Below are 56,633 nucleotides of genomic sequence, written 5' to 3' on the forward strand. Positions count from 1 at the left end.
TGAAGAGCAGCTCCGTCTGCACGGGGCTCGCCTCGAGCGACTCTGCGATGGCGGGAAGGATGGGGTCGACCAGGCCGATGCCCATGAAGGCCACGACGCAGGCGAACGCGACGGCCCAGACCTGCGCGGGCTGACGCCACACCGAGACAGCCGTACCGCCGTGCGCGCTCATCGGGCCGCCTCCGCGGCGTCCACGACGGGGAACGTGCGCGTACGGTCGAGCTTGCGCGTCAGGACGGCGGCCGTCGTCCGCAGTGCGGCCCATTCCGCCGGCTCGAGGTCGTCGAAGTGCGGCGCGAGCGCGGCGGTCAGCTGCAGCAGCCATGTCTGCAGCGCCTCCAGGCCGAGCGGTGTCACCTCGACGACCGTGGCGCGCGAGTCCGCGGCATCCGCCGTCTTCGCGACCAGCCCGTGCTCGGTCATCTGGCCGACGAGCCGGGTCATGCCGGGCTGCGTCACGCGGCTGAGGCGGGCCAGCTCACCGACCCTCAGCGCGCCATGGTCGCGGAGGATCGTGAGGGTGCGCCACTGCGCAGCGGGTGTCTCGTTCGCTGTCTCGAGCGCCGCGACGCGGGTCAGCGCGTGGGCGGCGACGATGAGGGTCTCGATGTCCTGATCGTGTGTCACCGAACAAGCATACCGCTGGTATATACCTGCGGTATCCAAATCAGCCCACGTCCCGATTGGATAACGACACCTCGGCGACATGCCCCTCGACTTGCGCCGGGGCCGCGCGTTTCCTAGATTGCAAGAACCTGAATCGGATCTCATGTTTGAGACGAAGCACCGGTTCCAGGCACCAGATCCTTCCAATGGGGAAAGGCACGCACATGCGGGTTACGAAGAAGTTGCTCCTGGGCTCCGTGGTCGTCACGGCAGCGCTGGCCCTGGCGGCGTGCGCGCCGTCGGCCGAGCCGAGCGGGGAGTCCACCGACGGAGGCGGACCCGAAGAGGTCACCGTCGGCATCGTCACGAGCGAATCCGGTCCGCTCGCCGGGTATGGCAAGCAGTACCTCGACGGGTTCCAGGCCGGCCTGGACTACGCCACCGACGGCACGGGCGAGATCGACGGCACGACCATCACCATCGAGAACCGCGATGACGCGGGAGACCCCGACAAGGCGGTCACCGCCGTCAAGGAGCTCATCGGCGAGGGCGTCAACATCATCGCCGGCACGGCGTCGTCGGGCGTGGCGCTCGCGGTCGCCGAACAGGCCGAGCAGAACAAGGTGCTGTACATCTCCGGCCCGGCCGCCGCCGACGCGATCACCGGCATCAACGACTACACGTTCCGCTCCGGCCGTCAGAGCGCGCAGGATGTCGCCACCGCGGGCACATTCCTCGACGACATCGAGGGCAAGACGGTGACCGTGTTCGCCCAGGACAACGCCTTCGGACAGGGCAACGTCGCCGCCGTCGAGGCGATCCTCGGCGGCAAGGGCGCCACCGTCAACTCGGTGCTCGTCGCGGAGGACGCCACCGAGTTCACGCCGTTCGCGCAGCAGGTGCTCGCCGGCAGCCCCGACCTCGTGTTCGTCGCGTGGGCCGGCGCGACATCGGGCGCGATGTGGCAGGCGATGAGCCAGCAGGGCGTCCTCGACGAGATCCCGGTCGTGACCGGGCTCGGCGACTCGGCGACGTTCGGCGCCTACGGCGAGGCATCGGAGAAGATCAACTTCCTGAACCACTACTTCCCGGGAGCTCCCGACAACGACGTCAACACCGCGATGGTGGAGGCGATCGAGGACGCGGGCGGCACGGCCGACCTGTTCAGCCCCGATGGCTTCAACGCGGCGATCATGATCGTCCAGGCGATCAAGGAGGGCCAGGGAGACGTCGACGCGATGGTGTCCGCGCTCGAGGGCTTCGAGTTCGAGGGGCCGAAGGGCGCGATGACGGTCCGCGAGAGCGACCACGCCCTCATCCAGGAGATGTACCAGGCCAAGCTCGTCGCGAAGGACGGCACGTTCGTGCCCGAGCTCGTCGACACGGTCTCGGCCGATGACGTGGCGCCGGCCGAGGCCGAGTAACGGCATCCGGCGACCCATGTCGGCGAACGAGCGCAGCGAGACGGCACCCCGCGTGGCGACACGTCTCGTCTGCTCGCTGCGCTCGTCGCTCTACGACCAGGTACAACGAGAGGCACCGCGCCCATGAGCAAGACCGTCCCGTCCGCGCCGCCCGTCGCCGACGCCGCGCGCCGCGGCTCCCCGCTGCGCATCGAGGGCCTCGGCCTTCAGATCGGCGGCGCGACGATCCTCAAAGACGTCGAACTCGACATCGCCGCCGGGTCCCTGGTGGGAGTCATCGGCCCGAACGGCGCCGGCAAGACCACTCTGTTCAACGTCATCTCCGGGCTGATGAAGCCCACGTCCGGCCGCGTGGTGCTGGACGACCGGGACATCACGACGGCGTCGGTGCCGGCGAGAGCGCGAGCGGGACTGGGGCGCACCTTCCAGACGGCGAGCCTCTTCCCGAAGCTGACGGTGCTCGAGAACGTGCGCCTCGCGGCTCAGGTGTCGCTCGGCGGCTCGGGGTCGCTGCTGCGCTTCCCTCGGCGGACGGATGCCGCCACCGAGCTGGCACTGGGCAAGCTCGACGTCGTCGGGCTCAGCCACATGCGCGACGCGATGGCCGGGGACATCTCGCACGGCGACAAGCGGAAGCTCGAGATCGCGGTGCTGCTGGCCACGGAGTCGAGCATCGTGTTGCTCGACGAGCCGATGGCCGGCGTCGGCTCGGGCGATGTGCCCGGCCTCGTCGAGAACATCCGGGCCATGCAGCGCGAGAAGGGCTGCACGCTGCTGATGGTCGAGCACCACATCGACGTGCTCATGGGGCTCGTCGAGAAGGTCGCCGTCATGTACTTCGGCACGATCATCGCCTACGACACCCCCCAGCGGATCATGGAGAACCCTCTCGTGCAAAGCGCATACCTCGGCACCGGGTCGGCCGGAACGGAGGCCGCATGAGCGCGGCATCCCCGGATGGGCGAGCCTCGGTCGCTCCCGTCCTCACGGTGCGCGACCTGCGCTGCTCCATCGCGGGCCAGCAGGTCGTCGAGGACGTCTCGTTCGACGTCCCGGCCACCGGCATCACCGCGGTCCTCGGCCGCAACGGCGTCGGCAAGACATCGACGCTCCGGGGCATCCTCGGTCTCATCTCGCGCCGCGGCGAGGTCCGCCTCGCCGGCGAGCGTATCGACGGACTGCCCACCCATCGCATCGTGCGCCGCGGCGTCGGCTACGTACCCGAGGACCGCGAGGTCTTCGCGAAGCTCACCGTCGCCGAGAACCTGGCCCTCGCGGAGCGGCAGCGGCAGCCTCGCCGCGAGTTCGTGGCCGAGCTCTTCCCCGATCTCGTCGCGCGGCGGGACCAGCAGGCGGGCACGCTCTCGGGCGGCCAGCAGCAGATGGTGTCTGTGGCTCGCGCGCTGATAAACGACAACATCCTGCTGCTCGTCGACGAGCCCACCAAGGGCCTCGCGCCGAAGATCGTCACCGAGGTCGCCGACGCGCTGCAGGAGGCGTCCAAGACCGTCCCGATCCTCCTCGTCGAGCAGAACCTTGAGGTCGTGCGGCGGCTCGCCGACGACGCCATCGTCATCGCGGGCGGACGCGTCGCCCACGTCGGCAAGGCACGCGACATCCTCGACGACGAAGACCTCACCCGCCGCCTCCTCGGAGTCCACGTGGAGCACGCCGCATGAGCACCCTCGTCCTGACCCTCATCACCGGCGTCGGCCTCGGCGCCCTGTACTTCCTGGTCGCGAGCGGCCTCAGCCTCATCTACGGACTCATGCACGTGCTCAACTTCGCGCACGGTGCGTTCCTCACCTTGAGCGCCTTCATGGGGTGGATGGTGGCGCAGGCGCTCGGCACCGCATCGTGGGGGTCCTTCCTGCTGTCGGTGATCGCCGGCGCCGCGGTCGGCGCGGTCTTCGCGACCCTGACCGAGCTCGTGCTCATCCGCCCGCTGTACGAACGCCACATCGAGCAGGTACTCGTCACGGTGGGTCTCTCGTTCGCGGCCGTCGCGCTCTTCGAGGGGATCTGGGGCACCGACCCGATCCACATCGCCGGACCGCCGTGGCTCAAGCAGACGACAGAGGTGCTCGGCGCCCGCATCCCCAACACATACTGGGTGCTCATGGTCGCCGCCGTCCTCGTGCTGGCCGCGCTCGTACTGTTCCTGCAGAAGACCCGCTACGGCATGATCATCCGGGCCGGCGTCGAGAACCGCTCGATGGTCACGGCTCTCGGCATCGATGTGCGGCGATCCTTCACTCTCGTCTTCGCGATCGGCGGCGCCGCTGCCGGCATCGGCGGCGTTCTGGCGATGCACTACTCGACGTTCGTCTCGGCGCACCTCGGACAGACGCTGCTGATCTTCGCGTTCATCGTCACGGTCGTCGGCGGGCTCGGATCGCTCACCGGCGCCGCCGTGGCGTCGGTGCTCGTCGCGGTGCTCCAGCAGTTCGCGAACTTCTACCTCGGCGGCACCGGCGACTTCATCGTCGTGATCCTCCTGGCACTCGTGCTGCTGGTGCGCCCGAGCGGACTCCTCGGGAGGAAGGCATGACCCCTCGACAGGCTCGGCGACCGGGAGGCGATGTCCCGCGCCCTCGCGTGCGTCGCTTCGTCCCCGCGATCGTCGGCATCGCTCTGGTGGTCTTCATGGCGGTGCTGCCGCTGCTCAACCTGTCGCTCCCGGGAGTCCTGCCGACCCCGACGTACATGCCCGGGACGCTGGCGCTGCTGTCGCTCTGCATGGTGTTCGCCGCGCTCGCGCTGTCGTACAACCTGCTGCTCGGATCGGGCGGGATGCTGTCGTTCGGGCATGCCCTCTACTTCGGCGCCGGCGCGTACGGCCTCGGCATCGCCCTCGAGCACTTCGGCGTGCCGCTGTGGCCGGGCGTCTTCATCGCCCTGATCGGCGGCATGATCATCGCCCTGGTGACCGGCGCGGTGGCGATGCGGGTGTCGGGCATCCCGTTCGCCATGGTGACGCTGGCCTTCGCCCAGGCGGGCTCGGTGCTGGTGCGCCGCAACTCGCAGATCACCGGCGGGGAGGAGGGACTGAGCCTGAACACGGATCAAGTGCCGGACTTCCTCATCGGCGTCGTGAACACGCGGAACCTCTACTGGTTCGCCCTCGGCGTCCTGGTGATCGTGTACCTCGTGACGTTGTGGGTCGACACCTCGCGCCTCGGTCACCTGGCCCGCGCGACGCGCGAGAACGAGCAGCGCGTGCGCGTGCTCGGTCTGTCGCCGTACCGTGTCCGGCTCATCGTCTTCGTGATCGCCGCAGGCCTTGCGAGCCTCGCGGGCGTCGCCTACATGCTGCTGCAGTCGGGCACGGTGCCCCGATCCGTGTCGGCCGACCTCACGATCACCGTGCTCGTGATGGTGGTGCTGGGTGGCGTCGGGTTCCGATGGGGTGCGATCGTTGGCGGTGTGCTCTACACGCTGCTCGATCAGCGACTGACGGTTCTCGCCGGATCCGAAGCGATCGCCGGGCTGCCCGACGTGCTGCGCGTGCCGCTCTCGGAGCCACTGTTCCTCTTCGGCGTGCTGTTCATCGTCGTGGTGATGTTCCTTCCGGGGGGCATCGCCGGCACGATCGACGCCGCCGTCCGCCGCCGCCGCGGTGAGAGGGTGCGCGATGCGCTGCGCCGGCTCGACGACACCGACGAGGCGGCAGAAGAGCCCACCGCCGCAGACCGGGTGGGCGCATGACCTCGACCGCCGATCCCGACATCGACGACGGGCCGCACACGATCGGCCGTTGGATCGTCGACCGTGCGACCCGCTCACCCGAGCGCATCGCGATCGACGACCGCGGCGTGACGACCGACTACGTGACGCTCGCAGCCCGTGCGACGGAACTCGCAGACGCCCTGCGCCGGGCCGGCTACGGTCCGGGCGATCGCATCGCCACCGTGTCGGGCAACTCGACCGATCACGTCGTGGCGTTCTTCGCCTGCGCGATCTCGGGCATGGCGTTCGTGCCGCTCTCGTGGAGGCTCACGCCGCGGGAGCTCGCCGATGTGCTCACCCGCGCCGAGCCTGCGCTGGTGCTGATCGAGGACGAGCATGCCGCGCTCGCCGGCGAGGCGCTGCGCGTCGCGGCAGTGGCGGCGCCGGTCGCGCTGCTGGGTACGACAGGGGTGGAGAGCTCCGCCCCTCGCGCGGCGAACCCTCGACGGCGACGGCCGGTGCGCGATGACGACCCACTGCTCGTGATCTTCACGTCAGGGAGCGAGGCGGCCCCCAAGGGCGTCGTGCTCACGCACGCGAACTGCTTCTGGAACAACCTCGCGCTCGCGCAGGCGCTGCCGCTCGGCCAGGACGACGTCGTGCTCGCGATGCTGCCGCAGTTCCACGTCGCCGCGTGGAACTGCCAGCCGCTGCTGGCCTGGTGGGTGGGAGCCACCGTCGTGCTCGAGCGTTCCTTCCAGCCGACCCGCGTGCTGCAGCTCATCGCCGACCGGCACGTCACCGCGATGATGGGCGTGCCGACGCAGTACGCGATGCTCGCGAGCGACCGCGAATGGGAGACGACGATGCCCGCGGCATCCCTGCGGCTCGCCCTGGTCGGCGGCGCGACGATGCCGGCATCGCTGCAGGAGGCGTGGACGGCGAGCGGCATGCCCCTGACGCAGGGGTACGGACTCACCGAAGCGGCACCCAACGTGCTGCATCTCCCTGCCGCTGAGGCCGCCCGCGCGCCGGGTGCCGTAGGGCGTCCGTACCCGCACGTCTCGGTGCGCGTGGTCGACCCGGCGTCGGAGCTTCCGCTCGAGGGCGAGGCCACCGGCGAGCTCTGGGTGCGCGGCCCCAGCGTGTTCGCGGGCTACCTCGGCGACGATGCGGCGACGGCACGAGCGATGAGCGGGGACTGGCTGCGTACCGGCGACCTGGTGTCTCGTGATGCCGACGGCGTCTTCCGGGTGGTCGACCGCCTCAAGGACATCTTCATCTCGGGCGGCGAGAACGTCGCCCCGGCCGAGGTCGAGTACGCGCTGTGCCTGCATCCGCTCGTCGCGGCCGCGGCCGTGGTCGGCGTGCCCGACGAGGTGTGGGGGGAGCGGGGCGTCGCATTCGTGGTGCCCGCCCTCGGAGCGGCGGTCTCGGCGGACGAGCTGCTCGCTCACGCCCGCCGCAACCTCGCCGCGTTCAAGGTGCCCGTGCATGTGGAGCTGGTCGACGAGCTGCCGCGCTCGTCGATCGAGAAGCTCGCCCGCTCGCGACTGCGCGATCGGGCTCGGGTGCTGGTGGCGCGCTCGTCGGAGCGCGCCGACGGGGAGAACGGGCGGGCCGCGACCGGCGCGCCCACGAGGGGGGAGACCCGATGAGTATGTCCGATGAACTGGTCGACCACGAGGAGGCGCTGGTCTCGTCCGCGACCGGCCGACCGCTGACCAAACGGGGCGAGGCGACCCGGCGTCGGCTGCTCGAGGCGGCGGAGCTGGTGTTCGCCGAGCAGGGATACCACGAGGCATCCATCGTCAAGATCACCGAGCGCGCGGGCATCGGACTCGGCACCTTCTACCTCTACTTCGACAGCAAGCAGGCGATCTTCGAAGCGCTCGTGCTCGACCTCAACCGCCGGGTACGGCACTCCATGTCGGAGGCGATGGCCGGGGCATCCTCTCGCCTGGAGGCCGAGCGTGCGGGCTTCGCAGGGTTCTTCCGGTTCACGGCCGAGCACCCCGCGCTGTACCGCGTGGTGCGCGAGGCCGAGTTCGTGTCGCCCGAGGTTCTCCGTACGCACTACACACGCATCGTCGAGGGATACGAGGCGGGTCTGCGGGCCGCACAGGCGGCAGGCGATGTCGACCGCGGCCTCGACCCCGAGACCACCGCGTGGGCCTTGATGGGCATGGGCGAGCTGATCGGCATGCGGTTCCTGCTGTGGGAGCGCGACGCCGACGGCAAGCCCCCCGCGCAGCTCGACCCGGTGGTGTTCGCCGGTATGACCCGATTCATCGACAACGCCCTCGCCCCGCGAGCGGGCAGCGGCGACCGAGAGAAGGAAGCGTGATGGCAGAGAAGGACCTCGCGGGCAAGCGCGCCCTGGTCACGGGCGGCGCGAGCGGCATCGGCCTGGCCTGCGCGCACGAGTTCGCGTCGCGCGGTGCGCACGTCGTGATCGCCGACCTCAATGCGGATGCCGCGGCCGAGGCTGCGACCGCCGTCGGCGGCGAGTCGTGGGTGGTCGACCTTGCAGACACGAGCGCGCTCGACGACCTGACCCTCGACGTCGACATCCTCGTGAACAACGCGGGCATCCAGCGCGTCGCGCCGATCCCGGAGTTCGACCCCGAGGCGTTCCGGCTGATCGTGCGCCTGATGCTGGAGTCGCCCTTCCTGCTGATCCGCGCCGCGCTGCCGGGGATGTACGAGCGCGGCTGGGGGCGCGTGATCAACATCTCCAGCGCGCACGGCCTGCGCGCGAGCGCGTTCAAGTCCGCGTACGTCTCGGCCAAGCACGGCCTCGAGGGCCTGTCGAAGGTGACCGCCCTCGAGGGCGCGCCGCACGGCGTCACGAGCAACTGCATCAACCCCGCCTACGTGCGCACACCGCTCGTCGAGAAGCAGATCGCCGACCAGGCGAAGGTGCACGGGATCCCCGAGAGCGAAGTGGTCGAGAAGATCATGCTCACCGAGAGCGCCGTCAAGCGGCTCGTCGAGGCCGACGAGGTCGCTTCGCTCGCAGGGTGGCTGGCCTCCGACAAGGCCGGCATGGTCACCGGCGCCTCGTACACGATGGACGGCGGATGGACGGCCCGGTGAGCGCGACGGAGGCGGGACACCGCTACCGCGAGATCGATGTTCCGGTCGCGGGCGGGATGCTGCACGCGGCCGTGTGGGAGCCGTCGGATGCCGACGCCGACGCGGCCACCGCGTTGGTGGTGCACGGCGTCACAGCCTCGCACCTCGCGTGGCCCTTCGTCGTGGAGCGCCTGCCCGGGGTTCGCGTCGTCGCGCCCGACCTGAGAGGCCGCGGTCGCAGCAACGGCATCGTCGGCCCGGCGGGGATGGCCGCGCATGCCGATGACCTCGCAGCGCTGCTCGATGCCCTCGGGATCGAGCGGACGCTTGTGGTCGGCCACTCGATGGGCGCGTTCGTCTCGGTCGTGCTCGCTCACCGGCACCCGGAGCGCGTGTCGAGGCTGCTCCTCGTCGACGGCGGGCTGCCCCTCGATGTCCCGGCGGGACTCAGCACCGACGAGCTCGTCGCCGGCATCCTCGGACCGACCGCGACGCGGCTGTCGATGAGGTTCGCGAACGCGGGGGAGTACCTCGACTTCTGGCGGCGGCATCCCGCGTTCGACGGCGCGTGGACGCCTGAGCTGGAGCGGTATCTGGCGTACGACCTCGTCGGCGACGGCGCGGGGGCGTTCCGTCCGGCGACGAGCTACGCGACGACCGCCGACGACACGCTCGACATGAACGCCGGCACAGCACTGCCCGAGGCGCTGGCCGGGCTGCAGCATCCCGCCCGTCTCCTCACCGTGCCGCGCGGCCTGCAGAACGAGCCGCCCGGGCTGTACGCGCCCGCACACCTGGATCGGCTGCTCGCCGCCTATCCCCGCGTGGCGCACGAGCGGGTCGACGGCTTCAACCACTACACGATCGTGATGTCGCCTGCGGGCGCGGATGTCGTGGCCGCCGCCGCTCGCGAGGAGCTCGCTGCGGCGACCACGCCCATCAGGCCGTGAGTCGCTGCGGCGGATCGCTGCCCGCGATCCGCCGCAGCGGCGGACGTCACCGCTACTTGGTCTTGAACTGCGCGCTCAGCTGCGACCCGTCGGCAGTCGTCATGACGACCGTGTAGCACTTGCCTGCCGTCTTCGGGGTCTGCCAGTTCTGGATCCACTGATGCGCCGACGTGTCATAGCGCAGGGTGGTTCCACCGGTGGTGGCGAGCAGATCGTCGCTCGTGGCATCGGTGGGATCGCAGCTGACGCCCTTCACGACGAAGCTCGCCTTGAGCGTCGCGAGCTCGGTGACCTCGGTGGCCCCCGCCAGCACCGTGAACTTGAGCGGCACCGTGGACCCGCCCTTCACGATGTTGATGACCGCACTTCCCATGTCGACCGGCTTGTAGAAGCCGTTCAGCGTCCACGCGGAGATCTCGAAGTTCGCCGAGCCGGTGCTGCCCAGGTGGTTCGCGTCACCGGAATACACGGCGGAGGCCGTCGCGGTGCCCACCGACGTGTTGTTCGCGTACACGACCGGCGTCAGCGCCTGATCCAGCCCGCCGGCCCCGGTCACGCGTGCGGTGCACGGTGTGATCGCCGAGCCGGTGAAGGGGATCGCCGCTGTCGGGCAGGTCACCACCGTGGCCGAGGGCGCCTTGGCGATCTGGAAGCCGCCGGTGACATTGCTTCCCACGTGGTTCTGGTCACCCGCCCACGCTGCAGAGGCCGATGCGCTGCCCGCCTCGGTGTTGTCGATGTAGCTCACGTCGATGGCGAAGTCGGCAAGGCCGACGGCCGAGACGGTGGCGGTGCAGGGCGTGTGCGGCGCACCGGTGAACACGACCGAGGCGGGGCAGGCCAGCGTGATCGACGAAGACGCCTTGTCGATCACGAAGGTCGTCTCGTCCTGGCTCGGCTCGTGGTTGGCGTCGCCCGTGTACGGGAACGACACCGAGGCGATCCCCGCTCCGACGTTGTTCACGTACGTCGGCGTGAAGGTCTCGTCCAATCCGCCGGCACCCGTGACGCGGGCCGTGCACGGAGTGATCTCGGTGCCGGTGTACGCGTTCGGCTCGGTGCAGGTGATCTTCGTGGTGGACGCCGCCTTGGCGATCTCGAACGTGGTGGACGCCTCGCTCGCCTTGTGGTTGACGCCCCCGCCGTAGATCGCCTGCGCAGTCGCGGTGCCCGCATCCGTGTTCGCGGTGTACATCACAGCGACATCCTCCGACAGCCCGCCGACACCGGTGACGGTCGCCGAGCACGTCTCCTGCGCGGCGCCCGTGTAGACGGTGTCGGAGCACACGAGCGAGATGGAGGACGCGGCCCTGTCGAGGCCGATCGTGACCGATCCGGACTGCGAGGCGTAGTTCGCCAGGTCGAACGACCAGTGGGCCGTGCCGCCCGGCACGTCCGTGAAGGACTCGCCGAGGTCGAGCCCGGCGCTGACGTCTGCGCCGCCGAGGCCCGTGCACGACCCGGTGGCGCCGTGGGCGTCACCGTCGTACTCGCCGGTGTAGCCGGTGACCTCGCAGCTCGCCGCCGCGGCCAGGATCTCGAACGTCGTCGCGTCGGTCGAGCCGGTGTGGTTGGCGTCGCCGCCGTAGGTCGCCGAGGCCGTCGCCGTGCCAGCGTTCGTGTTGTCGAGGTACGTCGGCGCCAGCTCCTGTGCCAGCGATGCGCCGGTCACCGTCGCCGTGCAGGGCGTGAGGGCCGAGCCCGTGTAGGTGACGGACGCCGGGCACTCCACTGTCGTCGTAGACGACGCCTTGGTGATCTCGAACGTCGCATCCCCGCTGCTGGGCTTGTGGGTCGCGTCGCCGGCGAACGCGGCTGCCGCGGTGGCGGTGCCCACATTCGTGTTGGCGGCGTGCGTCACCGAGAGCGTCTGCGTGAACCCGCCCTCACCGGTCACGGTCGCCGTGCAGGGTGTGAGAGCCGAACCGGTGTAGACGATCGAGGCCGGACATGAGACGGTCGTCGTGGTGGCGGTCGCGACGTTGCAGGGACCGACCTTCCAGCGGACGGTGAGCTGAACGGGACCGACCGAGATGCCCTGGCCGCTGCCGTTGATGCCTGTTCCCGCGAACGACACCGTGCCGGTGAAGTCGCCGGCGACCGAGGTGTTCGGCGCCAGCGTGGCAGTCGCACCGGTCGGCGTCAGGGTGTTGTTGGGATAGGCCGCGGTACCCTGCCAGTTCGTGGGCACTTTGATGTCACCCGCCGTTCCTGGTGCGACGGTCACCGACACCGGGGCGGAAGTGGTCGAAGTCACGTCGACGAAGCTGTCGTTCATGAAGACCTGCTGCCCGGAGCTGCCGGAGTGGCCGTTGCTCTTGACGTAGAGCGCCACTTGTCTCGTCGCGCTCGCGCCGCACGCGAGAGTACCGAAGTCGATATCGGTCTGCGTCCCGATGGCTATGGTGTCGCCGTCCACCACGAGGTCGTCCGCGACTGCGGCTCCGCCGATCGAGACGAGTATCGCGGTCACCGCTACGGCGATCGCGGACAGCACCGTTGTGCGCATTTTCATTTGTGTCCCTCCCCAGGGATACTGCAATGCCCATCGCATCCCCATGAGCGACGGATCTCGCTCACCATAGCCGAGACATGCCCCCCTCCAACAGGGAAACGGCATCGGAGTTCTGCGCGAGCGTGACGGCTCAGCGGCCCGCGGCGATGCGGGTGGACAGCTGGTGGGCGTGGGCCAGGAGGGTGCGGCCGAGCTCGGGGAGGCGGTCGGGTCCGAAGCGGAACTCCACCCCTGTCAGGCTCAGCGCCCACTGCGGGTGGCCCTCGCGCGTGAAGACCGCCGCGCCGATGCCGTAGGAGCCCTCGACGATGAGACCCGGGTTCACGGCGTAGCCGCGTTCCTGCGTGTCGCGCAGCCGCGTCCGCAGCCGCGGCTCGCTGTGCGCGGCGCCCCATTCCTGGGACAGCTCGGGATGACGCTCGAAATAGGCGTCCACATCGTGGGGAGGAAGGAACGCCAGGATCGCGAGCCCGGCCGAGGCGACGCCCAGCGGGAAGCGCACGCCCTCGGACAGGACGAACGAACGGATGGGGAAGCTGCCCTCCTCGCGGAGCAGGCATACGGTCTCGTCCCCCCGGCGCACCGAGAGGAACGCGCACTCCTCGGTGCGCACCGCGAGCGAGCGCACGATGTCGCGGGCGATCCCCGTCACGTCATAGCGGGATGCGGCGACCGCGCCCATCAGGAACAGCTCGGGTCCCGGCATCCAGCGTCCCGTCCGGTCGTCCTGGTCGACCAGCCCCTCCTGGCGCAGCGCGGTGAGCAGCCGGTGCGTCGTGGGGCGAGTGAGGTCGGCGCGACGGGCGAGTTCTCCCACCGCCATCCCATCGTCGCCGCCGGAGGTGACCAGCCTCAGCAGTTGTGCGGCGCGCGCGATCGACTGGGCCCCCGGGATGGTGCGTTTCGCTGCGTTGTCCACAATATGGACGGTACGTCGCACAGTGGCCATATGGCAAGCGACGCCCTGGCGCTGCAGCGCGCGCGGACGGAGCATGAGATGTCCGCACCATGCAAAGGAGCAGAATGATCGACAAGACCAGGGGTTCGGCGGCAGACGCCGTCGCCGACATCCCCGACGGCGCTTCGCTCGCGGTGGGAGGGTTCGGCCTCTCGGGCAACCCGATCGCCCTCATCGAGGCGCTCCTCGCACAGGGGACGAGCGATCTCAGCATCGTGAGCAACAACTGCGGCGTGGACGACTGGGGCCTCGGCATCCTGCTGAACGCCAAGCGGATCCGAAAGATGACGTCGTCCTACGTGGGCGAGAACAAAGAGTTCGAGCGGCAGTTCCTCTCGGGCGAGCTCGAACTCGAGCTGACGCCCCAGGGCACGCTGGCCGAGAAGCTGCGTGCGGGCGGGTCGGGCATCGCCGCGTTCTACACGCAGACAGGGGTCGGCACCCAGGTCGCGGAGGGCGGGCTCCCTCGTCGTTACGCGGCCGACGGCAGCATCGCAGTGGCCTCGCCGGTGAAGGATGTGCGCAGCTTCGACGTCGCCGGCGCGCCTCGCGACTATGTGCTCGAGGAGTCGATCGTCACCGACTTCGCGCTGGTTCACGCGCTCAAGGGGGACCGTCATGGCAACCTCGTCTTCAACAAGGCGGCGCGCAACTTCAACCCGCTCGCTGCCATGGCCGGGCGGGTCTGCATCGCGCAGGTGGAGGAGCTCGTCGAACCCGGCGAACTCGATCCCGACAGCATCCATCTCCCCGGCATCTACGTGCATCGCATCGTCGAGGTCGGATCCGACATCGAGAAGCGCATCGAGCGGCGCACGGTCAGCGTCGCGCAGGCCGCCTCGCGCGAGATGCCCGAAGGAGCCTGACATGCCGCTGAACCGCAACGAGATGGCCGCGCGCGCGGCTGCCGAGCTCGCCGACGGCTCGTACGTCAACCTCGGCATCGGGCTGCCGACGTTGGTGCCGAACTTCGTGCCCGAGGGGGTGACGGTCGTGCTGCAGTCCGAGAACGGCATCCTCGGCGTCGGGCCCTACCCGACGGAGGAGAACGTCGACCCCGACCTGATCAACGCCGGCAAGGAGACCGTCACGACTCTTCCCGGAGCCGCCTTCTTCGACTCTGCGACGAGCTTCGGCATGATCCGCGGAGGCAAGATCGACGCCGCGATCCTCGGCGCCATGCAGGTCTCGGCCTCCGGCGACCTCGCCAACTGGATGATCCCCGGAAAGATGGTGAAGGGCCCGGGCGGCGCGATGGACCTCGTGCACGGCGCCGCGAAGGTGATCGTGCTGATGGAGCACGTCGCCAAGGACGGGTCGGCCAAGATCGTGAACGAGTGCTCGCTGCCTCTCACGGGTCGCGGTGTGGTCGACCGCATCATCACGGACCTCGCGGTCATCGATGTGACGGATGCCGGACTCGTGCTGGTCGAGACGGCACCCGGCGTCACGGTGGCGGAGGTCGTCGCCGCGACCGAACCGGAGCTCCTCGTCTCGGACGAACTTAAGGTGGAAGCATGAACCACGACGACGTCGTCATCGTCGCCGCTGCGCGGACTCCGCAGGGGCGACTGAAGGGCCAGCTGGCTCCGCTCACCGCGGTGCAGCTCGGCAGCGCCGCCATCCGCGGCGCGCTCGAGAGGGGCGGCATCCCGGCCGACGCCGTCGACGCCGTGCTCGTCGGCCAGGTGCTCGCCGCCGGCAGCGGGCAGAACCCCGCGCGGCAGGCGGCCGTCGGCGCCGGCATCCCGTGGGAGGTGCACTCCGGATCCGTCAACAAGGTCTGCCTCTCGGGACTCACAGCGATCATCGACGGCGCCCGCATGGTCGGGGCGGGCGACGCGACCGTCGTGGTGGCCGCCGGCATGGAGTCGATGACGCGCTCACCGCACCTGCTGATGGGCTCGCGCGACGGCTGGGCGTACGGCTCCGTCGAGGTTCTCGACCACTTGGCGTACGACGGGCTCACCGACGCTTATGACCGCGAGAGCATGGGCGCTTCGACCGAACGCCACAACGAGCGGTTCGAGATCACGCGCGAGGCTCAGGATGCCGTGGCCGCCCGCTCGCACCAGCGGGCCGCCGCAGCCCAGGCGGAGGGCGTGTTCGAGGCCGAGATCGTGCCGATCGAGATCCCGCAGCGCAAGGGCGACCCGGTCGTGGTGACCAAGGACGAAGGCGTGCGACCCGAGACGACGGTCGAGACCCTCGCGGGCCTGCGACCCGCGTTCTCACAGGGCGGCTCGATCACGGCGGGCAACTCGTCGCAGATCTCCGACGGCGCCTCGGCGGTCGTGCTCACGACGCGTTCCCACGCCGACGAGAACGGCTGGAACGTGCTGGCCGTCGTCGGTGCCTCGGGCCAGGTCGCGGGGCCCGACAACTCGCTGCATGCGCAGCCTGCGCGCGCGATCGAGAAGGCGCTCGCCAAGCAGGGCATCGCCGCGTCCGACCTCGACCTCGTCGAGATCAACGAGGCGTTCGGGGCCGTGGTTGCCCGTTCGCAGGCGGAGCTCGGGCTCGCGGACGACGTCGTCAACCCGCACGGCGGCGGCATCGCTATCGGGCACCCGATCGGGGCGTCGGGCAACCGCCTCGTCGTCCACGCGGTGCACGAGCTCGTCCGCCGTGGCGGCGGCACAGCCGCGGTCGCGCTCTGCGGCGGCGGTGGCCAGGGCGACGCGCTCATCCTCACACGCTGACCCCGAGACAGCGAGGAATCGCGAGAGGGTAGGTCTCCGCACGGGGAACGAGCGGAAACCCACCCTCTCGCGCTTCCCGGCGGCGAGCGTCAGCGGTCGAGGCGGCGCTTGAGGAGCTTCTTCTCGCGGCCGTGGACGGGGGAGTCGTTGGCGATGACCGCGCCGCGCGATGCGCGGCGCACATCGACGATGGCCCCGACCGCGAGCGCCAGCGAGATGCCCCAGCTGAGCCAAGCCAGCGCCATGCGCCAGGTGAACGGCTCGTTCTCGCGGAGGCCCCTCAGCAGCGTCAGCCCGCCGGTGAACGCGGTGAGGATGCCGGTGCCGAAGAGGTACTTGCGCATGAGGCCACGTTAGCGCGGCGGTCGTGTCGGACGCGCCCCTTGACATGGGCATGCGTCGCACGTCAAGGGCGGTCGGCCGGATGAGGGCGCTGTTAGCCTGGGGCCGTTGCCGAGTCCACGAAACCGTCAGGAGCCCGCGTGACAGAGCCCCACCCTCCCGCGCCCGGCCGAATCGCCGAACTCGTCGTCGTCGCCAATCGCCTCCCCGTCGACCGCGTCGTCGACGCCGATGGCGAGCCAGGCTGGAGACGCTCGCCGGGCGGGCTGGTGACCGCGCTCGAGCCGGTGATGCGCCGGGCCGACGGCGCGTGGGTGGGATGGCCCGGGCAGCCCGACATCGAGGTCGACCCCTTCGAGTTCGAGGGCACGCATCTGGTGCCGGTGATGCTGACGTCCGAAGACGTCGAGCTGTACTACGAGGGCATGTCGAACGACACGTTCTGGCCGCTGTACCACGACGTCATCGCCGAACCCCGGTACCGCCGCGTCTGGTGGGACGCCTACGTCAAGGTGAACCGGCGCTTCGCCGAGGCTGCGGCCGCTGTGGCGGCGGACGGTGCGACCGTCTGGGTGCAGGACTACCAGTTGCAGCTCGTGCCGCAGATGCTGCGCCAAGCCCGTCCGGACCTGACGATCGGCTACTTCCACCACATTCCCTTCCCGGCATACGGCCTGTACTCGCAGCTGCCGTGGCGCCGCCAGGTGCTGGAAGGACTGCTCGGCGCAGATGTCATCGGCTTCCAGCGGGTCGCCGACGCCGGCAACTTCGCCCGCGCCGTGCGTCGCCAGCTGCGCTACGACACCAAGGCGTCGGGCATCACCGTCCCGAATGCGGACGGTACGAGCCGCCGGGCGCTCGCGAAGGCCTTCCCCATCTCGATCGACGCGTCGTCGTATATCGAGCTCGCCCGACAGGACGACGTGAGGGCGCGGGCGAAGGAGATCCGCGAGAGCCTGGGCAACCCGAAGAAGATCCTGCTCGGCGTCGATCGCCTGGACTACACCAAGGGCATCCGCCACCGGATGAAGGCGTTCGGTGAACTGCTCGAGGACGGCAAGATCGCGGTCGAGGACGTGACGCTCGTGCAGGTGGCGAGCCCCAGCCGCGAGCGGGTCGCCGCCTACATGCAGCTGCGCGACGAGATCGAGCTCACCGTCGGCCGCATCAACGGCGACCACGACACGATGGGGCACACCGCGATCCGCTACCTCCACCAGGCCTACCCGCGGGAGGAGATGGTGGCGCTGTTCCTGGCCGCCGACGTCATGCTCGTCACGGCGCTCCGCGACGGCATGAACCTCGTCGCCAAGGAGTACGTCGCGTCGCGCATCGACAACCGAGGCGTACTGGTGCTCAGCGAGTTCGCTGGCGCGGCGGACGAGCTGCCGAGTGCGGTGCGCATCAACCCCCACGACATCGACGGGATGAAGGACGCCATCATGCGCGCCATCGAGATGCCCTCGGCCGAGCAGGGCCGCCGCATGCGGGCGCTGCGCCGCAAGGTGGTGGAGAACGATGTCGCGCGCTGGTCGCAGTCCTTCCTCGACGCCCTCGACGCGGCACGCGAGCGCAACCGGTTCCCCGCACTGAACCGATCGGCGGAGGCGCGCGGATGAGCCTCGATCTCGCGGACGACGTGCGCGACGCGATCGCCGGGGTCGCGGCATCCGATCTCCTGCTCGTCGCACTGGACTTCGACGGCACGCTGTCGCCGCTCGAGGACGAGCCGATGGATGCACGGATGCTGCCTGCCGCGCGCGACGCGGTGAACGCCGTGGTCGCCGCGCCCGACACCGTCGTGGCGTTCGTCTCGGGGCGGAGCCTTGTCGACCTGCGGGTGATCGCCGAGCACGACGATGCGTCCCGCGTGCTGCTGGCCGGATCCCACGGCGCCGAGTTCTGGATCCCGGGCGAGGGTCTGCAGAGCCACGGCGAGGACGAGGCGGATGTCGCCCTCCGCGACGCGATGCGATCGCACGCCGAAGCGGCGACGGCGAAGCTGGACGGCGTCTGGATCGAGCCGAAGACGTTCGGGTTCGGCGTCCACACCCGGCGGGCCACGGCCGAGGCCGCTGCGGAGGCGAACCGCCTCGCCGACGATATCGTCGCGGCGGAGGCGCCGCACTGGCGCCGGCGGACAGGGCACAACATCGTCGAATTCGCCTTCCGCCACGAGGGCAAGGACTCCGCGATCGCCGAGCTGCGCGAGCGCGTGGGCGCGACGGCGGTGCTCTTCGCCGGCGACGATGTCACGGACGAGGACGCGCTGGCGAGCCTGGGCGCCCACGACCTCGGCGTCCGCGTCGGCGACGGGCCGACCACGGCGGCGGTGCGCGTGCCCGACATCGCCGCCCTCGCGGACCTTCTGACACTGCTCGCGGCGGAGCGGACGCGCGTACGCGGATGAACGTCGCGCCGGGCGAACGGGTCGGCACGCGGGGAACACGTCACTCGGGAGAGCGATCCGCCGCGCGGCAATAGACTGAGCGAATGGCCCAGCCCCATTCGCCCGCTGACAACACCATCGATATCAAGCCCCGCAGCCGCGTCGTCACCGACGGCATCGAAGCCACGACATCGCGCGGCATGCTCCGTGCTGTCGGCATGGGGGATGCGGACTGGGACAAGCCGCAGATCGGCATCGCGTCGAGCTGGAACGAGATCACCCCCTGCAACCTGAGCCTCGACCGTCTCGCGCAGGGCGCCAAGGAGGGCGTGCACGCCGGCGGCGGCTACCCGCTGCAGTTCGGCACGATCTCGGTGTCGGACGGCATCTCGATGGGCCACGAGGGCATGCACTTCTCGCTCGTCTCGCGCGAGGTCATCGCCGACTCGGTCGAGACGGTCATCATGGCCGAGCGCCTCGACGGCTCCGTGCTCCTCGCCGGCTGCGACAAGTCGATCCCGGGCATGCTGATGGCGTCCGCCCGCCTGGACCTGTCCAGCGTCTTCCTCTACGCCGGCTCCATCGCGCCCGGCTGGGTCAAGCTCTCGGACGGCACCGAGAAGGACGTCACGATCATCGACTCGTTCGAAGCCGTGGGCGCCTGTCTCGCGGGCAAGATGAGCGAGGCCGACCTCAAGCGCATCGAGTGCGCGATCGCTCCCGGCGAGGGTGCGTGCGGCGGCATGTACACCGCCAACACGATGGCCTCCGTCGCCGAGGCGCTCGGCCTCAGCCTCCCTGGCTCCGCAGCACCGCCCTCGGCGGACCGCCGCCGCGACTACTTCGCGCACCGCTCGGGCGAGGCGGTCGTGAACCTTCTGCGCCAGGGCATCACGACGCGCGACATCCTCACCAAGGAGGCGTTCGAGAACGCGATCGCCCTGGCGATGGCGCTCGGCGGCTCGACCAACGTGGTGCTGCACCTCCTCGCCATCGCCCGCGAGGCCGATGTCGACCTGAGCCTGCACGACTTCAACCGCATCGGTGACAAGGTCCCGCACGTGGCCGACATGAAGCCGTTCGGCAAGTACGTCATGAACGACGTGGACCGTCACGGCGGCATCCCGGTCATCATGAAGGCCATGCTCGACGAGGGACTGCTGCACGGCGATGCCCTCACGGTCACCGGCAAGACGCTCGCCGAGAACCTGGCCGACCTCGACCCCGATCCGGTCGACGGCACCGTGATCCACACGTTCAGCGACCCGATCCACGCCAAGGGCGGCATCACGATCCTGCACGGCTCGATCGCGCCGGAAGGCGCCGTCGTGAAGTCCGCCGGCTTCGACGCCGATGTGTTCGAGGGCCCGGCCCGTGTGTTCGAGCGCGAGCGCGCGGCGATGGACGCCCTCGAAGCCGGGGCGATCCAGGCAGGCGACGTCGTGGTGATCCGCTACGAGGGCCCGAAGGGCGGCCCGGGCATGCGCGAGATGCTCGCCATCACCGCGGCCATCAAGGGCGCGGGGCTCGGAAAAGATGTACTACTCTTGACGGACGGACGATTCTCAGGCGGCACAACCGGCCTGTGCATCGGCCACATAGCACCCGAAGCGGTGGACGCTGGTCCCATCGCCTTCGTGCGCGATGGTGATCTGATACGGGTCGATATCGCGGCTCGCACTCTCGACCTACTCGTCGACGAGGCTGAGCTTGACTCCCGCCGCTCTGGCTGGGAGCCGCTTCCCCCGCGCTATACCCGTGGCGTTCTTGCCAAGTACTCCCGACTCGTGCGCTCCGCTGCGGAGGGCGCGACCACCGGTTGAGCCTGGCTTCCGGCATCCCGTCCGACCCATCTGTGAGGAATCTCACCATGTCAGCCGACACCGCCGCGGCCGTTCCCCGGCCGCCAGCCCGCACCGCCTCGACGCCCGTGCTCACGGGCGCAGAAGCGGTCGTCCGCTCGCTCGACCTGCTCGGGGTGACCGACGTCTTCGGTCTTCCCGGCGGGGCGATCATGCCCGTCTACGACCCGCTCATGGACGACGAGTCGGTGCGCCACATCCTCGTCCGCCATGAGCAGGGCGCCGGCCACGCCGCGGAGGGCTACGCCGCGGCGTCCGGTCGCGTCGGCGTCGCCATCGCGACCTCCGGCCCGGGCGCCACCAACCTCGTCACCGCGATCGCCGACGCGTACATGGACTCGGTGCCGATCGTGTGCATCACCGGGCAGGTGTTCTCAACCCTCATGGGCACCGACGCCTTCCAGGAGGCCGACATCGTCGGCATCACCATGCCGATCACGAAGCACTCGTTCCTGGTGAAGCGCGCCGAGGACATCCCCGGCGCGATCGCCGCGGCATTCGAGATCGCCTCGACCGGCCGTCCCGGTCCGGTCCTCGTCGACATCACCAAGGATGCCCAGCAGGCCGAGGCACCCTTCATCTGGCCGCCGAACATCGACCTTCCCGGCTACCGTCCGGTGACCAAGGCGCACGGCAAGCAGATCCAGGCTGCGGCGCAGCTGATCGCCGACGCCAAGAAGCCGGTGCTGTACGTCGGGGGTGGCGTGATCCGCGCGCGCGCCTCCGAAGAGCTGCGCTCGCTCGCTGAGACGACCGGCGCACCGCTCGTCACCACGCTCATGGCGCGGGGCGCGTTCCCCGACTCGCACCCGCAGCACCTCGGCATGCCCGGCATGCACGGCACCGTCCCGGCGGTGCTGGCCCTGCAGGAGGCCGACCTCATCGTCGCCCTCGGCGCGCGGTTCGACGACCGCGTCACCGGCAAGGCGGCGCTGTTCGCGCCGAACGCGAAGGTCGTGCACGTCGACATCGACCCGGCGGAGATCTCGAAGATCCGCACCGCGGACGTTCCGATCGTCGGGGACCTGAAGGACGTCCTCGTCGACCTCGACGCCGCGTTCCGTGCGGTGAGCCGCGACTCCGCTCCCGACATCGCCGAGTGGTGGTCGTTCCTCGACGGCCTGCGCGACGAGTTCCCCCTCGGGTACTCGCAGCCCACCGACGGCCTGATGTCGCCGCAGTACGTGATCAAGCGCATCGGCGAGCTCACCGGCCCGGAGGGCATCTACGCCGCCGGCGTGGGTCAGCACCAGATGTGGGCGGCGCAGTTCATCAAGTACGAGCGTCCGAACGCGTGGCTGAACTCGGGCGGCGCCGGAACGATGGGCTACTCGGTGCCCGCGGCGATGGGTGCCAAGGTCGCCGAGCCCGACCGTGTCGTGTGGGCGATCGACGGCGACGGCTGCTTCCAGATGACGAATCAGGAGCTCGCCACCTGCGCGATCAACGAGATCCCCATCAAGGTCGCGATCATCAACAACTCGTCACTGGGCATGGTGCGCCAGTGGCAGACGCTGTTCTACGACGGCCGTCACTCCCACACCGACCTCAACACCGGCCACGGCACCGTCCGCATCCCCGACTTCGTGAAGCTGGCCGAGGCCTACGGCTGCCTCGCCATCCGCGTCGAGAAGGAGGAGGACGTGGATGGCGCCATCCGGACCGCGCTCGAGACGAACGATCGCCCCGTGGTGATCGACTTCGTGGTGAGCGCCGACGCCATGGTGTGGCCGATGGTGCCGCAGGGCGTCAGCAACAGCTACGTCCAGTACGCGCGGGATCACTCGCCCGCCTTCGACGAGCAGGAGGACTGAGGCCATGACGAGTCACGTGCTGAGCCTCCTCGTGGAGGACAAGCCGGGTCTGCTGACCCGCGTCGCCGGGCTGTTCGCACGCCGCGGCTTCAACATCGAATCGCTCGCCGTGGGCGTCACAGAGGTCCCCGGACTCTCGCGGATCACCGTGGTGGTCGACGTCGACGAACTGCCGCTCGAGCAGGTCACGAAACAGCTGAACAAGCTCATCAACGTCATCAAGATCGTCGAGCTCGACACGTCGGCATCCGTCCAGCGCGAGCACATGCTCGTGAAGGTGCGCGCCGACAACCAGACGCGCTCGAACGTGCTCGAGGTCGTGAACCTGTTCCGCGGGCAGATCGTGGACTACGCTCCCGACGCGCTCGTCGTCGAGGTGACCGGCGACAAGGGCAAGGTCGAGGCCTTCCTGCGCGCCCTCGAGCCGTTCGGCATCAAGGAGCTCGCGCAGTCCGGCCTCGTCGCCATCGGTCGCGGCGGCAAGAGCATCACCGAGCGCGTCCTGCGCGGCTGACCCATAGACCACAACATCAAGGAGAAACACGAAGATGGCTGAGATCTTCTACGACGCCGATGCCGACCTGAGCATCGTCCAGGGCAAGAAGGTGGCGATCGTGGGCTACGGCTCGCAGGGTCACGCACACGCCCAGAACCTTCGCGACTCGGGTGTCGAGGTCGTCATCGCGCTCAAGGACGGCTCGAAGTCGACCGAGAAGGCGCAGGACGAGGGCTTCGAGGTCAAGTCGGTCGCCGACGCGGCCGAATGGGCCGACCTCATCATGATCCTGGCGCCCGACCAGCACCAGCGCTCGATCTACAACGAGAGCATCAAGGACAAGCTGACCGCGGGCAAGACGCTGGCCTTCGCGCACGGCTTCAACATCCGATTCGGCTACATCGAGGCGCCCGAGGGCGTCGACGTGATTCTCGTCGCCCCGAAGGCGCCGGGCCACACCGTCCGCCGCGAGTACGTCGCCGGGCGCGGGATCCCCGACATCATCGCCGTGGAGCGGGATGCCTCGGGTTCGGCGTGGGCGACCGCGCTCTCGTACGCGAAGGCGATCGGCGGCACGCGTGCGGGCGTCATCAAGACGACGTTCACCGAAGAGACCGAGACCGACCTGTTCGGCGAGCAGGCCGTGCTGTGCGGCGGTGTGTCGCAGCTCGTCCAGTACGGCTTCGAGACGCTGACCGAGGCCGGCTACCAGCCGCAGATCGCGTACTTCGAGGTGCTGCACGAGCTGAAGCTCATCGTCGACCTCATGTGGGAGGGCGGCATCGCCAAGCAGCGCTGGTCGGTCTCCGACACCGCCGAGTACGGCGACTACGTCTCGGGCCCGCGTGTGATCGACCCGCACGTCAAGGAGAACATGCAGGCCGTGCTCGCCGACATCCAGTCGGGCGCGTTCGCCAAGCGCTTCATCGACGACCAGGACAACGGCGCCGTCGAGTTCCTCGAGCTGCGTGAGAAGGCCGCTGCCCACCCGATCGAGTCGGTCGGCAAGGACCTGCGTTCGCTCTTCGCCTGGAAGCAGCAGGACGAGGACTACGTGGAGGGCAACGCCGCGCGCTGAACCGCCCACGCCTCGCGCACCTCGCGGGGCATCGAGAGCCCGGTCCCGGCAGGGACCGGGCTCTTTCGTCTGCGCGAGCGCGCCCTACACCCGCAGACATCCGATGTCTGTGCGAGGATGGAGCCACGCACAGATGAAAGGTGAGTGGGGCGAGGATGCGACAGCAGTGGTTCGACGAGGCACGATTCGGGATGTTCGTGCACTTCGGTCTGTACAGCGCGGCCGCGCGTCATGAGTGGGTGCAGAACTACGAGCGACTGACCGACGAGGACTATCGCCAGTACTTCGAGCACTTCGATCCCGACCTCTTCGATGCGCGGGCGCTCGCGCGCCGCGCGAAGGAGACGGGCATGGGCTACGTGGTCCTCACCACGAAGCACCACGACGGTTTCGCGCTCTGGGACACCGCCGTCAGCGACTTCAACTCCGTGGCCGCCTGCGGCCGAGACCTCGTGCGCGAGTACGTGGACGCCCTCCGAGAGGAGGGGCTGCGCGTCGGCCTCTACCACTCGCTCCTCGACTGGCACCATCCAGACTTCACCGTCGACTGGAACCATCCTCGCCGCGGTGATGACGTCGCCGCCCTCAACGAGGGGCGCAACATGGCCCGCTACCGCGAGTTCCTGCACGCCCAGGTGCGGGAGCTGCTGACCGACTACGGCCGCATCGACTACCTCTTCTTCGACTTCACCTCTCCCGAGACCATGGACGGGCTGGCCGGCAAGGGCCCGGAGGACTGGGATGCCGAGGCCCTGCTGGCGATGTGCCGCCGACTCCAGCCGGAGATGCTCGTCAACGATCGGCTCGGCATCCCGGGCGATTTCGTGACGCCGGAGCAGTATCAGCCCACTGCGCCGCTCATGACCGACGGCGAGCCGCAGGTCTGGGAGGCCTGCCAGACGATGAACGGCTCATGGGGCTATCACCGCGACAACACCGAGCAGAAGTCGGCGACGCTGCTCGTGCAGATGCTGGCGGACTCAGTGTCGATGGACGGCAACATGCTGCTCAACATCGGGCCGGACGGCCGCGGCGCGATCGCCCCGCGCGATGAGCGCACGCTCTCCGAGATCGGTGAGTGGATGCGGCTGCACCGTGGTTCGATCGTCGGCGCCGGTCATGCGGATGCCGCGCCTCCGCGAGAGGGCGTCTACACCCGGCGTGGCCGCCGGCTGTACCTGCACCTGTTCTCGTGGCCGCTGGGCTCCGTCCACCTGCCGGATCTTGCCGGCAGGGTGTCGTACGCGCGCTTCCTCCACGACGGCTCGTGGCTGCGCACCTCGGTCGCCGATCCGTCGCAGGTGGCGAGCAACCTGACTCCGGCCGGAGAGGCGGAGGGCACACTGACCGTCCACCTGCCGGTCGTGCGGCCCGACGTGCTCGTTCCGGTCATCGAGCTGACGCTCGAAGAGGGCTGACCTTCAGGCGGTGGGCAGCTCGAGATTGTCGAGCGCCCACCGCGCCGCACCGTAGAGGATGGCGTCGGCCCGGGTCTGCGCGGCCTCGATCCGCAGCTGCTGCGTCGCCAGCGGGTGGCACGCCTCGTAGACGCGGCTGCGCACGGCCGCGATGAAGGGCTCGGACGCGCTCATGCTGCCCGTGAGGAACACGGCGTGCGGGTTGAAGAAGTTGACCACGCCGGACAGCGCCTGCCCGAGGTGCGTGCCCGCGGTCCGCACGATGGTCGTCGCCTCCGGCTCGGCATCGCGGGCGAGAGCCAGCACGTCGACGGTCGTCGCCACGTCGGTGCGTCCTCGCTCGCGCATCTGGCGCACCAGGCTCGCACCGCTCGCGACGGTCTCGAGGCATCCGGTGTTGCCGCAGGAGCACGGGATGTCGCCGCTGCCGTCGATGCGTGTGTGGGTGATGTCGCCGGCCGCTCCGGTGGCGCCGCGGTGGATATGGCCGTCGACGATGATGCCGCTGCCGATGGCCGTGCCGGCCTTGACGGTGATGCTGTGCCCTGTCGCGCCGAACTGCGCGCGGTGCTCGCCGAGCGCCGCGAGGTTGGCGTCGTTGTCGACAGCGACGGTGACTCCGTAGCGCTGGCGGACGTGATCGACGACGCGGAACCCCGGCCAGCCGGGCATCCGCGAGGGCTGGGTCACCGTGCCGGTGGCGATGTCGACCGGGCCGGGGAGGCTGATGCCGATCGCGCGGATGGTGGTGTCGCGGCCGAGCTCGTCGAAGACCCGGCAGACGGCGTCGAGCGTCGATTCCGGCCCGTCTGCCAGCACCACGGGGATCGATCGCGTCTCCCGGAGCTTCCCGCTCAGGGAGTGGGCGCCGACGCGCGCGTGGCCGCCGCCCAGGTCGACCGTCAGCACGATGCCGGAGTTCTCGTCGATACCCAGCAACCGAGGGCGGCGTCCTCCGCGTGAGGTGCCCTCGCCGCGCTCGTCGAGAAGACCGGCGTCGAGCAGCGACTGCACGCGCAGGCTCACGGTAGAGGGTGCGAGGCCGAGGGCCGCGGCGAGCTCCGAGCGGGAGCGTGCCTCGCCGCGCGCGATCAGATCGACGATGCGGCGGGAGAGCTCTTCGTCGGCGGAGGAGCGGTCGGTGTCCGGGGTCATGTTGCCTCTCGCAGGTGGTGGGGCGGGCCGTGTTTCCGAGACGTGACGAAGTATCACACGTCGATAAACATCCGATGTTCAGGTTGCGTCGCAAATCGAAACCTGCGAGGGTACTTGCGACACAAGAGTACAAGGTTAGTTTGACAATCGAAACAACCTGACCAAGACTGCTGACAGAGGAGACATTCGATGAAGAAGTTGCGCGTCGGCGCGGTGGCCGCGGCCACCGGCGTAGCGGTGGTGCTGACGGGGTGCGCGAGCGGGTCCGGCGGGGATACGTCCGCCGACGGCAAGCCGACGATCGTAGTGGACATGTGGGCGGGGAGCGAGGATGACACGACCGCGCTCGAGAAGCAGGTCGCGATCGCGCAGGAGGAGAACCCCGAAGTCGTGGTCAAGCTCCAGACCGCCCCGTGGAACGACTTCTTCACGAAGCTCACGACGAACATGGCCAGCGGCAACATGGCGTGCGTCACCGGAATGAGCGGCGCTCAGCTGGGCGGCTTCACCGACGGCTTCCGTGAACTGAGCGCCGACGACCTCGAGACGGCCGGCCTCGACTTCGCCGACTTCAACCCCGGCGCGGAAGGCATCCTCAGCTTCGAGGGCGGCCTGTACGGCGTGCCGTTCGACGTCGCGACGATGCTGGTCTACTACAACCAGGACATGCTCACCGCTTCGGGCGCAGCGACGCCCGAGATCGGATGGACGTTCGACGACTTCGAGGACATCGCCACGGCTGCGACGACCGACGGCAAGTTCGGCTTCGGCATGGGAATGGGCGGCTATCAGTGGATGTCGATGCCGATCGCCTACTCGGGCAAGCAGCCCGCTTCTGAAGACGGCACCCTCCACATCGACGACGCGGACTTCGTGGATGCCGCCTCGTGGTACTCCGGCCTCGTGACCGACCTCGGTGTCGCGGCGCCTGTCGCGTCGGCATCCGACACCGGCTGGGGTGAGAACCAGTACACGGGAGGAAACGCCGCGATGGCGGTCGACGGCACATGGAACGCCGTCAGCTACCTCAGCAACGAGTCCGGCTTCGCCGCCGGGATGGCGCCGCTGCCGACCGGAGACCACGGCAACTCGGGTCCGATCCTCGGCTCGGGCTACGGCATCTCGAAGACGTGCGACCACCCCGAGGAGGCCCTGAAGGTGATGGGCTCTCTCCTCGGAAAGGACGCACAGGACTACATCGCCTCGTCCGGACGCTCGTATCCCGCGCGCACCGAATCGCAGCCGCTCTACTTCGACTCGATCGACGAGGAGTACCGCGAGCAGGTCCAGACGGTCTTCGAGTCCGCCTTCGAGACCACGGTGCCGCTGTACATGACGAAGAACTGGGAGAAGCTCGACAGCTACATCCAGCCCAACCTCGTCAGTGTCTACAACGGCCAGATGGAGATGTCGGACCTGCTGGAGAGCGCTCAGACGCAGTTCGGCAACTGACCGGACCCGGTTCCGAGTCCTCACACCTGAGCAAGAGAGCAGACCAATGACGATCACGACGACGAAACGTCGCGGATCGCTCGCCAGGGCCGAGTCCCGCCAGGCGCTGGGCTTCGCAAGCCCGGCCCTGGTGGGGCTCGCCCTGTTCACGATCGTGCCCGTGGGGCTGTCGATCGTGATGAGCGTCTTCGACTGGCCGACGTTCGGCGAACGCGCCTTCAACGGGGCGGACAACTACGTGAAGCTGTTCACGGAGAGCCCGGACTTCTGGCCCGCGCTGCGCAACTCTGCGGTGTACACGCTTCTGTACGTGCCGATGAGCATCGCGCTGTCGCTCGTGCTCGCCATCGGGCTCGGCCCCCGCATCCGCGGGCGCGGAGCTCTGCGCGTGCTCTTCTTCATCCCGGTCGTCGTGCCGATGGTGGCCAACGTCCTGGTGTGGAAGATGATGCTCCAGCCGCAGGGCCTGTTCAACGGCCTGGCGCAGAGCTGGTTCGGAGTGACCCTCCCGAACTTCCTGGCCGACCCGTCCTGGGCCATGGTCATGGTGGTCGCCATGAGCGTGTGGCAGGGACTCGGCTACAACATGCTGATCTTCTCGGCGGCTCTCGAGCAGCTGCCCGAGAGCGTGCTGGAGGCGGCCAGCATCGACGGCGCCCGGGGCTTCCGTCTCGTCTGGAGCGTCATGATCCCGATGATCTCGCCGGCGATCTTCTTCGCGACGATCATGACGATGATCACCGCGCTCCAGGTGTTCGCGCAGCCTCAGCTGCTCACCGGCGGGGGACCGGGCAACGCGACGAAGCCGCTGGTGATGTTCATCTGGGAGCAGGGCTTCACCTTCGGGGATCTGGGACTGGCAGCAGCGGCGGCCTGGATCCTCTTCGCCATCATCATCGTCATCACCGGCGTGCAGTTCGCCGCGCAGCGGAAGTGGGTGCACTATGAGCACTGACACCGACATCGAAGCGGCTGCCGTCGAGCAGACGCTGCTCATGACCTCCGAGGACGAGTTCGTCGCCGAACCGCAGGCGCGCCGTCGTACGGCCGCTCGCACCACCGGAGAGCGCATCCGCCTGGTGATCGCGCACGTGTGCGTCTATGCCGCGGCGCTGATCTTCGTCGCCCCCCTCGTCTATGCCTTCTTCTCGGCGCTCAAGCCGAACGAAGAGATGTTCTCGATGCCGCCGACCCTGGTCGGCTCGCAGCTGAAGTGGGGAAACTTCGCCGAGGTCTTCGCCTACGGCCCGTTCCTGACCTACATCGGCAACTCGCTGTTCGTCGCCGTCGCCGGCACGCTGGTGGTGCTGGTCGTCTCCACGACGGCCGGCTACGCGTTCGGTCGCCTCAGGTGGAAGGGCCGGGATGCCGTCTTCGTCCTGTTCCTGGCGACCCTCATGGTGCCGGCTGAGGTGCTCGTGATCCCGATGTTCCAGGTCATGCAGTGGTTCGGTTGGGTGAACACGTACCAGGCGCTCATCTTCCCCTTCGCCTTCACCGCGTTCGGCACGTTCCTCATGCGACAGTTCTTCCGCGGGATCCCGTTCGAACTCGAGGAGGCCGCTCGCGTGGACGGCTCGGGACCGGTCCGGACGTTCCTGCAGATCATCCTGCCGCTGTCGAAGTCGGCGGTGGCCGTGCTCGCGGTCTTCACGTTCCTGTCGTTCTGGAACAGCTACTTGTGGCCGCTCATCGTGACGGTCGACTACGCGCAGCTCGGGACGCTTCCCGTCGGACTGGCGAGCTTCTCCGGCCTGACGGGAACGCGTTGGGACCTCCAGATGGCCGCGGCCATCATCTCGATGATCCCCACCACGATCCTCGTCATCGTCCTTCAGAAGCACCTGGTGAAGGGCATCGCGATGGCAGGGCTGGGCGGCCGATGAGCGGGTCTGCAGCGTCCTCCGCGGTCGTCGCCGGCGTCGACATCGGGGGGACGAAGACCTCCGGCGCGCTCGTCGCCGCCGACGGCGCGGTGCTCGCCCGCGCGACGCGCGACACGCCGGCGCGCAGGGGGGGCGCGGCCATGGCCGAGACGGCGGCGCTCCTGGTGGAGGAGCTGGCCGACGCCGCCGGCGTGCGGCCGGGCGCGGTGGGTGTGGGAGCCGCAGGGGTCGTCGACCCTCGCACCGGCAGCATCCGCGCCGCGTCGGACATGTTCGTCGACTGGGCCGGCTTTCCGCTCGGCGCGCGGCTCCGTGAGCGGCTGGCTCTCGAGGTGCGCGTCGAGAACGACGTCAACGCGTTCCTGCTCGGCGAGACCGCGTGGGGCTCCGGACGCGGAAGCGACGTCCTCGGCGTGATGCTGGGCACCGGCGTCGGCGGCGCACTCGTGCTCGACGGAAGACTCCGTCACGGGCCGCATGGGGCCGCCGGTGAGATCGGGCACACGCCCGGATACGGCGAACTGATCTGCACGTGCGGCCGCACCGGACACCTCGAGACGCTCGCGTCGGGCACGTCGATCGCGCGGCGGTACGCGTCCGCGACGGGCCGACCCATCGCGTCCGCCCGAACGGTGGCCGAGCGCGCGAGGGCCGGCGACCTGGCCGCCGTGCGGGTGTTCGACGAGGCCGGTCGCGCCGTCGCCCTGGCATGCGTGTCGGCCGCGACTCTCGTCGATGTGCCACTCGCGGTGGTCGGCGGCGGCGTCGCCGCCGCGTGGGATCTGCTGGCGCCCTCCGTCGCCGCCATACTGGCGTCCGATCCGCCCGTCTCGGGCGCCCCGCTGCGCGTCGTCCCCGGCACGCTGCGCGGGGATGCGGTGGTGCTCGGCGCCGCGGCGCTGGTGTCGGCATCCGATCAGTCCTTTTCCTCCACCCCGTTCGCAGAAGGTGAGCTCGTCCGTGACGTCGCGTCCTGACCACGACAAGATCTGGAAGGGGCCGCTCGGCCCCCTCCACCCGTCCGGCCTCGCCCGGCCGCGGATCGGCATCGCCGGCATCTCGATCGAATCGAGCACGTTCTCGCCGCACATCTCCGGCGATGGCGCGTTCACGATCCGCACCGGGGACGACCTCCTCGCGTACTACCCGTTCCTCGCGGACGGTGAGGAGCTGCGGGATGCCGCCGAGTGGGTGCCGCTGACCCACGGGCGGTCGCTGCCGGGCGGCGCCGTCGATCCGCAGACGTATGCGCGCATGAAGGAGGCGATCATCGACGGCATCCGCGCCCAGGGCCCGTTCGACGCGTTCTTCTTCGATATCCACGGCGCCATGAGCGTCGTCGGCATGGACGATGCCGAGGGCGACCTCGCGACCGCCGTGCGTGACGCGCTCGGACCCGACACCCTCGTCTCGGCGTCGATGGATCTCCACGGCAACGTCTCGGACGCCCTGTTCGACGCCGTCGACCTGATCACCTGCTACCGGATGGCGCCGCACGAGGACTGGATGAACACCAAGCAGCGCGCGGTGCACAATCTGCTCGAGCGCCTGCGAGGCGTCGGGGGAGCGGATGCCGACGCGCGGCGACCGTACAAGGCGTGGGTGCGGGTGCCCGTGCTGCTGCCCGGCGAGAAGACGAGCACGAGACTCGAACCGGCGAAGGGTCTGTACGACTCCATCCCCGACGTCGAGGAGCTCCAGGGCGTCATGGATGCCGCGGTGTGGGTCGGCTACGCCTGGGCCGACGAACCCCGCTGCCATGCGAACGTCATCGTGACAGGCGACGACCGCGATGTGATCGAGCGCGAGGCCGAGCGCCTTGCGCGCCGCTACTGGGACGCCCGGTCGGACTTCGCGTTCGTCGGCCCGACGGCGACGCTCGACGATGCGCTCGACATCGCGCTGGCGGCCGGTGCACCGCGGCCGTACGTCATCTCGGACTCCGGCGACAACCCCACCGCAGGCGGTGCCGGCGACGTGTCGTGGACCCTGGGCCGTCTGTTGCGGCGGGCGGACCTCGCGGACCGCTCCCGCGTCGTGCTGGCGGCATCCGTGTTCGACCCGCAAGCCGTGCGCGCCGCTCGCGTCGCCGGTGTGGGCGCGACGGTCAGCCTGCGGGTGGGCGGACGCGTGGATGCCGGGCCCAGCGGCCCCGTCGCGATCACCGGCGAAGTGTTCTCCATCACCGACGGCGACCCCGTCGCAGGAACCCAGGTCGTCGTGCGCAGCGGCGCGGTGCACGCCATCGTGACCGAGCGCCGGAAACCCTTCCATCACCTGGACGACTTCCGGATGCTGGGTCTCGACCCCGAGAGCGCTGACATCGTGATCGTCAAGATCGGCTATCTCGAGCCGGAGCTGTACGACCTCGCGGCGGGGTGGACGCTCGCCCTGACCCCGGGCGGGGTCGACCAGGACCTGCTGCGGCTGGGGCATTCGCGCCTGCGCCCAGGCACCTTCCCGTTCGGCGAGACCGGTGACGAGCCCGACCTGCGCCCCCTCGTCGCGCGGCGCCGCGGGGCGGAGGTGCGGGCATGAACTTCGAGACCCGCACCGGACCGGATCTCGGCGAGGCGACGCCGGAGTACCCCGATGCCACGGTTCCCGAGTGGTACCGCGACGCCAAGCTCGGCTTCTTCGTCCACTGGGGCCTGTACTCGGTGCCCGCGTGGGCGCCGGCGCATCCGCCCGGCGGCGTCCCGGTCGAGGACGCGTACGCTCACCACCAGTACGCGGAGTGGTATGCCAACACGGTCCGCATCGCCGGCAGCCCGACGTGGCAGCGGCATCAGGAGCTCTACGGCACGGGCACGAGCTACGAGGACCTGGCCGACCGGTGGGATGCCGGACGCTTCGACGCGGACGACTTCGTCGACGCGCTCATCGATGCGGGCGCGCGCTACGTCGTGCCCACGACGAAGCACCACGACGGCTTCTGCCTCTGGAACACCGACACCACGACGTTCAACGCCGTGCGACGCGGTCCGCGCCGTGACCTGATCGCCGAGCTGCACGACGCCACCCGCCGCGCGGGCGCGCGGTTCGGCGTGTACTTCTCGGGCGCGCTCGACTGGCACGTCAGCGACTTCCCGCCGATCGAGTCCGACACGGATCTGTTCCGGTTCCGTCGCGCCGACGAGTGGTTCTCGCGGTATGCGGCGGCGCAGCTCGATGAGCTCGTCGAGCGATTCCGCCCCGACGTCCTCTGGAACGACATCGAGTGGCCGGACGGCGGCAAGGGCTCCGAGGACTACGCTGTCGCCGCCCTCCTGCGCCGCTATCTCGCGGCGGTCCCCGAAGGAGCCGTCAACGATCGCTGGGGCGTGCCGCGCCACGGGTTCCTGACCCGTGAGTACACCCACGTCGCCGACATCGTTCCGCAGCCGTGGGAGTCCACGCGAGGGCTGGGGTACTCCTTCGGCTACAACCAGGCGGAGGATGCCGGCCACTCGCTGTCAGGCACGGAGCTCATTCGGCTCCTCGCCGACGTCGTGAGCAAGAACGGCAATCTGCTCATCAACGTCGGACCGCGCGCCGACGGCTCGATCCCCGAGCTGCAGGCTCATGCGATGCGGGAGCTCGGCGCGTGGCTGCGCCGTGACGGCGCGGCGGTCTACGGCACGCGGCCGTGGGTGCGCGCCTTCGAGGAGACCGGTGCGCCGCGTGCCTACACCGCGGGCGACGACGCGGTGAACATCATTGCGCTGGATCCCGGCGCAGGGCTGCTCGAGCTCCCGGTCGAGCTGGAAGCCGGGCGCGCCCGATGGCTGGGCGGGCCGGAAGCGGTGTTCGATCGTGTCCCGGGTGGCGCGGTGCGAGCCGTCGTTCCGGACGCGCTGCGAGGCGATGCCGCGGCCGCGCTCCAGGTGGTGCCGTGACCGCAGTCGTCGAGATCGCCGTACAGGACGCCGCTGGAGCTCGCGCGGCTATCGCGGCCGGCGCCGACCGGCTGGAGCTCTGTCAGGCGCTCGAGACAGGGGGACTCACGCCCTCGATCGGCACGATCGAGGCGGTGTGCGACGCCGTCGGCGGTAAGAAGGTCAACGTGCTCGTCCGTCCGCGCGGCGGTGGCTTCGTGTACGACACGGAGGAGATCACCGTGGTGGCCGCCGACATCCGTGCCTGTGTCGATCGCGGTGTCGCCGGGGTTGTCGTGGGCGCGCTCGACGCGCACGGCCGCGCCGATCGCGAGGCGCTGCGGCGATGGCGGGACGCCGCAGGCCCCGCGACGTTCGTCTTCCATCGCGCGATCGACGCCTCGCCGCGAAGCGCCGAGGTCTTCGAGGCGTTGCTCGCCGATGGCGTGGACCGCGTGCTGACCTCCGGGGGCGCCGTGCGCAGCATCGACGGAGTCGATCGCCTGGCGGCCTACGCGCGCCTGGCCGGGACGGCGCTGGACGTCACAGCGGGTGGGGGAGTGGCTCCCGAGCACATTCCCCACATCGTCTACTCCGGCGTGCGCGCCGTGCATCTCTCGGCACGCCGGCGGACGGGACTGGACGCTGCGTCGGGGCCCGGCGGCGGGGTCGACGGTCACGACGTCACCGACCCCGGCATCGTAGCCGCCGCGGTCGCCGCAGCCCGCGCCTGATCCGCGATCCCGCTTGCTGAGAGTTTCCTCATGAGCCGGTCCTTGTCGCGGGGGACGCGGGCGTGGTGTGATCCTCGCCATGGGAGAACACATGCCTGATCAAGAATCCGACCACGACATCGACCCGCTGGCGGACACCCCGCCTCGGTCGGGTCTCAGTCGCCGCAACTTCCTCGTCGGCGTCTCGGCGGCCAGCGTGCTCGCCGCCGCGGGCTGGGCGCAGACGCCGAGGGCGGTGGCGGCCGAGGGCGGTGGCAGGTCGGTCACGATCACGATCATGGGCACCTCCGACATCCATGCCAACGCGCTCAACTGGGACTACTACAAGGACGCCGCCTACAGCGACAGCGCGGGCAACACCATCGGCCTGGCACGCGTGTCGAGCCTCGTCAACCAGATCCGCGCCGACCGCGGCCGCGACCGCACCCTGCTCTTCGACGCCGGCGACACCATCCAGGGCTCGCCGCTCGGCTTCTACTACGCGACGGTGGACCCGGTGAACGCATCCGGCGCCGTGCATCCGATCGCCGCCGGATTCAACGCGATCGGCTACGACGCCGTGGCGCTGGGCAACCACGAGTTCAACTACGGACTCGACTTCCTCGACTACTGGATCTCGCAGCTGGATGCCCCGGCCCTGGCAGCGAATGCCGTGCACGCGGGCACCACCGAGCCTGCGTTCCGGCCGTACATCGTCAAGAAGATGCACGTGCCCGGGTACAAGCCGATCCGCGTCGGAGTCCTCGGGCTCACGAACCCCGGCGTCGTGATCTGGGACAAGGGCAATGTGAGCGGTCGCCTGGACGTGCTGGACGTCGTGGAGACGGCGGCGCGCTGGGTGCCCATCATGCGCGCCGAGGGCGTCGATGTCGTGGTGGTGAGCGTGCACGCCGGCGACAGCGGCCTGTCGTCGTACGGCAGCGACCTCCCGGTCGAGAACGCGGCCCGGATGCTGGCGGAGGAGGTGCCGGGCATCGACGCGATCCTGTTCGGGCACGCGCACCTCGACAAGCCGGAAGTGCGGGTGGTCAACAAGGTCACCGGCAAAGAGGTCGTGATGAGCGAACCGAAGAACTGGGGCCAGCGCCTCAGCGTCTTCGACCTGCAGCTCACAATGGAGCGCGGTCAGTGGGTCGTGGCCGCCGCGAAGTCCCTCACCGTGAACACCAACACGGTGGCCGACGATCCGGCACTGGTGCAGGTCGTGAAGGCGCAGCACGACGCGGTCGTCGCATACGTGAACACACCGGTGGCGACCTCGACCGAGACACTGTCGGCCGCCGAGTCCTGCTGGAAGGACACCGCGATCCTCGACTACGTCAACCACGTGCAGATCGACACGGTGTCGAAGGCGATCGCGGGCACGCCCGAGGCATCCCTCCCGATCATCTCGCTCGCGGCGCCGTTCAACCGTGCGGCGACGTTCCCGGCGGGTCAGGTGACGATCAAAGACGTCGCCGGCCTCTACATCTACGACAACACTTTGCTGGGCTCGGTGCTGACCGGAGCGCAGATCAAGGACTACCTCGAGTACTCCGCCAAGTACTTCCTGACGGTCGCGCCCGACGCAGCGGTGGCGCCCGCCACGTGGACGAACGCCCTCGGAACCCCGGACTACAACTTCGACCAGTTCTCGGGGGTCACCTACGACATCGACATCTCGCAGCCGCAGGGCTCGCGTATCGCGAACCTCGCGTGGGAGGGAACGCCCGTCGCCGCCGACCAGCGCTTCGTGGTGGCGGTGAACAACTACCGGCAGTCGGGCGGTGGCGGGTTCCCGCACATCGCGGCGGCACCGGTCGTCTACAACGCCCAGGTCGCCATCCGCGAGGCGATCGTCGCGTACGCGTCCGCGACGGGCGTGATCGACCCCGCCGACTTCCACGAGGTGAACTGGAAGCTGGTGCGTGCCGGTACCCCGGTCTTCTGATCCGGCGCGGCGAAGGCCCGGCTCCCTCGGGCGGGAGCCGGGCCTTCGCGGGTCCGCACGCGCCCCGCTAGGCTCGCGACATGTCAGCGCGTCCTGTCGAGATCGCCGTCCAAGATCCGGTGGGTGCTCGCGTCGCCATGGCGGCGGGGGCCACAAGGCTGGAACTGTGCCAGGCGCTGGACGTCGGCGGGCTCACGCCGTCGCTCGCGATCCTCGAAGGTGTGCTGGCCGCCGTCGATCCCTCGACGGTGAACGTCCTGGTGCGCCCGCGCGGCGGCGGGTTCGTGTACAGCGCCGAGGAGGTCGCGCTGGTCTCGGCCGACATCCGCGCCTGCGTCGATCGTGGTGCGGGCGGAGTGGTCGTCGGGGCGCTGACGCCGGCGGGCGGCCTCGATGTCGAATCCGTGCGGAGATGGCGGGATGCCGCCGGCTCGGCGACGCTGGTGTTCCACCGTGCGGTCGATGCCTCGGCAGACCCCGCGGCAGTCTTCGATGCCCTCGTGGCGGAAGGTGTCGACCGCGTGCTGACTTCGGGCGGCGCCACCCGGTCGATCGACGGCATCGACGCGTTGGCCGCCTTCGCGGCGCGCTCCGGCGGCGTCGAGGTCATGGCGGGTGGCGGCGTGCAGCCGGCCGACATCCCCGCCCTCTTCGCCGCCGGCGTCGACGCGGTGCATCTGTCGGCGCGCTCGCGGGCCGGGCACGATGCGCCGTCGGGACCCGGCGGCGGCTCGGCCGGACACGATGTGACAGACCCCGGCATCGTCGCGGAGGCGGTCGCCGCCGCGGGCTGAGGTTCGGTCGCGTCGTTTCGGGACGGACGTATCACGACGCACCGCCGACACCTCGGAAGCGAGTGGGGCCAGACCCCGCATCGGACACCGATTCAGAGGAGCCGTCATGAACGTCGAACCGTGGAGCACCGTCGGACCGGGATCGTCCGCCGCGATCGTCCCGGGCATCCAGTACCTGCTGCGCGCACACGGCCACGCCGTGGCCGTGGACGGCGCGTACGGGCCTGCGACCGCGGCGGCCGTCAGCGCGTTCCAGACAGCGCAGGGGGTGCCGTCCGACGGCATCGTCGGGCCTATTACCTGGCCACGGCTTGTGATCGCGGTCCAGCAGGGATCGACGGGCGACGCCGTCCGCGCCGTCCAGCAGTTCGGGCTCGCTCGTTCGCCGGGGGAGGACCCGCTCATCGTCGACGGCGACTTCGGCCCGATCACCAAGGAGCGCGTCGAGTTCTTCCAGGAGTCGTGGGGCCTTTCGCTGGACGGCGTGGCAGGCCGCGAGACCTGGTCGTTCTTCAGCACCTTCATGCCGGGGGAGCGCCCGTGGGCGCTCGTGAAGCAGGGATCGTCGCAGGCGACGAACTGGCGCGTGCTCGCGGCACAGCACCTCCTGCGCGCGCACGGTGCGACGATCGCCGCGGACGGCGCGTTCGGACCGTTGAGCGGACAGGCCGTCCAGGCGTTCCAGCAGACCTTGCGGGCCGTCGAGATCTCGACCACCCTCGGCCAGCTCGATTGGCCGAGTCTCATCATCACCGTGAAGCAGGGCGACGGACCTGAGGGGCCCAAGGGCGAGGCGGTGCGTGCGGTACAGACACTGCTGGCCGACTTGACCGTCGACGGCGACTTCGGGCCGCAGACCGACGCGGCCGTGCGGCAGTTCCAGCAGGTGTTCCTGCCGCCGGCGGACGGCGTCGTCGGCCCGAACACCTGGCACACGCTGATGGTGCGCCTGTTCGAGTGATCCGTCACAGGCCGCGAGCCTCCGCAACGCCGGGCGGCTCTCGGCCGCATCGCGACGCGGCACTACTCTGAGACGGTGACGACCGGACGCGACGACGACGCCCTGACCTGGGACGGTGACGACGATCCCACGCTCGACGTCGGTGCGAGTGCGGGGACGGAGCCCGCACCCGATGCCGCCACGCGACCCTCGGCGCCGGAGCTCCCGCCGGGGTACACCGCGGTGGGCAAGGGCAGCGAAACCGTCGGCGCCGCGGACACGCCGGATGCGGCATCCGTCGACGAAGAGGCACCTGTCCGCGGCGACGCCGTGGCAGAGTCGAGATCGCTCGGCAACGGCGCGCTCGTCGCCCTCGGCGTGCTGGGCGGCGTCTACGCGCTCTACGCGATCGGGTGGGTCATCGGCGGACTGCGGCTGCAGGGCCGCGCTCAGTACCTGGTGCTCGACGTGATGTATCAGGGCAGCCTGTGGCTCGCCGTGCTCGCGCCGGTGCTGTGGTTCGCGACGACCTTCCTGCTCACCCGCCGCTCGCGCGCATGGGTCAGGTTCGCGTGGCTGGCGGTGGGTGTGGTCCTGCTGCTGCCCTGGCCCTTCGTGATGATCGGGGCGATCGGACAATGAGCGACGACGTCACGACCCCCACGCCTTCTCCTGACGACGCCGGCGCGTCGCCGGCATCCTCTGAGCGCGTCGGCCCCGCCGCGATACCCCCGGTGCGTCAGGGCAGGACGCCCACCTGGCTGGTGGCCGCGATCACGGGCATCGTCGGGCTGTTCTACGCCTACGCCGTCTGGAACGCGATCGGCAACCTCGTGGCGACGCTCCAGGTGTTCGCCGGCGCAGGGCTCACGCTCAACGCGTTCGGCTGGTTCATCTGGATCTTCGCCGCGGTGTTCCCGCTGATCGTGTGGGCCGGCGCTTTCGCGATCGGGTACCGGCGCGCGCCGCACGAGCTGCTCCTCGTGATGCTCACCGGCCTCGCGCTCGTCGCCGTGTTCTGGCTGAACGTCGTGGCCTACACGACGCTCAACTCGGCCTCCTTCCTCGGCTGAGACTCCCGACCTGCGGCCGCCGTGCGCGGGGTGACGGCCGTCATACGGTCGGGCAGGTCGCCGCGCGGACGGTAGGCTGGCACAGGCCTCGCCCCCGACGGCGTGCGGCGCGGCATCCGGTCTGCCCTGCTCCGCGCGCTCGCGCACCGCCCCCAAAGGAACCACCCGTGCCGAAGCCTGTCGTCCTCATCGCCGAAGAACTGTCTCCCGCCACGATCGACGCCCTGGGCCCCGACTTCGACGTGCGTCACGTCGACGGCACCGACCGCCCGGCGCTGCTGGCGGCCCTCGCCGACGCGAACGCGGTGCTGATCCGCTCGGCGACCAAGGTCGATGCCGAGGCGATCGCCGCAGCCCCCGTGCTCAAGGTCGTCGCCCGCGCGGGTGTGGGCCTCGACAACGTCGACATCAAGACCGCCACGACGGCCGGCGTCATGGTCGTGAACGCGCCGACCTCCAACATCATCTCGGCGGCCGAGCTCACCGTCGGTCACATCCTCAGCCTCGCCCGCCGCATCCCCGCCGCGCACGCGTCGCTCGCCGGCGGAGCGTGGAAGCGCAGCTCGTACACCGGCACGGAGCTCTTCGAGAAGACCGTCGGCATCATCGGTCTGGGCCGCATCGGCGCCCTCATCGCGGCGCGGCTCCAGGCGTTCGGGGTGTCGGTCGTCGCATACGACCCCTACGTGACCCCGACGCGCGCCCAGCAGCTCGGCGTGCAGCTGCTCGAGCTCGACGAGCTGCTCGCGCAGAGCGACTTCGTCACCATCCACATGCCGAAGACGCCCGAGACGACCGGCATGATCGGCACCGAGCAGTTCCGCCTCATGAAGAAGACGGCGTTCGTCGTCAACGTCGCGCGTGGCGGCCTCATCGATGAGGAGGCGCTGTACACGGCGCTGACCGACGGCGAGATCGCCGGCGCCGGCCTCGACGTCTTCACGAGCGAGCCGCCTGCACCGGACGGCACGGCGTTCCCGCTGCTGAGCCTGCCCAACGTCGTCGTCACGCCGCACCTCGGCGCCTCGACGGACGAAGCGCAGGAGAAGGCGGGCGTGTCGGTCGCGAAGTCGGTGAAGCTCGCCCTCGAGGGCGACCTCGTGCCCGACGCGGTGAATGTCGCGGGCGGCGTCATCGACCCGTTCGTGCGTCCCGGCATCTCGCTGGTCGAGCAGCTCGGACAGTTCTTCACCGGCCTGGCGCACAGCGCACTCACCAGCCTCGACATCGAGGTGCGCGGCGAGCTCGCGGCGTACGACGTCAGCGTGTACCGGCTGGCGGCCCTCAAGGGCATCCTCGCCAACGTCGTCAGCGAGAACGTCTCGTACGTGAACGCGCCGCTGTTCGCCGAGCAGCGCGGCATCGAGACTCGACTGATCGTCGAGGCCGAGAGCCCGCTCTACCGCAACATCACGATCCTCCGCGGCACGCTCGCCGACGGCTCCGTGCTCACGGTGGCCGGCACCCTCGCCGGCACGCGCATGGTGCCGAAGGTGGTCGGCATCAACGGGTACGAGATCGAGGTTCCGATCGAGCGCCACCACCTCGTCATGCGGTACGCCGACCGCCCGGGCATCGTCGCGATCTACGGCCAGAAGCTCGGCAGCGCCGGTATCAACATCGCCGGGCTCCAGGTGGCGCAGGCCGACGCGAGCGGACGCGCACTGTCGGTGCTCACCGTGGACTCGCCGGTGCCGGAGGACCTCCTCGACGAGATGCGCGAAGCGGTGGGCGCCGACCTGTTCCGCCGCATCGAGGTCACCGAGGACTGAGCGGTGCAACCGGGGGAGGCAGCCGGGCAGGCGGCCGCTCCCGTGTCCGCGTCCGGCGCGGGCCCTGTCTTGCGCAGCCTGGCGTTCGAGGGGCTGACGCGGTTCGACTACGGCGACGTGATCCTCGCGTCCAAGCCGCCGCGCAGCACGGACGACCCGCGGCTGTGGGCCGAGACCCTGTTCGCTCCGTCGTCGGCGCCGGTGTGGGTGAAGGCGGCGATGGGCCTGCGCATGGCGCTCGCCCCGCTTCTCGGACTGGAGTCCGCGCCGCGCGGAGTGTTCGACGTCCGGAAGGTGGTGGGCGAAGAGGCGCTCATCGAGTACGCCGACGAGCACCTCACCTTCCGCTGCGGTGTCGGGGTGGATGCCGAGGCCGCCGTCGTGCGCGTGACCACAGTGGTGACGTTCAACGACTGGCGCGGGCGGGTGTACTTCACTCCGGTGTCGCTGGCGCACCCGCTCGTGGTGCACGCGATGCTCCGTCGTGCCCGCCGCGCCCTCGCCCGGCGGAGCTGAGGCGCCGGGCTCGAACGCGGCATTCGCCTGCGAGGGCGCCGTCGCGCTCACGCGCGGTCGCAGGAGAGTGCCGCGCTCAGCGAGCTCAGCTCCGGCCGGGGCCTCCACCAGCCGTCGGAGAGCTCAGCTCCGGCTGGCGCCCTCCACCAGGGCGATGAGGGCGTCGAGCGCGGGACCGCGGGGGACGGGCCCCGGGATGGAGCCGCCCGAAAGGGCGTTGTTGAAGTACAGCCCGTCGCTGACGAGCATCACGAGGTCGAGCGCGACCTCGTCCTTCGTGTGCGGGCGCAGCGCGGCGGCCCATTGCTCGCGAACGTCCCGCAGGGCGTCGCTGGCGACCGGATCGCCGCCTTGCGCGAGCCGCGACGTGGCAAGGATCGCGCGGTCGATCGGATCGTTGGCCATGACCGATGTGCGCAGGAAGTACGCGATCGGTCCTTCGGGGGCTGCGGCCATCACGGCCACATCCTCGGCGACCAGCGTCCGCAGGCGATCGATGATCGCCGACTCGAGCGACTCCTTCGTGCCGAAGTGGTAGAGCAGGCCGCCCTTCGACACGCCTGCCGCCTTCGCGGTGGCGTCCATGGTCGCGGCGCGCTCGCCCTCCTCTATGAGGATCTGCTCGAAGGCGTCGAGCACCTTCTCGCGGGCGAGGGGAGGGCGGCTCATGGCCTCGATCGTATCGACAGGCGGGTGGGAACCCTGATACTATACCGGCTGGACGGTATAGAAATGATGACTCTCACACAAGAACTCTCGCTCGCCGACGCCCAGGGCCGGAGGGTCGGGTGGCGCGGCTGGGCTGCTCTCGTCGTGCTCATGCTGCCGGTGCTGCTCGTTTCGGTCGACAACACGGTGCTGAGCTTCGCGCTCCCGTCGATCGCGCTCGAGCTGGGACCGTCGAGCGCCCAGCAACTGTGGATCATCGACGCCTATCCGCTCGTGCTCGCGGGGCTGCTCGTGACGATGGGCACGCTGGGCGACCGCTTCGGACGCCGACGGATGCTGCTCATCGGCGCGACAGGCTTCGCCGCGGTGTCGGTGCTCGCCGCCTTCGCCCCCAGCGCCGCCTGGCTGATCGCCGCGCGGGCCGGAATGGGCGTGTTCGGCGCGATGCTGATGCCTTCGACGCTCTCGCTGCTGCGCAGCATCTTCACCGACCGGGACCAGCGGCGTCTCGCGATCGCCGTGTGGGCGGCCATGTTCTCGGCCGGTGCGGCGCTCGGCCCCATCGTGGGCGGGCTCCTGCTCGAGCAATTCTCGTGGGGCTCGGTGTTCCTGCTGTCGGTGCCCGTGCTCATCCCGCTGCTCGCGCTGGCGCCGCTGCTCGTTCCCGAGAGCCGCGATCCGAAGCCGGGTCGCATCGACCCGCTGAGCATCGCTCTGTCGATGGCGACGATGATCCCCATCGTCTACGGCATCAAGGAGCTCGCGGTGCACGGGTTCGCCGTCGCGGCGTGGCTGCCGATCCTCGCCGGGCTCGGGTTCGGTGTGCTGTTCGTGCGGCGGCAGCTGCGCGCGCGTACGCCGATGCTCGACATGCGCCTGTTCCGCCGGGGGAGCTTCAGCGGTGCGCTGATGGTCAACCTCCTCAGCGTCATCGCGCTCGTCGGATTCCTGTTCTTCGTGGCGCAGCACCTGCAGCTCATCGTCGGCCTCTCGCCGATGCAGGCGGGCCTCGCCCTCGTCCCGGGTCTCGCGATGATGATCGTCGCGGGTCTCGCGGTCGTGCCGATCTCCAAGAAGTGGCCTGCTCGCATCGTCGTCCCGGTGGCGCTGGTCTTCTCGGTGGCGGGCTACGTGACGGTGGCCTTCGCGACCGGACCCGAGAGCATCGGCGCCCTCGTGGCGGCCTTCATCTCCCTCGGCATCGGCATCGGCGCGGCCGAGACGGTGTCGAACGAGCTGGTGCTCTCGAGCGCTCCGCCTGCCAAGGCCGGCGCCGCGAGCGCGGTCTCCGAGACGGCGTACGAGCTGGGTGCCGTGCTGGGCACGACCGTGCTCGGCGGCATCCTCACGGCGCTCTACCGGACGAACCTCGTCGTGCCCGAGGGGGTTCCGGATGCCGCGGCCGAGGCCGCGTCGGAGACCCTCGCCGGTGCCGTGCATGCGGCCGGCGAGATCGGCGGCAGCACGGGCGAGGCGCTCTTCGAGGCGGCGGCGACGGCATTCGACGCCGGCGTCACGGTCACCGCGCTGATCGGCGCCGTCCTGGTCGTCGTCGCGGGGGTCATCGCGGCCACTACCCTGGGAGGGTCCCGCCAGAAGTCGTAGGAGCACTATGTCGCGCGTCGTGAAACTGGCCGTCATCCCGGGTGACGGCATCGGTCCGGAGGTCATCGCGGAGGCGGAGAAGGTGCTGGAGGCGGCTGCCGCGGGCAGCGGCGTCCGCTTCGACAAGACCCGCTTCTCGCTGGGCGCCGGCCGGTTCCTGGACACCGGGGACACGCTGACCGCCGACGACCTCGCCGCGATCAAGGACCACGACGCGATCCTGCTCGGCGCGGTCGGGGGAGTCCCCGGCGACCCGCGGCTCAAGAACGCCAACATCGAGCGCGGAATGCTGCTCAAGCTGCGGTTCGAGCTCGACCACTACGTCAACCTGCGGCCGTCGAAGCTCTACCCGGGCGTACCCGGACCGCTCGCCGCGCCGGGTGACATCGACTTCGTCGTCGTCCGCGAGGGCACCGAAGGGCCGTACGTCGGCAACGGCGGATCGATCCGCACCGGCACGCCTCACGAGGTCGCCAACGAGACGTCCGTCAACACCGCGTTCGGCGTCGAGCGGGTCGTCCGCTACGCGTTCGATCTGGCCGAGCGCCGTCGCCGGAAGCTCACACTCGTGCACAAGACGAACGTTCTCGTCCACGCCGGCGGCATCTGGAAGCGCCTCGTCGACGAGGTCGCGCTCGAGCATCCCGACGTGACCGTAGACTATGTGCACGTCGACGCGGCCACCATCTACCTGGTCACGAACCCGAGCCGTTTCGACGTGATCGTCACCGACAACCTCTTCGGCGACATCCTCACCGACTTGGCCGGCGCCGTCACCGGTGGCATCGGCCTCGCAGCCTCGGGGAACATCAATCCCGACGGCGCGTTCCCCTCGATGTTCGAGCCCGTGCACGGATCGGCGCCCGACATCGCAGGCCAGCAGAAGGCCGATCCCACGGCCGCGATCCTCTCCGTCTCACTGCTGCTCGACCATCTCGGGCTCCAGGACGAGGCCCGCCGCGTCACGACCGCGGTCGAGGAGGATCTTGCCGCACGCGGCTCCGACGCGGGCGCGACCCGCACGACGACGCAGGTCGGCGACGCGATCGTCGCCCGACTCCAGGCGTAATCTGAGATCACGTCGTCCTACCGACAGAGGATTCCACCCATGACCATCGATCTTCCCCTCCAGGCGCCCTCGGCCGCAGGCCTCGTCTGGAACGTCACGCGGAACACCGAGGCGACACCGGATGCCGAGCGCGAGGCGATCCTCGCCGATCCCGGCTTCGGTCAGCACTTCACCGACCACATGGTCGACATCTGCTGGTCGGAGAAGGGCGGATGGCACCGGCCGCGCGTGCAGCCGTACGGCCCGATCCCGCTCGACCCCGCTGCGGCCGTGCTGCACTACTCGCAGGAGATCTTCGAGGGCCTGAAGGCCTACCGTCACGCAGACGGGTCGATCTGGACCTTCCGTCCCGACCGCAACGCGGCCCGGCTGCAGCGCTCGGCCCAGCGACTCGCGCTTCCCGAGCTGCCGACCGAGTACTTCCTCGAGTCGCTGCGCGAGCTCATCGCCGTCGACGGCGCGTGGGTTCCGACGGCCGCCGAGACGAGCCTGTACCTGCGCCCCTTCATGTTCGCGAAAGAGGCGTTCCTGGGCGTCCGCGCGGCGAAGAAGGTCGGGTACTACCTCATCGCCAGCCCCGCGGGCGCCTATTTCGCCGGCGGGGTGCAGCCGGTCAACATCGCACTGTCGACCCGCTACGCGCGCGCCGGCAAGGGCGGCACGGGCGCGGCCAAGACCGGCGGGAACTACGCATCCAGCCTGCTGCCGCAGGCCGAGGCGTACGAGAAGGGCTGCCAGCAGGTGCTCTTCCTCGACGACGGCTACATCGAGGAGCTCGGGGGCATGAACCTCGTCCTCGTGACGGACGACGGCCGCCTCATCACTCCCGAGTCCGACTCGATCCTCGAGGGCATCACGCTGGCGTCGGTTCTGCAGCTCGCGCAGGACCGCGGCCTCGTCGTCGAGCAGCGCAAGGTCTCGATCGACGAGTGGCGCGAGGGTGCGGCATCCGGCTCCATCGTGGGCGCGTTCGCGTGCGGCACGGCGGCGGTCATCGTGCCGATCGGCAAGCTCGTCGCCGACGACTACGAGATCGTCCACGACGGCGATGCGGCGTCCGAGCTGGCCCTGTCGCTGCGCGAGGAGCTCACCGGCATCCAGTACGGTCGCGTCGCCGACCGTCACGGGTGGCTGATGCGCCTCGACGGCTGATCCGACGCTTCTCGGAAGCTCCGGGCCCCGCGCGTGTGCGGTGTCCGGGGCTTTCCGTGTCGGGCGGGATGGCTAGGCTGATCCGGTGAGGATCGCGCGCTTCAGCCACAACGACGCCATCAAGTTCGGGATCGTCGACGAAGGGGAACTCGTCGTCCTCGCCGGCGACCCGATGTTCGCGGGGTACGACACGACGGGGGAGCGCGTGCCGCTTGCCGACGTCGCGCTGCTGGCGCCGGTCATCCCTCGCTCGAAGCTCGTCTGCGTCGGCCGCAACTACCGCGACCACGCCGCCGAGCTGGGCAACGACGTCCCCGCCGCGCCGATGCTCTTCTTCAAGCCCAACACCACCGTGATCGGGCCGGGCGATGCCGTGGTGCTGCCGAAGGGCTCCGACTTCATCAGCTTCGAGGGCGAGCTGGCGGCCGTCATCGGTCGCATCGCGAAGAACGTTCCGGCCGAGAACGCGCTCGACTACGTCTTCGGGTACACGATCGCCAACGACCTCACCGCCCGGGACTGGCAGAAGACCGACGGGCAGTGGGCCCGCGCGAAGGGCTTCGACACGTCGTGCCCGCTCGGTCCCGCCATCGAGACGGAGTTCGACGTCGACGGCCCGGCCGTGATCACCACCCGCCTGAACGGTGAGGTGCGGCAGCAGGGCCCGATCCGCGACATGATCTTCTCCCTCGCCGGTGTGATCGCGTACGCCTCTGCGGCGTTCACGCTGCTGCCGGGCGACGTGATCCTCACGGGCACCCCGGCCGGCGTCGGCCAGATCGTCGCGGGCGACACCGTCGAGGTCGAGATCGCCGGTCTCGGCATCCTGCGCAACACCGCTCGTGACGCCTGACGAGAGGAGACGGGCGCCCGGCGCCGACCCTTCGGTCCTGACGCCCCATAGCGGGCCCACGGCCGGAGAGGTCGCCGGCGTCCAGCGACGCACCGTCTGGGTCCTCTCGCTCGGGCAGGTGCTCGGCGGGCTGGCTTTCGGCGCCACACTGTCGCTCGGGGCGGTGCTCGCGGCCGAACTCTCGGGCGAGGACGCCTTCTCCGGACTCGCTGCGGCCGCAGTGACGTTCGGCACCGCGCTGACGGCCGTGCCGCTCGCGGCGATCGCCCGCCGTCGCGGGCGGCGGCTGGCGCTCACGACGGGCATGGCGGTCGCCCTCGTCGGCGTCGCCCTGGTGATCGTCGCCGTCTCGCTGCGGGCGTTCCCCCTGCTGCTGGTCGGCTTCCTCATCATCGGAGCCGGTCAGGCCGCCAACCTGCAGTCGCGCTTCGCCGCCGCCGACCTCGCCACCGATGCCTCGCGCGGCCGTGACCTCTCGATCGTCGTGTGGGCGACGACGGTGGGCGCCGTGCTCGGGCCGAACCTCACCGGACCCGGTGAGGTGATCGGCAGCGCGATCGGCATGCCGCCGCTCACCGGGCCGTACCTGTTCACGCTCGTCGCTCAGGGCCTCGCCATCGTGCTGTACCTCGTCGCCATGCGGCCCGACCCGCTGCTCCTCGCCCAGCGCGTCGTCGCGTCGGCTCGGGCCGGCAGCCGCCTCATCGCCAAGGCCGACCGGCCGGTCGCCGCGCGGTACGCGATCTTCGCGGTGGCCGCCGCGCACGGCACGATGGTGTCGGTGATGGCGATGACCCCGGTGCACCTGGCGCATCTGACCCACGGCGCGACCGAGGCGGCGACCCTGTCGATCATCGGACTGACGATCAGCCTCCACATCGCGGGGATGTACGTGCTCTCGCCGGTCTTCGGCATCCTCGCCGACAAGGTCGGGCGGGTTCCCACCATCCTCATCGGGCAGGTCCTCCTCGTCGCGGCGCTCCTGACGGCCTCGTTCGGGCAGCTCTCGACGACAGCGGTGACGGTGGCGCTCGTGCTCCTGGGCCTCGGATGGAGCGCGTCGACGGTCGCCGGTTCGACCCTGCTCACCGAGTCGTCGTCCGAGGCGCTGCGCACCCGGCGCCAGGGGATCAGCGACTTCACGATGAGCATCGTGGGCGGCCTGGGCGCGATCGCGGCCGGCGCGGTGCTCGGCTGGATCGGCTACGGCGGTCTCGCCCTCGTCGTCCTGGTGCTCGTCGCCGCGTCGGTGCTGCTCGCTCCGCTCGGCTGGCGGGCATCCCGCGCCCGCCCGGCGTCTCAGCCGGGCTGACGCTCAGAACCGCGTCTCGACGAGGTCGGTGAGAGTCGCGGTCGACGGGTCTTCCAGCGAATCCACGACCGGCACCAGCCGCCACTTGTCGAACATCGTGCAGGGGTGTGAGAGCCCGAACACCACCAGATCGCCCATCGCGAGCGGCGAGTCGGGCTCGATGCTCACGAAGCCGTGCTGATCGCTGAGCTTCGTCATCACGGCGCCGGGGAGCGGCATCCGCTCTCCTGTCGCATCGATCGCGTACAGCGGTACGGGCAGCCCCTCGTCGAACGGGAAGTCCCGCTTGCCCGCGTCGACGATCGCAGTGCCCGAGTCCAGGCGCGACAGCACCCGGGCAAGGCCCCGCGCCGCCGGACGCAGCCCCGCTCCCTCGAACGGCGAGTTCTGCCGGTAGTACCCGTGGTCGTGGACGACATACGCACCCGATCGCAGCACGAAGCGCGCACGATCGCCGGCGACGGATGCCGCCGCGAACGCGGCACCCACCACGTCGGGGTACGCGCTGCCACCGGCCGACACCAGCACGTCACCGTCGTCGTAGAGCGGTGCCAGCGCATCGTGCACGGCGAGCAGCTCCTCGATGTAGGCGCGTGCGGAGGCCAGCGCCTCATCGCCGCGCCCGTGCGCGACCGCGCCCTCGTAGCCCGTCACGCCGGCGAGCCGCACGACCGGCGATGCCGCAGCGCGCCGCGCGACCGCGACCGCCGCGTCGAGCGAGCGGGCGCCGGTGCGCCCGCCTGGGCGCCCGACGTCGACGAGCACCTCGAGCGGCCGCGTGACGGAGTCGCCGACTGCGCGCTCGATGGCGTCGATGCCGGCGGGATCGTCGACCCAGCTCCACACCCGCGTGCCGGCGGCGACGACGCCCGCCACCCACCGGATGGCATCGGGCTGTACCAGCTGGTTTGCGAGCATGACGGCCGGGATGCCGGCGTCCACGGCCACGCGCAGCTGCGATGGCGTCGCGACAGTGATGCCCGTCGCGCCGGCATCCAGCTGCCGCCTCCAGAGCTGGGGCGCCATCGTGGTCTTGCCGTGCGGCATCAGCTCCAGCCCGCGCTCGGAGACCCAGCCGGCGAGGAAGGCGATGTTGTCGTCGAGCGCGCCGTCGTCGAGCACGAGAAGCGGGGTCCACAGGTCGGCCAGCCGCGGCTCACCGGCCAGGAAGTCGGCGACGGTGAGCCCCGCGGCATCTGCCGGGAGGCCCTTGTCGCTCGGGCCGAGCACGCGGTGGGCGACCTCGCGCCGCGACGCGGGCGTCATTCGGCCGGGAGGACCGCGACGACGTCGATCTCGACGAGGATGTCGTACAGGTCCGAGCCGACGGTCGTGCGCACCGGGTACGGCTCCCGGAAGAACTCCGCGTAGGCGCGGTTGTACTCGGCGAAATCACGCTTGAGGTGCTGCAGGTGCGCGGTGACCTTGACGACGTCGTCGAACGAGGCGCCCTTGGCCGCGAGCACGCTGCCGACATTGCGCAGCACCTGCTGCGTCTGTTCGTAGACGCCGCCGGACACGACCTCTCCGGTCGCCGGGTCCTGCGGGCCGAAGCCTGCGGTGAACAGCAGCCCGGCCGCCGCCACGCCGTGGCTGTAGGGTCCCGCGGGCGTGGGCGCGTTCTCGATGAGGACGGCGTGCTTGGTCATGGTGTTCCTTTCCTCGGGGTCGGGTGGTCGGTCTGACGCGGTCGGGGATCTGCGCCCGCCGATCGCGGCGGGGGAGCGGGGGAGCGGCGCAGTCCCCGCCCCGCGCGGACACCGGTTAGCACGCCACCGCGCAGGACGTGCCGGCCGTTGACGAACACGTCGTCGATGCCGCGGGCCGGCTGCCGGGGCGCGTCGTAGGTCGCGGCATCCGTCGCGGTCGAAGGGTCGACGATCGCGATGTCGGCCGCGTTGCCGCTGCGCAGGATGCCGCGCTCGTGCAGCCCGAAGCGGCCGGCGGTGCGCGCCGCGAGATGGACGGCTGCGCCCTCCCAGGTGAAGGACCGGCCGATGTAGGTGGCGAGGAACCGGGCGAAGGCGCCCCACGCGCGCGGATGCGGAACGGCCCCCACGAAGATGCCGTCCGAGCCCCCGGTGTGCGCAGGATGCGCGAACAGACGTGCGAGATTCTCGACCGGTCGCTCCTCGCGCACCGCCATCACCGCGCTCACCTGGAGGCGTCCGGCGACGAGGAGATCGAGCGTCGCGTCCTCGACGGGCGTCCCGCGCCGCGCGGAGATCTCGGCCAGGGTCAGGCCCGGCGCCCACGCCCACTGCTCGGCCGGCGTGTGCGCGACGCGGATCATCGTCGGCCACTGGGGGCCCAGACTCGGCTTGTGCGCGACGGCGGGGAACCACCTGTCGCGCAGCTGTGCGCGCTCGGCCGGATCCGACAGCCGAGCGAGGGCCACCTCGACGTCGAGGGCGCTGTACTCCGGCGGCAGCACCGCCATCGACACCAGCGTGCATCCCCGCGTGTACGGGTACATGTCGAACGAGAGATCGGCACCGGATGCCGCAGCCTCGGCGAGCAGCCGCACGCCATCGGTCGCGTCGACGTGCAGGTGCGAGACGTGGCCGCGGACGCCGCCGTGCGCGTCGCCGGCGGCGCAGATCGCGACGACCTCGCGCAGACCGGCAGCGGAGTTCGCCTCGTAGCCGCCCCGCATGTGCGTCACGTACAGGGCGTCCGCTTCGGCGACGGGCGCGCACAGCGCGGCGAGTTCGGCAGCGTCGGCGAAGATGCCGGGTACGTAGTCGAGGCCCGTCGACAGCCCCAGTGCGCCCGCGTCGAGCCCGTCGGCCACCAGCTGCCGCATGCGCGCGAGCTGCGCGGCATCCGCTCGTCCGGCACGCATGCCCATGACCTCGTGACGGACGGTGCCGGCGGGCACGAGGTAGCCGACGTTGACGGGCGTGGTGCCGTCGTACGTGTGCAGCAGCTCGCCGACCCCGCCGCCGGTGTACGTCGGGTGCGGGCCGTTGATGGCCGCGAAGTAGGTGTCGGCCCACCTGCCGTCCCCCGGTGCGTAGGAGACGCCGTCCTGGCCGCCGATGACGGTCGTGACACCCTGACGCAGCAGTGCGAGCTGGACGTCGGTCTGGAAGACCGCCCCGTCGGCATGCGCGTGCGCGTCGATGAAGCCGGGCATCACGAGGCGGCCGGTGCAGTCCACGGTCTGGTCCGCGTCCCGCGGCTCGATGGCGGCGGCGATCCGGCCGATGACGTCGCCGACGATCTCGATGTCGGCGATCCGTCTCGGTGCGCCGGTTCCGTCGATGACCGTCCCTCCGCGCAGCACCGTGCGGTGGGGGTGGGCAGTCATCGCGGTCTCCGTGGGTGCGCAGGCCCCGGCTGACCCGCGGGGGAAGTCTACGCAGTCTGCGCCGGGCGGCGCAGGCGTCAGTGGCCGAGCGCCGCGAGCGCGAGGTCGACGTCGTCCTCGTCGTTGAAGACGTGGAAGGCCACGCGTGCGCGGCCGGATCGCCCCGACGCGGTGATCCCCGCGGTCGTGAGCCGGGCGAGTTCGCCGCCGTCGGGGTCGTCCCACGTGACGATCGCCGAGGCCCGCTCGGGTTCCGCGATGCCGCGTCCGGCGCGGAAGGCGGCAGCGAGCCCGGTCGCGTGCCGGTGGAGCTCGGTCGGCTCCAGTGCGGCGAACAGCTCGAGCGCGGGTGCAGCGCCGACGAACGCCTGCCAGGCGGGCGACACGTCGAACCGGCGGGCGTCGGGGGCGAGCTCGACATCGCCGCCGTAGCAGGACGCCCAGGGGTCGTCGCCGGCGTACCACCCGGCGTTGAGCGGTGTCATGCGCGCGGCGAGCCTGTCCGACACGGTCAGGAACGACACGCCACGGGGCGCGCAGAGCCACTTGTACGCGTGACACACGACGGCATCGAAGTCGGATGCCGCGACCGGCAGCCAGCCGACCGCCTGGGTCGCGTCGCAGAGCGTGAGCGCGCCGTGCCGCGACGCGGCCGCGACGATGGCAGCGGCATCCGCCACTTCCCCGGTGGCCGACTGCACCACCGAGAATGCGACGAGCGCCGTGCTCGGGCGCACGTGCGCCGCGAGGTCGTGGAGTGGCGCCGTGCGCACGACGAGGCCTCGGCCGGTGTGCACGAAGGGCAGCACCATCGACGAGAACTCTCCGTCGGGGACGAGGACCTCGGCGCCGTCGGGCAGCGCCGACGCGACCAGGCCTGCCGCGACCGACGTCTGCGAGCCGATCGCCACACGCTCGGCGCCCACGTCGACCAGTGACGCGAACAGTCCGCGCGAGCGCTCGACCGCCGCGCAGTATGCGGCGAGGTCGGGTCGGCCGGCGCCGGCCGCATCCAGGTCCGCGATGACGGCGCGCCGCGTCGCGCGGCTCGGCAGGCCCACGGTGCATGCGGCCAGGTAGTCGCGGCCGCCGTCGAACTCGCGGCGCGCGGCGGCGAGAGCGGGGGAGTCGGCGAGGGCGGGCATGCATCCAGAGTGAACCTGCTGATTGCTCATGTCTACGGCAGGTGTCCCATGCCTCACATAACAGAGACTTATGATTAGCCCGTGGCGGACGTGCTCGATGATGACCCGGGGTTCGACGCGCGCGAACTGCGGGTGGTGAAGGCCGTTGCTGATGCCGGATCCATCACCGGTGCCGCCCTCGCCCTCGGGTACAGCCAGCCCGCGGTCAGCCAGCAGCTCAAGCGCCTCGAGCAGCGACTCGGTGTCGCCGTCGTCGAGCGGGTCGGGCGCAGCGTCCGGCTCACCGATGCGGGGAGGGTCCTCGCCCGTCACGCGCCGGCCGTGACGACGGCGCTGGATGCCGCGGCCGGCGAACTCGCCGAGCTGAGGGGACTGCGCGCCGCGCGTGTGCGGCTGGTGGCGTTCCCGTCGGCGTCTCCCACCATCGTCCCGCGTCTGCTCGCAGAGCTGGCGCAGCGGCATCCGGGGATCTCGCTCACCTACGTCGAGGCCGAGCCGCCCGAGGCCGTGGAGGCGGTGCGCGAGGACCGCACCGACATCGCCCTCACCTTCAGCTATCCGGGCGACCGCGACGACCCGCACGGCTCGAGCGCCCGCGGACTCTCGGTCACCACGGTCGGCGCCGATGAGCTGCTCGCCGTCCTGCCGGCCGGGCACCCCGCGGCGACCGCCGGTGCGCTCGACGTCGCCGTGCTCGCGGGCGAGGACTGGATCGCCGGCTGTCCGCGGTGCCGCGGTCACCTGCTGGAGCTGTGCGGTCGCGCCGGCTTCGCTCCGCGCATCGCCTTCGAGACCGACAACTTCGTCGCGGTCGAAGGGCTCGTCGCCCAGGGCATCGGCGTCGCGACGCTGCCGAGGATGGCCGTGGAGTCATTCCCGCAGCTTCCCGGGGTGGCGATCGTGCCGCTCCCGGTCGGGGAGCAGCGGCGCATCCACACCGTGACGGCGCGCGGCGCTGACCGGGTGCCCGCCGTGCGGGCGACGCTCGAGGCGCTGGCACGCCTCACCGCCGGCGCCGCTGACGAGCGCGCGTCGGTGGCATCCCTCGGCAACGCAGGGCCGACCGACGCCGCGTCGGCCAACTAAACTCGGACACGATGCCTTCTTCGCCTGATCCCCGCACCACCACCGCCACCGGCGCCGACGTCCGTGTCCGGTTCTGCCCCTCACCGACGGGGCTGCCGCACGTCGGCCTGATCCGCACGGTGCTGTTCAACTGGGCGTACGCGCGTCACAACGGCGGCAAGCTGGTCTTCCGCATCGAGGACACCGACTCGGCGCGCGACAGCGAGGAGAGCTACCTGCAGCTGCTCGACGCGCTGCGGTGGCTGGAGATCGACTGGGACGAGGGCGTCGAAGTGGGCGGACCTCACGCACCGTACCGGCAGTCCGAGCGCCACGGCATCTATCGCGAGGTGCTCGACCGCCTCATCGCCGCCGGTGCCGTGTACGAGAGCTACTCGACGGCCGAAGAGATCGACGCGCGCAACGAGGCCAACGGCCGGGCGAAGCAGCTCGGCTACGACAACTTCGACCGCGGTCTCACCGACGAGCAGAAGGCGGCGTTCCGCGCCGAGGGCCGCGAGCCCGCGTGGCGGCTGCGCGTTCCCGACGAGGACCTCACCTATGTCGACCTCATCCGGGGCGAAGTGACGTTCCCGGCGGGATCGTTCCCCGACTTCGTACTGGTGCGGGCCGGCGGCGTGCCGCTGTACCCGTTCGTCAATCCCGTCGACGACGCGCTCATGGGCATCACGCACGTCATCCGCGGCGAAGACCTCATGCCTTCCACCGCGCGCCAGCTGGCGCTGTACGGCGCACTGGTGGATGCCGGAATCACGACGTTCATCCCGCGCTTCGCGCACATGCCGCTCGTGCTGGGAGAAGAGGGGAACAAGAAGCTCTCGAAGCGCGACCCGAAGGCCGACCTCTTCCTGCAGCGCGAGAAGGGCTTCATCCACGAAGGACTGCTCAACTACCTCGCCCTCCTCGGCTGGTCGATCGCGCCGGATCGCGACGTCTTCTCGCTCGAGGAGCTCGTCGCGGCGTTCGACATCGTCGACGTGAACCCGAACCCGGCCCGCTTCGACCAGAAGAAGGCGGAGTCGATCAACGGCGACCACATCCGGATGCTGGAGCCTGCGGACTTCGCCGAGCGGCTCGTGCCCTACCTCTCGGCCGCCGGCGTGATCGACGCGAGCCCGACTCCCACGCAGGCGGCGATGCTCGCGGCGGCCGCCCCGCTCGTGCAGGAGCGGATGCAGCTGCTCGGGGACGCTCCGGGCCTGCTGGGCTTCCTCTTCACCGACGTCGTGACGTACCAGGACGACGCCCTCGCCTCCCTGCCGGCGAACGCGAACGAAGTGCTCATCGCGTCGGTCGGCGCCCTCGAGCTCGTGCCCGACACCGAGTTCACCGCCGCCGCCGTGCAGGACGCCCTCGCCGGCACGCTGATCTCGCCCGTCGAGGACGGGGGCCTGGGGCTCAAGCCGCGCGTGGCCTACGGCCCGCTGCGCGTCGCCCTCAGCGGCCGTCGCGTGTCGCCGCCGCTGTTCGAGTCCATGGAGCTGCTCGGCAAGTCCGAGTCGATCCGTCGACTCGGCGCGCTGGTCGACGCGCGCGGGTGACGGCCCGGTTTGGAGCACGTGCCGGCGTCGCGTAGACTCAATCCTCGGCACGGCTTCGGCTGACAGCCTTGGGGTATGGTGTAATTGGCAACACGGCTGATTCTGGTTCAGTTGTTCTTGGTTCGAGTCCAGGTACCCCAGCCAACGAGATAACCCCCGCTGAGCGGGGGTTTTTCGTTTCACGACCACGGCGAGCAGCGGCATGACGCGCCTGCAGCGCTGGGGACTGCTCGGTCCGCCGCATCCTTCTCCATCGCCTCCCGCGTGAAGCCGGCGTCCCATTCTGCGGGTGGATGGACGTCTCCGCTTCCACAAGGAGCCGCCCAGCGCAACCCCCTCTGATGCCGCTGGAGGGGGCGTAGCCTTCACGGGAGGTTCGAGGGGCGGCACACCCATGAGTACTCCTACCGCCCTCGTCGCCGACCGCTACCGGCTCGTCAAGATGCTGGGTGCGGGGGGGATGGGCATCGTATGGCAGGCCTGGGACTCCCTGCTGCGCCGGCCGGTCGCCCTGAAGATGCTGCGCACCCAGCCGGAGCTCACCGACCAGGAACGCCAGGTCGCGACCGACCGCGCCATGAGGGAGGCGCGCATCACTGCGGGGCTTCATCATCCTCACGCGGTCACCGTTTTCGACGTCGTCGAGCACGACGGTCAGCCCTGCATCGTGATGCAGCTCATCGAGTCCACACCGCTCTCCGAGCTCCTGCGCGAGCACGGCACCTTCACGCCGGCCGAGACGGCGCGCATCGGCGCGGAGGTCGCGTCCGCGCTGGCCGCCGCGCACGCGCTCAAGATCGTCCACCGCGACGTGAAGCCCGGGAACATCCTCGTCGCGAGCGACGGCTCGGCACTCATCAGCGACTTCGGCATCTCGCATGCCCTCGGCGATACGACCATCACCGCGACGGGGATCGTCCACGGCACCCCGGCCTTCCTCGCCCCCGAGGTGGCGCGGGGACTGCCCACGAGCTTCGCCTCCGACGTGTTCTCGCTCGGATCGACGCTCTACGCGATGGTCGAGGGCGGGCCGCCGTTCGGTACCGACCGCAATTCGATCGCCTTGCTGCACCGGGTCGCCCGCGGCGGTTATCCCCCGCCGAAGCACGCGGGGCCACTGACGCCGATCCTGCGCAAGATGCTCGCACCCCAGCCGAAGCGGCGGCCGGCCATGGAGTGGGTCGTCGAGGCCCTGGGATCGGTGCAGCGCGAGAGTGCCGCCGACCAGGCCGTCTCTGCGGGGCTGCTCGCGCTCGGATTCGACGAAGCCACGGCAGGATGGGTGGGAGAGAGCAAGGCGGAGACCGCGGCGCAGGACACGGCCACGCCGCCGATGGTCCCTGCCGACGTCAGCCCCGAGGACGAGTACGAGTCCGAGGACGCGAGGGACGAAGACGCCCGGCCGGTCCCGCGCACACCGCCGACGATCCCTGCGGACCTCGGCCCCGAGGACGAGTCCGAGACGGCTCCTCGCACGC

Annotated in this window: 52 protein-coding genes and 1 tRNA gene (2 of these 53 running past the window's edge); 42 read left to right on the forward strand and 11 right to left on the reverse strand. The window is 70.2% G+C overall.

The features are described from left to right. Both Q9R08_RS05705 and Q9R08_RS05710 read right to left on the reverse strand, forming a co-directional pair. Window positions 1-172, reverse strand: partial view of an MFS transporter gene (locus Q9R08_RS05705; protein ID WP_308866913.1) — the 5' end (the start) only. It extends 1,061 nt beyond the left edge of the window; the window shows 172 of its 1,233 coding nt (coding positions 1-172); its start codon is at window positions 170-172; the stop codon falls past the left edge of the window. Next, window positions 169-627, reverse strand: coding sequence for a MarR family winged helix-turn-helix transcriptional regulator (locus Q9R08_RS05710; protein ID WP_308866914.1), 459 nt, complete (start codon window positions 625-627; stop codon window positions 169-171). Before Q9R08_RS05710 ends, Q9R08_RS05705 begins: the two co-directional genes overlap by 4 nt. A 203-nt stretch (window positions 628-830) precedes the next feature. Between Q9R08_RS05710 and Q9R08_RS05715 the strand changes: the two genes are divergently transcribed. From Q9R08_RS05715 to Q9R08_RS05755, 9 genes are all read left to right on the forward strand, one after another. Beyond that, window positions 831-2,030 carry a substrate-binding domain-containing protein gene (locus tag Q9R08_RS05715; protein WP_308866915.1) on the forward strand — a complete coding sequence of 400 codons (1,200 nt, stop codon included), beginning with the start codon at window positions 831-833 and terminating at the stop codon, window positions 2,028-2,030. A 123-nt stretch (window positions 2,031-2,153) separates the two neighbouring features. Next, window positions 2,154-2,972 carry an ABC transporter ATP-binding protein gene (locus Q9R08_RS05720; RefSeq protein ID WP_308866916.1) on the forward strand — a complete coding sequence of 273 codons (819 nt, stop codon included), beginning with the start codon at window positions 2,154-2,156 and terminating at the stop codon, window positions 2,970-2,972. Further along, entirely contained in the window at window positions 2,969-3,709 is a 741-nt protein-coding gene (locus Q9R08_RS05725) for an ABC transporter ATP-binding protein (RefSeq protein WP_308866917.1), read from the forward strand. The genes Q9R08_RS05720 and Q9R08_RS05725 overlap by 4 nt, the downstream gene beginning before the upstream one ends. Then, complete coding sequence (locus Q9R08_RS05730; protein WP_308866918.1) at window positions 3,706-4,581, forward strand: branched-chain amino acid ABC transporter permease; 876 nt, start codon at window positions 3,706-3,708, stop codon at window positions 4,579-4,581. Before Q9R08_RS05725 ends, Q9R08_RS05730 begins: the two co-directional genes overlap by 4 nt. Beyond that, window positions 4,578-5,738 (forward strand): branched-chain amino acid ABC transporter permease, encoded by a 1,161-nt coding sequence (locus Q9R08_RS05735; protein WP_418001315.1) that lies wholly within the window; start codon window positions 4,578-4,580, stop codon window positions 5,736-5,738. Before Q9R08_RS05730 ends, Q9R08_RS05735 begins: the two co-directional genes overlap by 4 nt. After that, entirely contained in the window at window positions 5,735-7,357 is a 1,623-nt protein-coding gene (locus Q9R08_RS05740) for a class I adenylate-forming enzyme family protein (protein WP_308866919.1), read from the forward strand. Before Q9R08_RS05735 ends, Q9R08_RS05740 begins: the two co-directional genes overlap by 4 nt. After that, window positions 7,354-8,046: a TetR/AcrR family transcriptional regulator gene (locus Q9R08_RS05745; RefSeq protein ID WP_418001316.1), complete on the forward strand. Its 693-nt coding sequence runs from the start codon at window positions 7,354-7,356 to the stop codon at window positions 8,044-8,046. The genes Q9R08_RS05740 and Q9R08_RS05745 overlap by 4 nt, the downstream gene beginning before the upstream one ends. Then, a complete protein-coding gene (locus Q9R08_RS05750) occupies window positions 8,046-8,798 on the forward strand; it encodes a 3-hydroxybutyrate dehydrogenase (protein WP_308866921.1) in 753 nt (250 codons plus the stop codon). Before Q9R08_RS05745 ends, Q9R08_RS05750 begins: the two co-directional genes overlap by 1 nt. Next, a complete protein-coding gene (locus Q9R08_RS05755) occupies window positions 8,795-9,727 on the forward strand; it encodes an alpha/beta hydrolase (RefSeq protein ID WP_308866922.1) in 933 nt (310 codons plus the stop codon). Before Q9R08_RS05750 ends, Q9R08_RS05755 begins: the two co-directional genes overlap by 4 nt. 52 nt (window positions 9,728-9,779) lie before the next feature. Here the strand turns inward: Q9R08_RS05755 and Q9R08_RS05760 are convergent, their stop codons facing one another. Together Q9R08_RS05760 and Q9R08_RS05765 are read right to left on the reverse strand one after the other, a co-directional pair. Next, the gene (locus tag Q9R08_RS05760) at window positions 9,780-12,242 is read right to left on the reverse strand and encodes a PxKF domain-containing protein (RefSeq protein ID WP_308866923.1); all 2,463 of its coding nucleotides are present in this window, start codon (window positions 12,240-12,242) and stop codon (window positions 9,780-9,782) included. A gap of 130 nt (window positions 12,243-12,372) precedes the next feature. Then, window positions 12,373-13,191 (reverse strand): IclR family transcriptional regulator, encoded by an 819-nt coding sequence (locus tag Q9R08_RS05765; protein WP_418001317.1) that lies wholly within the window; start codon window positions 13,189-13,191, stop codon window positions 12,373-12,375. Window positions 13,192-13,265: 74 nt separating this feature from the next. On the opposite strand from Q9R08_RS05765, the gene Q9R08_RS05770 reads away from it, so the two are divergent. The 3 genes from Q9R08_RS05770 to Q9R08_RS05780 are packed head-to-tail and all read left to right on the forward strand — an operon-like array spanning window position 13,266 to window position 15,902. Beyond that, complete coding sequence (locus tag Q9R08_RS05770) at window positions 13,266-14,066, forward strand: CoA transferase subunit A (RefSeq protein WP_308866926.1); 801 nt, start codon at window positions 13,266-13,268, stop codon at window positions 14,064-14,066. 1 nt (window position 14,067) lies between these two features. Then, window positions 14,068-14,721, forward strand: coding sequence for a 3-oxoacid CoA-transferase subunit B (locus Q9R08_RS05775; RefSeq protein ID WP_308866927.1), 654 nt, complete (start codon window positions 14,068-14,070; stop codon window positions 14,719-14,721). Next, window positions 14,718-15,902: an acetyl-CoA C-acetyltransferase gene (locus Q9R08_RS05780; protein ID WP_308866928.1), complete on the forward strand. Its 1,185-nt coding sequence runs from the start codon at window positions 14,718-14,720 to the stop codon at window positions 15,900-15,902. Before Q9R08_RS05775 ends, Q9R08_RS05780 begins: the two co-directional genes overlap by 4 nt. 89 nt (window positions 15,903-15,991) lie before the next feature. Here the strand turns inward: Q9R08_RS05780 and Q9R08_RS05785 are convergent, their stop codons facing one another. Next, window positions 15,992-16,246, reverse strand: a complete 255-nt coding sequence (locus Q9R08_RS05785; RefSeq protein ID WP_308866929.1) for a hypothetical protein — start codon at window positions 16,244-16,246, stop codon at window positions 15,992-15,994. Window positions 16,247-16,384: 138 nt separating this feature from the next. On the opposite strand from Q9R08_RS05785, the gene Q9R08_RS05790 reads away from it, so the two are divergent. From Q9R08_RS05790 to Q9R08_RS05820, 7 genes are all read left to right on the forward strand, one after another. Further along, complete coding sequence (locus Q9R08_RS05790; RefSeq protein WP_308866930.1) at window positions 16,385-17,863, forward strand: alpha,alpha-trehalose-phosphate synthase (UDP-forming); 1,479 nt, start codon at window positions 16,385-16,387, stop codon at window positions 17,861-17,863. Next, the gene (otsB, locus tag Q9R08_RS05795) at window positions 17,860-18,654 is read left to right on the forward strand and encodes a trehalose-phosphatase (RefSeq protein WP_308866931.1); all 795 of its coding nucleotides are present in this window, start codon (window positions 17,860-17,862) and stop codon (window positions 18,652-18,654) included. The genes Q9R08_RS05790 and otsB overlap by 4 nt, the downstream gene beginning before the upstream one ends. An 83-nt stretch (window positions 18,655-18,737) precedes the next feature. Beyond that, a complete protein-coding gene (gene ilvD, locus Q9R08_RS05800; RefSeq protein ID WP_308866933.1) occupies window positions 18,738-20,456 on the forward strand; it encodes a dihydroxy-acid dehydratase in 1,719 nt (572 codons plus the stop codon). Window positions 20,457-20,503: 47 nt separating this feature from the next. Further along, window positions 20,504-22,309, forward strand: a complete 1,806-nt coding sequence (locus Q9R08_RS05805; RefSeq protein ID WP_308866934.1) for an acetolactate synthase large subunit — start codon at window positions 20,504-20,506, stop codon at window positions 22,307-22,309. 4 nt (window positions 22,310-22,313) lie between these two features. After that, window positions 22,314-22,823, forward strand: a complete 510-nt coding sequence (gene ilvN, locus Q9R08_RS05810; RefSeq protein ID WP_194415144.1) for an acetolactate synthase small subunit — start codon at window positions 22,314-22,316, stop codon at window positions 22,821-22,823. A 34-nt stretch (window positions 22,824-22,857) separates the two neighbouring features. Continuing rightward, window positions 22,858-23,883 (forward strand): ketol-acid reductoisomerase, encoded by a 1,026-nt coding sequence (ilvC, locus tag Q9R08_RS05815; protein WP_308866935.1) that lies wholly within the window; start codon window positions 22,858-22,860, stop codon window positions 23,881-23,883. 155 nt (window positions 23,884-24,038) lie between these two features. Continuing rightward, entirely contained in the window at window positions 24,039-25,301 is a 1,263-nt protein-coding gene (locus Q9R08_RS05820) for an alpha-L-fucosidase (protein WP_308866936.1), read from the forward strand. A gap of 3 nt (window positions 25,302-25,304) precedes the next feature. On the opposite strand, the gene Q9R08_RS05825 is transcribed toward Q9R08_RS05820, so the two are convergent. Then, entirely contained in the window at window positions 25,305-26,456 is a 1,152-nt protein-coding gene (locus Q9R08_RS05825; protein WP_308866937.1) for an ROK family transcriptional regulator, read from the reverse strand. A gap of 189 nt (window positions 26,457-26,645) precedes the next feature. Here Q9R08_RS05825 and Q9R08_RS05830 point away from each other — a divergent pair, with 189 nt between their 5' ends. The 14 genes from Q9R08_RS05830 to Q9R08_RS05895 all read left to right on the forward strand — a co-directional run bounded on the left by Q9R08_RS05830 (window position 26,646) and on the right by Q9R08_RS05895 (window position 41,410). Further along, complete coding sequence (locus Q9R08_RS05830; RefSeq protein ID WP_308866938.1) at window positions 26,646-27,908, forward strand: ABC transporter substrate-binding protein; 1,263 nt, start codon at window positions 26,646-26,648, stop codon at window positions 27,906-27,908. Between the two features lie 46 nt (window positions 27,909-27,954). After that, window positions 27,955-28,863 (forward strand): carbohydrate ABC transporter permease, encoded by a 909-nt coding sequence (locus Q9R08_RS05835; protein ID WP_308866939.1) that lies wholly within the window; start codon window positions 27,955-27,957, stop codon window positions 28,861-28,863. Then, window positions 28,853-29,794 carry a carbohydrate ABC transporter permease gene (locus Q9R08_RS05840; RefSeq protein ID WP_308866940.1) on the forward strand — a complete coding sequence of 314 codons (942 nt, stop codon included), beginning with the start codon at window positions 28,853-28,855 and terminating at the stop codon, window positions 29,792-29,794. The genes Q9R08_RS05835 and Q9R08_RS05840 overlap by 11 nt, the downstream gene beginning before the upstream one ends. Continuing rightward, the gene (locus tag Q9R08_RS05845; protein WP_308866941.1) at window positions 29,791-30,771 is read left to right on the forward strand and encodes an ROK family protein; all 981 of its coding nucleotides are present in this window, start codon (window positions 29,791-29,793) and stop codon (window positions 30,769-30,771) included. The genes Q9R08_RS05840 and Q9R08_RS05845 overlap by 4 nt, the downstream gene beginning before the upstream one ends. Beyond that, on the forward strand, window positions 30,755-32,332 hold the full coding sequence (locus tag Q9R08_RS05850; protein ID WP_308866943.1) for a M81 family metallopeptidase: 1,578 nt from the start codon (window positions 30,755-30,757) through the stop codon (window positions 32,330-32,332). Before Q9R08_RS05845 ends, Q9R08_RS05850 begins: the two co-directional genes overlap by 17 nt. Further along, window positions 32,329-33,672, forward strand: coding sequence for an alpha-L-fucosidase (locus Q9R08_RS05855; RefSeq protein ID WP_308866944.1), 1,344 nt, complete (start codon window positions 32,329-32,331; stop codon window positions 33,670-33,672). The genes Q9R08_RS05850 and Q9R08_RS05855 overlap by 4 nt, the downstream gene beginning before the upstream one ends. Then, window positions 33,669-34,385 carry a copper homeostasis protein CutC gene (locus Q9R08_RS05860; protein ID WP_308866945.1) on the forward strand — a complete coding sequence of 239 codons (717 nt, stop codon included), beginning with the start codon at window positions 33,669-33,671 and terminating at the stop codon, window positions 34,383-34,385. Before Q9R08_RS05855 ends, Q9R08_RS05860 begins: the two co-directional genes overlap by 4 nt. A 91-nt stretch (window positions 34,386-34,476) precedes the next feature. Further along, window positions 34,477-36,315 carry a 5'-nucleotidase C-terminal domain-containing protein gene (locus Q9R08_RS05865; RefSeq protein WP_308866947.1) on the forward strand — a complete coding sequence of 613 codons (1,839 nt, stop codon included), beginning with the start codon at window positions 34,477-34,479 and terminating at the stop codon, window positions 36,313-36,315. Between the two features lie 80 nt (window positions 36,316-36,395). Beyond that, on the forward strand, window positions 36,396-37,109 hold the full coding sequence (locus Q9R08_RS05870; RefSeq protein WP_308866948.1) for a copper homeostasis protein CutC: 714 nt from the start codon (window positions 36,396-36,398) through the stop codon (window positions 37,107-37,109). 106 nt (window positions 37,110-37,215) lie between these two features. After that, window positions 37,216-38,070, forward strand: coding sequence for a peptidoglycan-binding domain-containing protein (locus Q9R08_RS05875; RefSeq protein ID WP_308866949.1), 855 nt, complete (start codon window positions 37,216-37,218; stop codon window positions 38,068-38,070). Window positions 38,071-38,145: 75 nt separating this feature from the next. Beyond that, complete coding sequence (locus Q9R08_RS05880) at window positions 38,146-38,691, forward strand: DNA polymerase III subunit gamma/tau (RefSeq protein ID WP_308866950.1); 546 nt, start codon at window positions 38,146-38,148, stop codon at window positions 38,689-38,691. After that, window positions 38,688-39,122 (forward strand): bacitracin resistance protein, encoded by a 435-nt coding sequence (locus Q9R08_RS05885; RefSeq protein WP_308866951.1) that lies wholly within the window; start codon window positions 38,688-38,690, stop codon window positions 39,120-39,122. Before Q9R08_RS05880 ends, Q9R08_RS05885 begins: the two co-directional genes overlap by 4 nt. Before the next feature lie 167 nt (window positions 39,123-39,289). Then, complete coding sequence (serA, locus tag Q9R08_RS05890) at window positions 39,290-40,894, forward strand: phosphoglycerate dehydrogenase (RefSeq protein ID WP_308866953.1); 1,605 nt, start codon at window positions 39,290-39,292, stop codon at window positions 40,892-40,894. Window positions 40,895-40,936: 42 nt separating this feature from the next. Then, complete coding sequence (locus Q9R08_RS05895) at window positions 40,937-41,410, forward strand: DUF2867 domain-containing protein (RefSeq protein WP_308866954.1); 474 nt, start codon at window positions 40,937-40,939, stop codon at window positions 41,408-41,410. Window positions 41,411-41,533: 123 nt separating this feature from the next. On the opposite strand, the gene Q9R08_RS05900 is transcribed toward Q9R08_RS05895, so the two are convergent. Next, window positions 41,534-42,079, reverse strand: coding sequence for a TetR/AcrR family transcriptional regulator (locus Q9R08_RS05900; RefSeq protein WP_308866955.1), 546 nt, complete (start codon window positions 42,077-42,079; stop codon window positions 41,534-41,536). Window positions 42,080-42,142: 63 nt separating this feature from the next. On the opposite strand from Q9R08_RS05900, the gene Q9R08_RS05905 reads away from it, so the two are divergent. The 5 genes from Q9R08_RS05905 (at window position 42,143) to Q9R08_RS05925 (ending at window position 48,070) form a co-directional block, all read left to right on the forward strand. Beyond that, window positions 42,143-43,684 (forward strand): MFS transporter, encoded by a 1,542-nt coding sequence (locus Q9R08_RS05905; protein WP_308866956.1) that lies wholly within the window; start codon window positions 42,143-42,145, stop codon window positions 43,682-43,684. Between the two features lie 7 nt (window positions 43,685-43,691). Then, a complete protein-coding gene (locus tag Q9R08_RS05910) occupies window positions 43,692-44,753 on the forward strand; it encodes a 3-isopropylmalate dehydrogenase (protein ID WP_308866957.1) in 1,062 nt (353 codons plus the stop codon). Window positions 44,754-44,792: 39 nt separating this feature from the next. After that, on the forward strand, window positions 44,793-45,905 hold the full coding sequence (locus Q9R08_RS05915; protein ID WP_308866958.1) for a branched-chain amino acid aminotransferase: 1,113 nt from the start codon (window positions 44,793-44,795) through the stop codon (window positions 45,903-45,905). A gap of 85 nt (window positions 45,906-45,990) precedes the next feature. Then, window positions 45,991-46,758 (forward strand): fumarylacetoacetate hydrolase family protein, encoded by a 768-nt coding sequence (locus tag Q9R08_RS05920; protein WP_308866959.1) that lies wholly within the window; start codon window positions 45,991-45,993, stop codon window positions 46,756-46,758. A gap of 37 nt (window positions 46,759-46,795) precedes the next feature. Beyond that, window positions 46,796-48,070, forward strand: coding sequence for an MFS transporter (locus tag Q9R08_RS05925; RefSeq protein WP_308867669.1), 1,275 nt, complete (start codon window positions 46,796-46,798; stop codon window positions 48,068-48,070). A 3-nt stretch (window positions 48,071-48,073) separates the two neighbouring features. Here Q9R08_RS05925 and Q9R08_RS05930 read toward each other — a convergent pair whose 3' ends face one another. The 4 genes from Q9R08_RS05930 to Q9R08_RS05945 form a co-directional block, all read right to left on the reverse strand. Beyond that, a complete protein-coding gene (locus Q9R08_RS05930; protein ID WP_308866960.1) occupies window positions 48,074-49,336 on the reverse strand; it encodes an alanine racemase in 1,263 nt (420 codons plus the stop codon). Next, window positions 49,333-49,719, reverse strand: coding sequence for a RidA family protein (locus tag Q9R08_RS05935; protein WP_308866961.1), 387 nt, complete (start codon window positions 49,717-49,719; stop codon window positions 49,333-49,335). Before Q9R08_RS05935 ends, Q9R08_RS05930 begins: the two co-directional genes overlap by 4 nt. After that, complete coding sequence (locus Q9R08_RS05940) at window positions 49,716-51,383, reverse strand: N-acyl-D-amino-acid deacylase family protein (protein ID WP_308866962.1); 1,668 nt, start codon at window positions 51,381-51,383, stop codon at window positions 49,716-49,718. The genes Q9R08_RS05935 and Q9R08_RS05940 overlap by 4 nt, the downstream gene beginning before the upstream one ends. Before the next feature lie 77 nt (window positions 51,384-51,460). After that, window positions 51,461-52,528, reverse strand: coding sequence for an aminotransferase class V-fold PLP-dependent enzyme (locus tag Q9R08_RS05945; RefSeq protein ID WP_308866963.1), 1,068 nt, complete (start codon window positions 52,526-52,528; stop codon window positions 51,461-51,463). A gap of 81 nt (window positions 52,529-52,609) precedes the next feature. On the opposite strand from Q9R08_RS05945, the gene Q9R08_RS05950 reads away from it, so the two are divergent. The 4 genes from Q9R08_RS05950 to Q9R08_RS05965 all read left to right on the forward strand — a co-directional run. Then, on the forward strand, window positions 52,610-53,614 hold the full coding sequence (locus Q9R08_RS05950) for a LysR family transcriptional regulator (protein ID WP_308866964.1): 1,005 nt from the start codon (window positions 52,610-52,612) through the stop codon (window positions 53,612-53,614). 11 nt (window positions 53,615-53,625) lie between these two features. After that, window positions 53,626-55,155, forward strand: a complete 1,530-nt coding sequence (gene gltX / locus Q9R08_RS05955; protein WP_308866966.1) for a glutamate--tRNA ligase — start codon at window positions 53,626-53,628, stop codon at window positions 55,153-55,155. 69 nt (window positions 55,156-55,224) lie between these two features. After that, window positions 55,225-55,299: transfer RNA gene (locus tag Q9R08_RS05960), tRNA-Gln, on the forward strand. A 250-nt stretch (window positions 55,300-55,549) separates the two neighbouring features. Then, window positions 55,550-56,633, forward strand: partial view of a serine/threonine-protein kinase gene (locus tag Q9R08_RS05965; protein ID WP_308866967.1) — the 5' portion only. It continues 755 nt past the right edge of the window; 1,084 of the gene's 1,839 nt are visible here — the first part of the coding sequence; its start codon is at window positions 55,550-55,552; its stop codon lies off the right edge, out of view.

Origin of the sequence: Microbacterium psychrotolerans, from assembly GCF_031085295.1 — a bacterium.
GTDB lineage: Bacteria > Actinomycetota > Actinomycetes > Actinomycetales > Microbacteriaceae > Microbacterium > Microbacterium psychrotolerans.

What these genes read in the sequence shown, in the direction of transcription:
- Q9R08_RS05865 (WP_308866947.1), top strand. Translation starts at nt 34,477, where the DNA reads ATGCCTGATCAAGAATCCGACCACGACATCGACCCGCTGGCGGACACC.
- ilvC (WP_308866935.1), top strand. Translation starts at nt 22,858, where the DNA reads ATGGCTGAGATCTTCTACGACGCCGATGCCGACCTGAGCATCGTCCAG.
- Q9R08_RS05840 (WP_308866940.1), top strand. Translation starts at nt 28,853, where the DNA reads ATGAGCACTGACACCGACATCGAAGCGGCTGCCGTCGAGCAGACGCTG.
- Q9R08_RS05775 (WP_308866927.1), top strand. Translation starts at nt 14,068, where the DNA reads ATGCCGCTGAACCGCAACGAGATGGCCGCGCGCGCGGCTGCCGAGCTC.
- ilvN (WP_194415144.1), top strand. Translation starts at nt 22,314, where the DNA reads ATGACGAGTCACGTGCTGAGCCTCCTCGTGGAGGACAAGCCGGGTCTG.
- otsB (WP_308866931.1), top strand. Translation starts at nt 17,860, where the DNA reads ATGAGCCTCGATCTCGCGGACGACGTGCGCGACGCGATCGCCGGGGTC.
- ilvD (WP_308866933.1), top strand. Translation starts at nt 18,738, where the DNA reads ATGGCCCAGCCCCATTCGCCCGCTGACAACACCATCGATATCAAGCCC.
- Q9R08_RS05785 (WP_308866929.1), bottom strand. Translation starts at nt 16,246, where the DNA reads ATGCGCAAGTACCTCTTCGGCACCGGCATCCTCACCGCGTTCACCGGC.
- Q9R08_RS05910 (WP_308866957.1), top strand. Translation starts at nt 43,692, where the DNA reads ATGTCGCGCGTCGTGAAACTGGCCGTCATCCCGGGTGACGGCATCGGT.
- Q9R08_RS05940 (WP_308866962.1), bottom strand. Translation starts at nt 51,383, where the DNA reads ATGACTGCCCACCCCCACCGCACGGTGCTGCGCGGAGGGACGGTCATC.
- Q9R08_RS05930 (WP_308866960.1), bottom strand. Translation starts at nt 49,336, where the DNA reads ATGACGCCCGCGTCGCGGCGCGAGGTCGCCCACCGCGTGCTCGGCCCG.
- Q9R08_RS05720 (WP_308866916.1), top strand. Translation starts at nt 2,154, where the DNA reads ATGAGCAAGACCGTCCCGTCCGCGCCGCCCGTCGCCGACGCCGCGCGC.
- Q9R08_RS05750 (WP_308866921.1), top strand. Translation starts at nt 8,046, where the DNA reads ATGGCAGAGAAGGACCTCGCGGGCAAGCGCGCCCTGGTCACGGGCGGC.
- Q9R08_RS05725 (WP_308866917.1), top strand. Translation starts at nt 2,969, where the DNA reads ATGAGCGCGGCATCCCCGGATGGGCGAGCCTCGGTCGCTCCCGTCCTC.
- Q9R08_RS05935 (WP_308866961.1), bottom strand. Translation starts at nt 49,719, where the DNA reads ATGACCAAGCACGCCGTCCTCATCGAGAACGCGCCCACGCCCGCGGGA.
- Q9R08_RS05760 (WP_308866923.1), bottom strand. Translation starts at nt 12,242, where the DNA reads ATGAAAATGCGCACAACGGTGCTGTCCGCGATCGCCGTAGCGGTGACC.
- Q9R08_RS05780 (WP_308866928.1), top strand. Translation starts at nt 14,718, where the DNA reads ATGAACCACGACGACGTCGTCATCGTCGCCGCTGCGCGGACTCCGCAG.
- Q9R08_RS05830 (WP_308866938.1), top strand. Translation starts at nt 26,646, where the DNA reads ATGAAGAAGTTGCGCGTCGGCGCGGTGGCCGCGGCCACCGGCGTAGCG.
- Q9R08_RS05855 (WP_308866944.1), top strand. Translation starts at nt 32,329, where the DNA reads ATGAACTTCGAGACCCGCACCGGACCGGATCTCGGCGAGGCGACGCCG.
- Q9R08_RS05740 (WP_308866919.1), top strand. Translation starts at nt 5,735, where the DNA reads ATGACCTCGACCGCCGATCCCGACATCGACGACGGGCCGCACACGATC.
- Q9R08_RS05835 (WP_308866939.1), top strand. Translation starts at nt 27,955, where the DNA reads ATGACGATCACGACGACGAAACGTCGCGGATCGCTCGCCAGGGCCGAG.
- Q9R08_RS05905 (WP_308866956.1), top strand. Translation starts at nt 42,143, where the DNA reads ATGATGACTCTCACACAAGAACTCTCGCTCGCCGACGCCCAGGGCCGG.
- Q9R08_RS05735 (WP_418001315.1), top strand. Translation starts at nt 4,578, where the DNA reads ATGACCCCTCGACAGGCTCGGCGACCGGGAGGCGATGTCCCGCGCCCT.
- Q9R08_RS05820 (WP_308866936.1), top strand. Translation starts at nt 24,039, where the DNA reads ATGCGACAGCAGTGGTTCGACGAGGCACGATTCGGGATGTTCGTGCAC.
- Q9R08_RS05770 (WP_308866926.1), top strand. Translation starts at nt 13,266, where the DNA reads ATGATCGACAAGACCAGGGGTTCGGCGGCAGACGCCGTCGCCGACATC.
- Q9R08_RS05745 (WP_418001316.1), top strand. Translation starts at nt 7,354, where the DNA reads ATGAGTATGTCCGATGAACTGGTCGACCACGAGGAGGCGCTGGTCTCG.
- gltX (WP_308866966.1), top strand. Translation starts at nt 53,626, where the DNA reads ATGCCTTCTTCGCCTGATCCCCGCACCACCACCGCCACCGGCGCCGAC.
- Q9R08_RS05875 (WP_308866949.1), top strand. Translation starts at nt 37,216, where the DNA reads ATGAACGTCGAACCGTGGAGCACCGTCGGACCGGGATCGTCCGCCGCG.
- Q9R08_RS05825 (WP_308866937.1), bottom strand. Translation starts at nt 26,456, where the DNA reads ATGACCCCGGACACCGACCGCTCCTCCGCCGACGAAGAGCTCTCCCGC.
- Q9R08_RS05765 (WP_418001317.1), bottom strand. Translation starts at nt 13,191, where the DNA reads ATGGCCACTGTGCGACGTACCGTCCATATTGTGGACAACGCAGCGAAA.
- Q9R08_RS05870 (WP_308866948.1), top strand. Translation starts at nt 36,396, where the DNA reads ATGTCAGCGCGTCCTGTCGAGATCGCCGTCCAAGATCCGGTGGGTGCT.
- Q9R08_RS05900 (WP_308866955.1), bottom strand. Translation starts at nt 42,079, where the DNA reads ATGAGCCGCCCTCCCCTCGCCCGCGAGAAGGTGCTCGACGCCTTCGAG.
- Q9R08_RS05915 (WP_308866958.1), top strand. Translation starts at nt 44,793, where the DNA reads ATGACCATCGATCTTCCCCTCCAGGCGCCCTCGGCCGCAGGCCTCGTC.
- Q9R08_RS05805 (WP_308866934.1), top strand. Translation starts at nt 20,504, where the DNA reads ATGTCAGCCGACACCGCCGCGGCCGTTCCCCGGCCGCCAGCCCGCACC.
- Q9R08_RS05945 (WP_308866963.1), bottom strand. Translation starts at nt 52,528, where the DNA reads ATGCCCGCCCTCGCCGACTCCCCCGCTCTCGCCGCCGCGCGCCGCGAG.
- Q9R08_RS05885 (WP_308866951.1), top strand. Translation starts at nt 38,688, where the DNA reads ATGAGCGACGACGTCACGACCCCCACGCCTTCTCCTGACGACGCCGGC.
- Q9R08_RS05730 (WP_308866918.1), top strand. Translation starts at nt 3,706, where the DNA reads ATGAGCACCCTCGTCCTGACCCTCATCACCGGCGTCGGCCTCGGCGCC.
- Q9R08_RS05715 (WP_308866915.1), top strand. Translation starts at nt 831, where the DNA reads ATGCGGGTTACGAAGAAGTTGCTCCTGGGCTCCGTGGTCGTCACGGCA.
- Q9R08_RS05845 (WP_308866941.1), top strand. Translation starts at nt 29,791, where the DNA reads ATGAGCGGGTCTGCAGCGTCCTCCGCGGTCGTCGCCGGCGTCGACATC.